This is a genomic window from Hafnia alvei (assembly GCF_964063325.1).
Taxonomy (GTDB): Bacteria; Pseudomonadota; Gammaproteobacteria; order Enterobacterales; family Enterobacteriaceae; genus Hafnia; species Hafnia alvei_B.
In genome coordinates this window covers 2,702,076-2,759,746 of record NZ_OZ061315.1, presented here as the reverse complement: position 1 = coordinate 2,759,746, position 57,671 = coordinate 2,702,076, and the positions used below count along the sequence as shown (strand labels likewise).

The window sequence follows — 57,671 nt, the reverse complement described above, 5'->3', positions numbered from 1 at the left end:
GCGTATTAATTCCTCCTAGCGGATCGACCACGCCTTGATAAACGAAGAAGCCCCAGCCGGCAACGGCCACCGTGGTTCCTGCCAGATTACCAAACCAAGAACGGTTGTTGGCTAAGCTTGGAATTGCGACACCAACCAGATCTTGCACCATAAAACGACAGGCGCGCGTACCCGCATCCACGGCGGTCAGAATGAACAGTGCTTCAAACAGAATGGCAAAGTGATACCAAAACGCCATCATGGCGCGGCTGTTGAAGACCTCGGTGATGATATGTGCCATGCCAACGGCGAAGGTCGGTGCACCACCGGCGCGTGACAGAATGGAATTCTCACCCACGTCTTTGGCAATCATGGCAAGCGTTTCAGGAGTGACGACAAAACCCCAGCTATTAATCACCTGTGAGGCATTTTCTACCGTAGTACCGATCAGTGCCGCAGGGGAGTTCATGGCGAAATAGACGCCAGGGTCGATAACCGAGGCGCAGATTAATGCCATGATGGCCACGAATGACTCCATCAACATGGCACCATAGCCGATAAAGCGAATATGGCTTTCACGCTCGATGAGTTTCGGCGTTGTGCCGCTGGAAACCAGCGCATGGAAACCTGAGATGGCGCCGCAGGCAATGGTAATAAACAAGAATGGGAATAGGCTGCCGGAGAATACCGGGCCAGTGCCGTCAATGAAGCGGGTTACCGCTGGCATTTTCATCTCTGGCGCAGCAAAGACAATCCCCACGGCTAAACCGGCGATCACGCCAATTTTCAGGAAGGTCGATAAATAATCGCGCGGTGCCAGCAGCAACCAAACCGGCAGTACGGAAGCAATGAAGCCATAAATAACCAACACCCACGTTAGCGTGGTGCCGTGTAGAGTAAAGAAAGGCCCCCAATAAGGGTGCATGGCGATATCGCCGCCGTAGATAATCGCGGCCATCATCAGAACAAAGCCAATGATCGAGACTTCCGCAATTTTCCCCGGGCGCAGATAACGCATGTACACGCCCATAAACAGAGCGATAGGGATCGTAGCGGCAATGGTAAACAGCCCCCACGGACTGTCAGCTAAGGCTTTAACTACCACCAGAGCCAAGGCTGAGAGGATGATAATCATCACGCCTAATGCGCCAAGCATCGTGATGACGCCTGCAAAAGAGCCCAGCTCTTGTTTAGCCATTTCGCCCAGCGACCGGCCATCACGACGAGTCGAAATAAACAGGACTAAAAAGTCCTGCACTGCGCCCGCTAGCATGACACCAACCAAAATCCAAATGGTACCGGGTAAAAAGCCCATTTGCGCCGCCAAAATGGGGCCGACTAGCGGACCCGCTCCGGCAATCGCCGCAAAGTGATGCCCGAATAGCACCCATTTGTTAGTTGGCACATAGTCCAAACCATCGTTGTGGCGCTCGGCGGGTGTTAATCGACGGTCATCGAGTTCAAACACTTTTTCAGCAATGAAAAGACTGTAAAAACGGTAGGCAATGCTGTAACAGGCAATAGCGGCTATCACCAGCCACACCGCGTTAATATGTTCACCACGGCTCAGCGCTAGCATGCCAAAAGCATAAGCGCCGATTAACGCCACCAATAGCCAAATCAGGCCGGATCGGACGTTCTTCATTGTACGGCTCCTTCGTATAGGGGGAGAGGTATCGATTTCTTGTTGTAAGAGAGGTTTGGAGACTAGGCTCGCATGGTTAAATAAAGGTTAAAAACTGGGCTTTGTCATGTTGATGATTCGAGTAGGCGATAGAAGTGTGAAGAGCGTCTGATTTGTAATGATTACGTTGAAAAACAACTCAAATTTGTGAGGTGATGATACATATCGCCCAAGGAATAAACATAAAAATTGATGTGCATCAATTTTGGTATGACCAAATGACCTGTCGTGTTATTCTTTGCGTAGAAAATTAAATTAACCTGAGTGAACCATACGTAAAATAAGGGTATTGATTATTTACCGTTAATTAACTATTGGTTTACATTTTTTACCAAGGGAGAAAGCTTTGAGCGCATCTAAGAAAAAAATCGTGATTGTCGGCGGTGGTGCGGGCGGTCTCGAGCTGGCAACCAGTCTGGGCCATAAACTCGGTCGTAAAGACAAAGCGGAAATCATTCTGATTGACCGTAACCATAGCCACTTGTGGAAACCACTACTGCATGAGGTTGCAACCGGATCGTTGGATGACGGCGTGGATGCGTTGAGCTATCTGGCTCATGCGCGTAATCACCACTTCACCTTCCAACTGGGTTCGTTGACCAACATCGATCGCGCTGCGCAGCAGCTGACGCTGGCAGACATTCGCGACGAGCAGGGTGAAATTCTGGTACCACAGCGCGAGCTGTCGTATGACATTTTGGTGATGGCGTTGGGTAGTACCTCGAATGATTTCGGTACACCGGGCGTGAAAGATAACTGCATTTTCTTAGATAACCCGCATCAGGCTCGTCGTTTCCACAACGAAATGCTGAATCTGTTCCTGAAGTTCTCGGCGCAAAAAGATAAAGCGGCGAAGGTGAATATCGCGATTGTGGGTGGCGGAGCGACCGGCGTTGAGCTGTCTGCGGAGCTGCACAATGCGGTTAAGCAACTGCACAGCTATGGTTTTGAAGGCCTGAGCAGTGAAGCGCTAAACGTGACGTTAGTTGAGGCGGGCGAGCGAATTCTTCCTGCGCTGCCTCCCCGAATTTCTGGTGCAGCACACAGTGAACTGACGAAGTTAGGCGTGCGCGTTCTGACCAAAACCATGGTTACCAGCGCGGATAAAAATGGCCTCAACACGAAAGATGGTGAATTTATTCCTGCCGATCTGATGGTGTGGGCGGCGGGCATTAAAGCGCCTGATTTCATGAAAGATATTGGCGGTTTAGAGACTAACCGTATCAACCAATTAGTGGTTGAGCCAACGCTGCAAACCACGCGCGATCCGAATATCTTCGCGATTGGTGACTGTGCGTCATGCCCGCAGCCAACCGGCGGATTTGTTCCTCCGCGTGCTCAGGCCGCGCACCAGATGGCTTCTCGCTGCTACGCCAACATTTTGGCACAGCTCAAAGGCGGCAATATGAAGCCTTACGTGTACAAAGACCACGGTTCACTGGTTTCTTTGTCTAAATTCAGCACCGTTGGCAGCCTGATGGGCAACCTGATGCGTGGTTCAATGATGGTAGAGGGGCGTATTGCGCGTATGGTTTATATTTCGCTGTACCGTATGCACCAAATCGCGCTGCACGGCTATATCAAGACCGGGCTGATGATGCTGGTCGGTGGCATCAATCGCGTGATTCGTCCGCGTTTGAAACTGCACTAATGCGTTGCTGAATATATCGTTGAAATGAAACGGCTCTGATTAGAGCCGTTTTTTTTACCCTAACGTGTCAGGCAATATGACGTTATTCTCCACCTGGCTGGGTAGCAACAACGCGTAACTGAGACAGGTAAGGCGTCTCTTTGGTGCTAAACGAATAGGTATATCCTGATGTTTTACTATCACCAGCTATGCAGAAGGCAATTTCAGTTTGTCCTTTTTGCCGCGCTTTTTGCACCAGTGTCGTAACATCAAACTCTCGGTAGGAAACAGCATTATCTAAATACAACGAACTCCAGCTGGACACATCGCACGATGGGCGGTTATTCCACGTAACGCTATTTTCATCCCAGTTAGTGTTGGCAGGATACGCATACATAGTGATGGCATTTGCCGGTGTGGTGAGAATACCGCCTGATAATCTTAACTTATAGCTGAATAGCGCCGTTTGATCTGCGGGATATTGGGTCGGCATAGGTGGGATTTTATATTTTACCAGCGCAATCTTCATGGGATTATTCAGTGCGCTGCTGTTTGATATATCGCCTAGCGCTAGCATTTGGGTTTGTGAGCCAAAATTTTTGTCACTGTCAGCTAAATTACTGACGTAGGTGTCAGCAATAGGATCGCTATAGCTATATGGCATATGGCCTGTACAGTCATAATTATTATTCATGCAGCGTTCTGTCATAAATTTTGCTGCATCGGGTGACCAGCCATTAATAAAATCACCGTGAGCGGTATACATCGTTCCCCATTGTTCAATTCGTTGTTCGCCATTCATGATCGGGTCTAATGACAATTGAACCTGAGTTAAATCCAATTTGTCATAGCCATTAATAATATAGGCGACGTTCATATTTATCGTTGGGATATGCTTTGGATAATCTACAGGACAGGAACCATCGCTATTAGAATAAACCGCATTCGGTTTTGCTGGTGAACCTGACGGCTTAGCTTTCAGCGTATGTCCATCCCAACAGTTAGGGAATCGAATTCCGATATCGACCTGTAATGTGCCGTCAGATGCACGCTGGCATATGCGTTGGTCACTATTGCTATAACCCGAACCATCGTTACAAAAGAATGAAATGTAAGGGTTTTCCGCTGTTCCAGTATGGTTGCCGGCCAATAGCTGTAACCCTTCAGGTAAGGAGGTCAATGGATATTGTGTGCTGTTGACGGTTTGATAATAGACTTTGGTGTATTTAGGCGGTGCAGTTTGCTGGTTTGGCAATCTCATGGCCGGTGCCCAATAGGCTGAAGAGTCAGCTAAAGTGTCACAGGTGGTTCCTGCTGCTTCACGAAGTGTTACATAAGTTGAATATGCGTCGGTTTTTTGGTTACCAAAAAAGTCATGCCACATAGCATGATTAGGCATGCCATACATGAGAATAGCGTCGTCACCTAATGTATGGCTATACGCACAGTTGACGCTAGTTTGATAATTATCCGCATATGCAAAAAATGGATTAAGCAGCAGCGAAGAGAAGAGTACTAATAGTAATGCAACGCAATGCTTCATTGTTTTTTCTCCAATGAATGAATATGAAAAAAATGAAAGTAACGAGCCCTACAAAAACTAAGGTAGCTCAGTTATTGCATAGGCTTTGCGCCGTTTAGAAACAAAGTGTGTGCTTATTTAGATTTAAAAATTCTGGCTGCTGATACATTGACGAGTGTTTTTTATACAGGGTAAGTATTGGTATATGCCAATAAGCGCCTCTTTTAGAGGTACACAACGTTAAAGCGCACGAACTAAAGGGTCTGATCGGAAAGCTCTTAAAGTGAGTAATGAATATCATTTGGTTATGTTGTCTGATTGTTGCAATGAATATTCCTATGCAAACTATCTCTTATAAGTTAGGTGAAGCACGCACACCGAGCGAAAGGATCCTATGACTTTCGCATCGTTATGAGTCCGTTATGTTCATAAGCAACGTATTCATCACCATTGCGTGAGTCTATTCAGGAGGAGTGCCCTGTGAATAAATCAATGTTGGCAGGTGTTGGTATCGGCGTAGCCGCAGCGTTAAGCGTTGCTGCAGTAGCAAGTTTAGACGTGTTTAGCACTGGACCGCGTTATGCGCAGGTACTCTCAGCAACGCCGATTCATGAGTCAGTGAAGACCCCACGGCAGCAGTGTCGTAATGTCACGGTAACGCATCGCCGTCCGGTACAAGACGAAAATCGAATAGCGGGTTCTGTGCTAGGCGCAGTGGCGGGTGGGGTATTAGGCCATCAAATCGGTAACGGGCGCGGCAAAGATGTGGCGACCGTGGTTGGGGCATTAGGCGGTGGCTATGCCGGTAATCAGGTTCAGGGCGCAATGCAAAACAACGACACCTATACCAGCACCCAGCAACGCTGCTCAACCGTTTACGACAAATCGCAGAAACTGTTGGGCTACGACGTCACCTACAAAATTGGCGATCAGCAAGGGCGCGTGCGCATGGATAAAGATCCGGGTACCCAAATTCCCGTTGACCGTAACGGCCAGCTGGTGCTGAACCAAAGCGTGTAAGAGTTTGATAACGCGAATCAGTAAGGGAGGCTAATGCCTCCCTTACTGATTCAAGCATTCCAGCATTATTTACTTCATGTATTAAAACGAACTCATCAGCACATGATATGGAGCTAAATCTTAAGTCCCTAGCTTGGCCATTCATTTGTGAATTCAAGCCGTTCAATAAATATAGCTCATCTTGTTTTTTCAGTGAGATGTGAAAAATTCATCCTGAAAATAGTAAGACTGTCATGTCATTCTGGATGATGCTGGTTATCTTAGGCGCTATAACCTGAATTAGATTGAATAAGTATTAAAGATGCTGAAACCAGTATTTCTAAGTTTGTTAACTATATATTGGTGGTGGTGAATTTATTCAATTCATTAAATCGATGTATATATTTACCAGATGCTATTTCTGCAATTGTTTTATTTCTTTGATACATGGTTAATTAATATGTAAATAAGTCAGTGGTGAGTTGACATTAAATTGTCTTATGTTAATTTCGATTGGTTTTGATTGTATTAAAAATCGAATATTTGCATGGGTAATCATTTAATTTAACTACATTAAAGAGGTGTTTATGTTGCAAGTTATAGGTGCTGGGGTTAGGGGGGGAAATAACATCCCAAGAAGTATTCATGTTGGTTATGGTAACTGGAGTGCTGGTAAAGTTTATTGTCCTGATGGACAGTTTGTAATGTATAATCGCGTATCTGTTCTTGGTAGTAATGATCAACCTATTGATCATCATATAGAAGATAGCGTAGGGTTCACAGTAGAGTTCCCTGAGGTTCCTTGTGATTCTGCAGGAAATAATCTAATGGATCATTATACAATAAGGCAAATAACTAACTATAACGCGCCATATGGGCTTTATTTTGTTCAGATAGCGATTTTCTGCAAAAAAGAACCGACACATCGAATTAATCTAGATACCGGCGAGGTCATAAATAATGATAGTGACGATCAGTATATTGGAACCATGCCTCTATCTTATATAATTATCAAACGGTAATCTTACATTCGGAAAGAATTAAATCATCTGATTATAAAAAACCTCATTTAAATAAAAATGCAGATGAGGTTTTTATAGATGGAAAGTTGCTGCAATACGATTAATTAATAGCATATATATCCGTAAGCGTTGAATGTGCTTCCTCTTCATCAGGTTCATGCTTTTATATTATGATTAATTAAAATGTTAAGCCAAATAAAAATAACACTTCGAAAGATTTCATTGTTACGACCTGAATTTTTTTGATTTATAGATAATCAACGGCGTAATAAAAAATGTGGTATGTATGACATGTATTTTGTATCAATAAAGTACGGGGCATATATTCATATACCCCGTTGCAAGATCAAACCCGATGCTCAGCAAACTGGCTGAGGAGATCGGAAATAAACTCGAGCCGTACCTTACGTTCGCTGAGGTCGACAATAAACTTCAGCTTAGTTGGCCCATCCAAGCGGAAGATGTGCGGTTTTTTCTGCAACAGACCAATTAGGAACATGGGGTCAACGTGATTTTTCTCACCGAACTCAATGAACCCGCCTTTATCATTGCCTTCAATACGGCGAATACCAAGTTCCATCGCATCCAGACGCAGCTTGGCGCCTTGCAGTAAATTACGCGCGGCATCTGGCAGCAGGCCGAAGCGATCGATCAATTCCACTTTTAGCTCTTCAAGCTGATCGTCACTCTTGGCGCTGGCAATACGCTTATAGAATGACAAACGGGTGCTGACGTCCGGGATATAATCATCCGGCAGCAACACCGGCATGCGGAGCTCAACGTCGGTCTGATTGCTGGTGAGATCTTCTAGCGAAGGTTCGCGTCCTTCTTTAAGCGCATCAACCGCGCTTTCTAGCAGTTCCATATACAGAGAGAAGCCAATGGTGGTCATCTGGCCGCTTTGGTCATCGCCCAACAGCTCGCCCGCGCCGCGAATTTCCAGATCGTGAGTCGCTAAAGCAAAGCCCGCCCCCAAGTCTTCCAGCGACGCAATCGCTTCTAAGCGTTTTTGCGCATCGGTCGACATCGCTTTAGGCGGTGGCGTAAGCAGATACGCATAGGCCTGATGGAAAGAGCGACCCACACGCCCACGCAGCTGGTGAAGCTGTGCCAAACCAAAATGATCGGCGCGTTCAATAATGATGGTGTTAGCGCTTGGGATGTCGATGCCCGTTTCAATGATCGTAGTACATACCAGAACGTTGAAGCGCTGGTGGTGGAAATCATTCATCACGCGTTCAAGTTCACGTTCTCGCATCTGGCCATGGCCGACTGCAATCCGCGCTTCAGGCACCAGCTCGCTTAACTTCTGGGCTGCTTTTTCAATGTTTTCAACGTCGTTATACAGGTAATAGACCTGGCCGCCGCGCGTCACCTCACGCAGGATGGCTTCGCGCACCACCAAACTGTCGTATTCGCGCACGAAAGTTTTCACGGCTAAACGACGCGCCGGAGGCGTGGCAATAATCGATAGGTCGCGCATTCCGCTCATCGCCATGTTGAGCGTACGTGGGATTGGCGTAGCCGTCAGCGTGAGAATATCCACGTCGGCGCGCATGGCTTTGATGCGTTCTTTCTGTCGCACGCCAAAGCGATGCTCTTCGTCGACGATCAGAAGACCCAAATCACGCCACTGCACGTCAGCCTGCAAGAGTTTGTGAGTGCCGATTAAAATATCGACTTTGCCATCAGCGGCATCTTGCAGCACCTGCGTTTGCTCTTTCGCGCTACGGAAGCGAGAAATCATTTCGATGCGAACTGGCCAGTTGGCAAAACGGTCACGGAAATTGTCGTAATGCTGTTGAGCCAGAAGGGTCGTTGGCACTAATACGGCCACCTGCTTATTGTTGTGCACTGCGAGGAATGCGGCACGCATCGCCACTTCTGTTTTACCGAAGCCCACATCGCCGCACACTAGGCGGTCCATCGCCAGTGGCTGACACATATCGCTGAGTACGGCATTGATCGCCATACTTTGGTCAGGCGTCGTCTCGAATGGGAACGTTTGGCAGAACATTTGATAGGCTTCGCGGTCCTGTTTGAACGCAAAGCCGGGTTTCGCCGCCCGCATGGCATAAATATCCAGCAGCTCAGCCGCGACGTCGCGGACTTTTTCCGCGGCTTTTTGGCGGGCTCGGGTCCACGCGTCGCTGCCTAATTTATGCAGCGGTGCGCTTTCGTCTGCGCCACCGGAGTAGCGGCTTAGCAGATATAGCGAGGAAACCGGAACATACAGTTTGGCATCACCGGCATAGGTTAGGATCAGGTATTCACCCTTGATGCCGCCGGCTTCCAGCGTTGTCATACCGCCATAGCGGCCCACGCCGTGCTCGAGATGAACGACCGGTTGACCGATGCTCAGCTCAGCCAGATTGCGGATCAGGGTATCGGTATTGATAGTGCGGCGGTTGTCTTGGCGACGACGGCTAACGCGTTCGCCCAACAGATCGCTTTCACAGATCAGCGCAAGCTTGAGCTCGGGATTGATAAATCCATGCTCGCACGAGCCCTGCATAATATAAATTTTGCCCGCTTCCGCGTCTTCTATGCGGGTAATCAGCTTCGGATTTATTTTGATGCGGGCCAGCAGTTCTAGCATGGTTTCGCGGCGGCCTTCGCTTTCTACCGAGAAAACAATGGCATCTTTGGTTTGCTCAATGAAGCGCCGCAGAAGATCGAGCGGATTTTTGTTTTGCGCCTGAACCGTGAGCTCCGGCAAAGGCTGGTAGCTGAGGTTGGTGTTCGCCGCTTTTTTATCTAGCTTGTCGGTTTTTAGCTGAACGCGTGGCCACTGTTTGAGCGAGGAAAACAGCTCATCAACGCGCAACCAGAGCTTGTCGGGCGTGAGCAGTGGGCGCATGGGGTCAACGCGGCGGTTTTCGTAGCGCTGATTCACATCCAACCAGAATCGATCCGCCGAGGCTTCTAATTCGCCGGTATTGACTAATAACGTGTTGCTTGGGAAATAGCTGAACAGCGGCGGCAGTGCTTGGCTGAAGAACAGCGGCTGCCAATACTCTATCCCCGCAGGCCAGATGCCTTTGCTGACCTGTTGGTAAATATGTTCGGGATCGCGGCGTACTTCAAAGAGCTCACGCCACTGGCTACGAAACAGCTCGATCGCGGTTTGATCGGTTGGGAACTCGTGTGCCGGAAGTAAGTTGATGGATTCAACTTCGTTAAGCGTGCGCTGAGAATCCACGTCAAATACACGCAGACTGTCGATTTCATCATCAAAGAAATCAATACGGTAAGGCTCATCGCTACCCATCGGATAGAGATCGAGCAAAGCACCACGGGTGGCAAATTCACCGTGTTCCATTACCTGATCGACGCTGCGATAGCCAGCCTGTTCTAATTGGCTGCGGAGTTTGTCGCGGGATAGCAACTGGCCTTTTTGCATCACCAGCGCATGCCCATGCAGGAATTCATGCGGACATACGCGCTGCATCAGCGTGTTGACCGGTAGAATGAAGACGCCGCGTTTCATCGTCGGGAGCTGATACAGGCTAGACAGGCGAGCGGAGATGATGTCCTGATGCGGTGAGAAACTGTCGTATGGCAGCGTTTCCCAGTCAGATAGGGTAGTCACCATGCGCGTAGTGAACTGTTGGATTTCGTCGCGTAGCCGTAGCGCTGATTGAATATCCGAGGTGATCAGCACCACCGGACCAGCATGTTTTTCGGCAATCTGCGCGCATTCTAGCGCGCATGCAGATCCAGTGAGCTGACCTAAAAGCCGTACATCGCCAGCTTTGGCCGGGAGCGTATAACGCTCAGGTAACGTGTATTGGTATTGTTCAGGCATAAATCGTTAGTCAGTCTCTGTCGCTCTTTTGGCGCGTAGCCCGATCAGGCACCGCGGTTCTAGGCTTTATTATCCTTTATCACTTCACTTTAGCAACTGCTGAGTGAATGCCTTACTGTTGAAGTGCAGGGTGATAGGGTTGACGTCAGGTCGTTGAGGGGCCTGAAATCACTACAAAATGACGTGAAAATGCATTACGTAGTTTTTTTGGGTTTCCTAAATGTTATCATCCATACTCATTTTGCCTTACCAACTGCAACCGAACGGATTTCATGTATCAACCTGTCGCGTTATTCATCGGTCTGCGTTACATGCGCGGACGAGCCTCAGACCGCTTTGGTCGGTTTGTTTCTTGGCTTTCTACTATAGGTATCACGCTCGGCGTTATGGCGTTAGTCACCGTTCTTTCGGTGATGAACGGTTTTGAGCGAGATCTAGAAAATAATATTCTTGGGCTGATGCCGCAGGCATTAGTGACGTCGACACAAGGGTCGATCAATCCTCAACAGGTTCCTGCCGCACAGTTTGAACACCTTGTCGGTGTGAAAAGTATCACGCCGCTGACCACCGGTAATGCGGTATTGCAAAGCGCGCATAGCGTGGCGGTGGGCGTGATTATCGGTGTGAACCCTGACGAAAAAGATCCGCTGTCGCCTTATCTTAATGGTGCGACTCAGCAGGCTTTGCAGCCGGGCCAATACAATGTGATTTTAGGTGACCAACTCGCGGGTCAACTGGGCGTGAAGCGCGGTGAAAAGCTGCGCATTATGGTGCCTAGCGCTAGCCAGTTTACGCCGATGGGGCGCATTCCTAGCCAACGCGTGTTTAACGTGGTGGGCACATTCTCCGCCAATAGCGAAGTCGATCAGTATCAAATGCTGATGAATCAGCAGGATGCTTCCCGCCTGATGCGCTACCCGCTGGGAAATATCACCGGCTGGCGTATTTATATGGACAAGCCACTGGCGATTGATGCGCTGGTCAGCCAACCGCTGGCAAAAGGCTTGGTATGGAAAGATTGGCGTGAGCGGAAGGGCGAGTTATTCCAAGCGGTCAAAATGGAAAAAAATATGATGGGGCTGCTGCTCAGCCTAATCATCGCCGTCGCGGCGTTTAATATTATTACCTCGTTGAGCCTGTTGGTGATGGAAAAACAGGGCGAGGTGGCGATTTTGCAAACCCAAGGATTAACGCGTGCGCAGATTATGTCGGTATTCATGGTGCAGGGCGCCAGTGCCGGTATTATCGGTGCCTTACTCGGTGCCGTATTGGGCGTGGTGTTTGCCAGCCAAATCAATGTTATTCCGGGGTTAGGCGAAATGTTGGCCGGTGGGAGTTTACCGGTTGATATCAATATTCCGCAGGTGGTGCTGATTGCCGTTGTGGCAATGCTGCTCGCGCTGCTTTCTACGTTATATCCGTCGTGGCGTGCCGCCGCGGTGAATCCTGCTGAGGCTTTACGTTATGAGTAATTCTCCGTCTTTGTATAAAGAACTGTTGCAGTGCAAAGACCTGTGCAAAACCTATCACGAAGGTAAATTGCACACGGACGTATTGCGTAATGTGACCTTTGACATGCAGCCCGGCGAAATGATGGCCATCGTGGGCAGCTCAGGTTCAGGTAAAAGTACGTTGCTGCATCTGCTTGGTGGTCTGGACTCTCCGACCTCCGGCGAAGTGATTTTTAAAGGTCAATCGCTCAACGATATGTCTTCAGCTGCCAAAGCCGAACTACGAAACCGTGAGCTGGGTTTTATCTATCAATTTCACCATTTGCTGCCCGATTTTAGCGCGTTAGAGAACGTGATGATGCCGCTGCTAATTGGTGGTAAAAAAGGTGACGACGCCCAAGGCAAAGCGATGGACATGCTGACCGCCGTTGGATTGGCTAAGCGTAGCCATCATCGACCTTCCGAGCTGTCGGGCGGTGAGCGTCAGCGCGTGGCGATTGCGCGTGCGTTAGTAAACAATCCCTCTTTGGTGTTGGCTGATGAACCGACCGGTAACCTTGATATGCGCACCGCCGACAGTATTTTTGACCTGTTAGGCGAGCTAAATGTGCGTCAAGGAACGGCTTTTTTGGTTGTTACCCATGACTTGGCATTGGCGAAGCGTTTGAACCGTCAGCTAGAAATGCGCGATGGCCAGCTTCAGCAAAATGTGACCCTGATGGGGGCGCAATAATGTCGGCTTCACCATTATCTCTGCTGATCGGTCTGCGTTTTAGCCGCGGACGACGCCGTGGCGGCATGGTGTCTCTGATTTCCGTGATTTCTACCGTTGGTATTGCGCTGGGGGTCGCCGTTTTGATCGTCGGCCTGAGCGCCATGAATGGGTTTGAACGCGAGTTGGATCATCGCATTCTTTCCGTTGTGCCTCACGGTGAAATCTACCCAGTGGAGCAGCCATTTAACGGCTGGCCGCAGGTATTAGAACGTGTTGAAAAAGTAAAGGGTATCGTTGCTGCAGCACCCTATGTGGAATTTACTGGCCTGATTGAAAGCGGCACTCAGCTGGTGGCGGTACAACTGCGCGGCGTTAATCCAGAGCAAGAGAGCCGCGTGAGCTCACTGTCGCAATACGTGCAGGGTAACGCATGGTCAACGTTTAAAGCCGGAGAGCAGCAGGTTATTCTCGGTAAAGGTGTGGCTGATGCGCTGCATGTGAAGGTTGGCGATTGGGTGACCGTGATGGTGCCAAACAACGATCCACAGATGAAGCTTTTGCAGCCTAAACGTATTCGTCTGCACGTGAGCGGTATTTTGCAATTAAGTGGCATGCTGGATCACAGTTTGGCGATGGTACCGCTGGCGGATGCTCAGCAGTATCAAGATCTTGGCAACAGCGTTACCGGTATTTCCATCAAAGTTGCGGATGTCTTTAACGCCGACAAACTGGTGCGAGATGCGGGTGAGGTGACCAATGCATACGTTTATATTCGCAGTTGGAAAGGCACCTACGGCTATATGTTCCGTGACATCCAGATGATCCGCGCCATCATGTATCTGGCGATGGTTTTGGTGATTGGGGTGGCGTGTTTCAACATTGTGTCTACGCTGGTGATGGCGGTGAAAGACAAAAGCAGTGATATCGCCGTACTAAGAACGCTGGGTGCGAAAGACCGGCTTATTCGCGCGATTTTTATCTGGTATGGATTGCTTGCGGGCATGGTTGGTAGCATTTGCGGTGTGGTGATCGGCGTGGTGGCATCACTCGAACTGACTAATATTTCTAAAGTTATTGAAAAGGTGATCGGGCATCGATTGCTATCGGGCGATATTTATCCTATCGATTTCTTGCCGACAGAGCTGCATTGGATTGACGTGGTGGAAGTGCTGGTCACGGCGATTGTGCTGAGTTTGGTGGCCAGCTGGTATCCCGCTCGTCGCGCAAGCCGTATCGATCCTGCGCGTGTACTCAGCGGCGGTCAGTAACCTGCGGTGGTCAATAATACCGAGATAAACGGCAGACAGTAACGACTTCATTTAACGACGCGCAACAAGGAGAGTTAATGTATTACGGTTTTGACATGGGCGGCACCAAAATAGAGCTGGGCGTATTCGACGCCGAGCTGAATCAAATTTGGCGTAAGCGGGTGCCTACGCCACGCGACGATTACCATGAACTGTTAAATACGCTAGCGTCGTTAACCTTTGAGGCCGATGCTTTTACCGGCGCTCAGGGTAAAGTAGGTATCGGCATCCCTGGATTACCCAACGCCGATACGGGCGAACTCTTCACGTCTAACGTGCCTGCCGCAATGGGAAAACCGCTTCCACGCGATCTTTCTCAGCTTATCGGGCGTCCGGTTCGAGTGGATAACGATGCCAACTGTTTTGCTCTCTCGGAAGCGTGGGACGAAGAGTTCCGTGCTTATCCCATTGTGCTTGGGATCATCCTCGGTACCGGCGTGGGCGGTGGATTGGTGATTAATGGTAAAACCTTGACTGGCCGTAATTATATTGCCGGTGAGTTTGGCCATTTCCGTTTGCCGGTTGATGCCTTGGATCGTATGGGAGCGGACACACCCCGTGTAGCGTGCGGCTGCGGACAGCAGGGCTGCATCGAAAAATATATTTCTGGGCGTGGCTTTGAATGGCTGTATCAGCACCGTACCGGTGAAAATCTCGGTGCTAAAGAAATTATTGAGCGTTACCGCGCGGGGGATGATAAAGCGTTGGCGCATGTAGATTGCTTTGCCGACGTGTTGGCGATGTGTTTGGGAAATTTATTTACCGTGATCGACCCGCATCTGGTGGTGCTCGGCGGTGGATTGTCGAATTTCTCTGAGCTCTATCCGCTGCTGAATGAGCGCGTCCCGCGTGCTTTGCTGCGGGTTGCTAAAGCGCCACGTATTGAGCCTGCTCGTTACGGTGATGCTGGCGGCGTGCGCGGTGCCGCGTTTTTGAATTTGACCGACTAACGACGATTAATTATTTGCTGTGGTAATGAAACCAATGAGGAGCTGTGGTTATGCGTACCCGTCATCGTATATGCCGGTTTAGGAAAAACAAACGATTACGACACCAGCGTTTTCGTTCACGAATTTTCCACCGTGACACGCTGTGTCACGCGAATAATCAGGCAGGAGGGTGTATGACTAAGCCATATGTCGTGGTGCTCACCGGCGCGGGGATTTCTGCTGAATCGGGAATTCGAACTTTTCGTGCGGCTGATGGACTGTGGGAAGAACATCGCGTTGAAGATGTGGCCACGCCAGAAGGCTACCATCGCGATCCGGAGTTGGTGCAGAGTTTCTATAATGCACGTCGTCATCAGCTACAGCAGCCAGAAATTCAGCCTAATGCGGCCCATTTGGCGCTAGCCGAATTAGAGCGGCAGTTGGGTGACAACTTTGTGCTAGTGACGCAAAACATCGATAACTTGCACGAGCGAGCAGGGAATACCCGTGTTATTCATATGCACGGGGAATTGCTCAAAGTTCGTTGTACTCAGTCAGGACAGGTTATCGAATGGAAAGGGGATTTAACCGTCGATGACCGCTGTCATTGTTGTCAATTTCCTGCGCCGCTGCGTCCACACATTGTTTGGTTTGGTGAAATGCCAATCGGCATGGATGAGATTTATGATGCTCTGGCAAAAGCTGATTACTTCATTGCGATTGGCACATCGGGACATGTTTATCCTGCGGCGGGCTTTGTACATGAAGCTCATTTAAATGGCGCTCATACCGTTGAGCTCAATCTTGAGCCCAGTCAGGTTGAGAGTCAGTTTGACGAGAAGCATTACGGCGCAGCAAGCCAGGTGGTGCCTGAATACGTTCGAGAGTTGCTAGAAGAGATTTATAAATAGCGGCTTGCGGCTTACTTTTGTGAAGCGCATTTTGATCGCCATCCTCATTAAGTCAGGATGGCGATTTTTTTTATTTCACCGTCCATGCCTCAGAAAACTCACGGTCCTCGAACAGTTCCATCAGGCCGCTAATCTGTTTTAAACGTAAAACCTCATCGGCATCCATGCCTAATTCCTCACTGATTCTTTCGTCGTCCCAGCCTAAATGATAGAGCTCACGGACAATATCGGACATGGCGCTGATCTGGTGTTTACCGCGGGCGCGGTTATGACGAATAGTCGCCGCAATCAGATGTGTTTTTTCCTGTGTACTTTCGTTAAGCATCACAACGGGGAGATAACCAAGCACTCGGGTGCGCAAAAGAGGGCGCTTGGATGCGAGCTCACGGCGATGAAAACCATCAACGATAACGTTTGTTTTATCATCCGTGGATAGTTGGCTGGTAACAATAGGCTGAGTATATCCATCGCGTAATAGTGATGTGTATAGCAAACGTTTTTCTGGTGGAGCTAAGGAGTTAGGGTTGTAATCATTGGAGACAACATTCTCAATGGGTTTCCAAAGTACGCAATCGATAGGTTCATTAGAAAAAGGGCTGATCTTATGCAGTGCTAATCGGATCTTATTTAGAGTCTCAATTTGGGCGGTTTCAGACATCTCACCTAATGCTATTTTTAGTTCGTTTATTAATAAATTAATATTCATATAATGCTCCAGCATTTCCTTTTTGCTTGGATCCTTTTGTTGTAACGTTCATAGCTGCTTGGCTTATTAGGGCTAAATGATAGTGACCGACACCAATAATCATTGCGTAAAAGTACTTTGCAAATGCGCCGCCATGATGGAACATCTTTAGCGCCGATATCTTTTTCTTGCTCATCGGGTATATCGCTTGGGAAACCATGGGTCTGATACCAGCGTAAATAAATTGCGATTTTGTTTCGATAATGTTCGGCGGTTTGCTGCGGCATGCTATTTAGTAAAAATAGAGCATAGCTATGCCAAGTGTGATTGTCGGGTTTATGTACCTGCCGGCGAGCATAGAAATCGCCTCGGCTGTTGGCATAAATGCTGCCGGTATTAGCGCCAGAGACTCGCTCACAAACATGTTCCCAGCATTCAGGCTCAAGAACGTGATAGAGCCATAGACCTTGCCGCTGTTCTGGCCCAAAAGGTTCACAGATACGCATGGCATGTAACCCCACACCAGCCTGAAACATCAGGTCATACAAAGGATTATAGATTTTTTTTGAGGAGGAGAAGTAGGTCCAAATATCGTCTGTTTTCCAGTCGCATATAGGGTAAATATTGTAGGTATGACCTGAAATCGTTCCTGTTGTCCATGGTTTGTCATCGGCAAAGCGGTTTTTACGTTGAGAAGCGATAGCCCAGAAACGGGTATAGGACTCATCGGTTCGAATTCCAATCATCATGGCGCTGGGTTGACGGTTGGAATACCAGTCAGAGAAGGCGGGCATAAATGACTCGAAGGTAATACCGTCATAGTAAAATGGGAAAAACTCAGGATCGGTAATAGCATCTGCGGGCGGTTTGCGGATCCAATTTGTATTTGGCGTCCAGCACTGCCATTCGGGTTGAAATTGTGAGACAGAATTCCCCGTTGTAATAGGGAGCGCAACCCAATAAAAATGATCGATGACGTCTTGATATAAGCTTCGCATTTTTTCAATGTGATTGATGGTGTGGCTAAACTGAGCCTCCCAATCGATAAAGATAATATCAAACTTTCTGCCCTTTTTTCTTGCCTGCTCTGCGGCTAAATGAAGCATTGCAGTTGAGTCTTTTCCACCTGAAAAAGAGATACAAATTCGGCTGAAGGTATTGAATGTCCATTCAATACGTGTTCTTGCCGCTTTTAGTACGTTAATACGTAGAGATATTTTCTTATTAGATAGCGGGTCCATAGAAAGTGGTTTTCTAAAAAAATGCTGCTATTGAAAGGATAAGGAAGAGAATAATACGTAAATTATTAGTTTAATAGAGAGGGGTGGCACATATATTGAATAACTCTAAATTAAAAATGTATTAATAAATAATTATTTTATATTTTAATTTAGTAAAACATCTGGCAAATTTATTTAATCTGCCAGATGTTAGGTTTTCTAAATATAGATAGGCTTAATCGCGGAAGAACCAATAGCCGCTATTAATCAAAGCTGCCAATGTAACGAGGAAGCTTGGATCGTCAAGCGCGTCTCCCAGCATCGCTGCGTCAACGACGTATTCACGTGCTAAGGCCTGCGCAGCAGCGCTGTGTTCAGTGACAATAATCTCACCGTTGACATAACAGCTACCTGCTACGTTGATAACACGAAGCCCGCCCAGTCGTTCAAGGGATTCACCTGATTGGAGTAATTCGTAAATCTCACCGGCCTGATAGGGCGGTTCAGGTGGTGCAATATCCAGCTCATGGCGTGACTGGCTAACAAATTCACCAAACCAAAGGTTGAAATTATCTTGATTCTGCAATTGGCTCATCATCATGCCACGCAGTTTTTCCAATTCGGCGCTTTGAACCTCAGAAGGGTTTTCGCGCAGGGCAAGATCGGGATCGCTGTAGCGTTCGCTGCCCAGTTCGTTGGCCAGCACAAAATCGGCAAAGCCGCTGATGAGCTCACGGCTATTGGGGGCGCGGAAGCCAACCGAGTAGTTCAGTGAGTTCTCTAGCGCATAGCCTTCATGTGGGAACCCTGGTGGAATATACAGAATGTCACCCGGCTCCATCTCTTCATCGATGATGGCATCGAAGGGCTCAACCTGAAGCAAATCGGGATGCGGGCTATGTTGTCTTAGCGGATGCTTTTCGCCAACACGCCACCGGCGACGACCGGTACCCTGAATGATAAAGACGTCGTACTGATCCAAATGAGGCCCCACGCCGCCGCCCGGTACTGAGAACGAGATCATGAGATCGTCAGTTCGCCAGTCAGGAAGTTTGCGGAATGGGCGCATTAATGCGCTGGAGGGGACGTGCCAGTGATCGACTGCCTGAACTAGGATAGACCAATTGTTTTCACTTAGATGGTCATAGCTCTCAAACGGGCCGTGAGCCACTTGCCAGCGGCCATCTTGTTGACTCACAAGGCGACTATCAACCTCGTTTTCCATCGCAAGACCTGCTAGCTCATCGGGTGAGATGGGATCAACAAAATTCTTGAACCCACGCTTTAGGATGACCGGGCGTTTTTGCCAGTAGCGTTGCAAAAAATCATTCCAGTCGAGATCAAGTTGATAATCCATTGTTAATTCCCTGTGTATGTATCTGTTGGGATTATAACGGATGCGCGCAGGGATTCCTCTGCCTGTTTGTCACAACTTGTACTTTAAAGCGGAATGTTTTGCTGATACGGCGCAGATAGCACGCCGTATTGAGAGAAAAGAGGGCAGTTATTGTTTAGTCGACGGCGTGTGAAACCTGTTGGCGGCCAAAATGAATGCTCATTCTTGCTCCGCCTAACTGGCTATCAGTAATGATGGCTTCACCGTCGTACTGTTGTAATAGCTCATCGACTAACGCTAAACCAAGACCTTGTCCTGGACGCAGGGTATCAATGCGCTGCCCGCGTCGGAAGATCAGCTCACGTTTGCTCTCTGGAATACCCGGGCCATCGTCGTCGATCATGATAATCAGTTCTTTATCCGTCTGCTGAGCGGTGATTTCGACGAATTCCAGACAATATTTGCAGGCGTTATCCAACACATTACCCATCACTTCCATAAAGTCGTTCTTTTCACCGACGAACGTAAGCTCAGGAGAAATATCTAGCGTAATATCAACGCCTTTGCGCTGATAAACTTTATTAAGCGCCGAGCATAGACTGTCTAATAAAGGGGCAACTGAATGAAGTTCGCGGTTTAGCATATTGTGTTCAGACTGCATGCTGGCACGGTGTAAATAGTAGCCAATCTGCTGTGAAATTCGACTGATTTGCTCCAGCATAATGGGCTCAGCCTGTTCAATTTTTAAGTCTTTACCATTACGCAATGAGCGTAGAGTGCTTTGCAGCACAGCCAACGGCGTTTTCAGACTATGGGTTAAATCAGTTAACGTGGTGCGATAACGGGTATAACGCTGGCGCTCATTGTTGAGCAAAATATTCAGGTTGCGTACCAGCCCACGCAGCTCGCGCGGTGGATTTTCACTCAGTTGTTCCCGTTGTCCGCTTTCAAGCTCACGGACCTGTATTAGCACCGCTTTGATCGGCTGCAAACTCCAGTATGCCGCCAACCACAGGAGCGGTACGACTAACAGAATGTTAGCGATCAGGACGTAGGTAAACCAGCCCCACACCATATCGGAGTTTTGTAACTCCTGCGGAATGGTATCGACGACGACGATAGTCAGCGCCGGTAGACGCGCCGTTGCGGCGTATTGATTTACCGCAACGGAGTGGGTCATCGCATCGTCATCATCATCATCGTAGTCTTTGAGTTGGTCTTGAACCTTCGGGTTGTCTCCCAGCACGGTGCTACTGAACACGGTGCTGGAGTCCAACTCATAGAATCCAGGCTTTTCTAGCCAAGATTTCTCAATACGTTTTTCAAGCTCAGGAACTTTACGCTGTGACCAAAGCAGTTTGCCTTTGTCATCGTAAATCATCACCAACGTCGGTGCATTAAGATCGAAGTTGGGCGGAGAGGTGATGGTGAGCTTATTGTTCTCCCAGTGCGCCAGGCTGAAAAACAGATTACTTTCACCGCGCAATAAGCGGAACGTGGTTTTATCAAAACTGACCACATAACCAACCACTGCAACCACGCCATAGGCTAATGACAGCATGAAAACTACGGCTGCGGTGGCAAGTAGAAAGCGCGTTCTTAACGAGAACGGCTGTGCTTTAAAGCGGTTCCAGCGCGAGAGATTCATTCGTTGATATCGAACCTGTAGCCTTGACCACGTACGGTTGTAATCACTTCATGTGGATATTCGTTCTGCAATTTTTTACGCAGTCGCCCCATCAAGACATCGATAGTATGGCTTTCGCGCAGTTCGGCATCAGGGTAAAGCTGTAGCATCAGAGCGTCTTTGCTGACCACTTTGGCGTGGTTACGGATTAACGTTTCGATGATGGTGTATTCAAATGCGGTCAGTTTGATCAGATTGTCGTTAACCGTGAGCTCACGACGCGAAAGATCGATCTGGAACGGCGGCAGGGTAATAACCTGCGAGGCCAATCCGCTGTTGCGACGCATCAGCGCCTGCATACGTGCAATCACCTCTTCGAGGTGGAAAGGTTTAGTGACGTAGTCATCAGCACCGGCCTCAAGCACGGCAACCTTATCCTGCCAGCTCTCACGAGCGGTCAGCACCAAGATTGGCAGCTTAATTTGCTCTGAACGCCAACGGCGGATCAGGCTTAAGCCGTCTTCTCCCGGCAAGCCCAAATCAACAATCGCAATATCTGGCGTTTGTTCATTAACAAAAAAATCAGCCTCTTTGGCATCTTCCGCCGCATCGACCTGATGGCCCATATCGCGCATTTGCACAGACAGGTGATGACGAAGCAAACCATTATCTTCAACGACCAGAATTCGCATGAATGACTTCTCCCTAAAATGGGGGGCCAAGAGAAAGCACCTCTTGGCAAGATTAATATTTACGTTATCTTACTAGAAAGTATAACGAAGCCCGATCTCACCGATCTGATCGTCCACTTTCCAATTATGGTAGGTATAACCAATTTCGGCCGCAAGATTTGATGTTAAGGCATAATCTGCACCAATTCGCGCTTCGTTAAAACCGCGGCTGTCATATTCAGCATAACGATAGGCGACGTTCATGCCGATTTTATCGGTAATGTGGCTTTTCACACCAATTTCGCCGGTTGCGCTGCCCCAGCTTTTATCACGCTTCTTATCCCAATCAAAATTGGTTGAAATGGCGTGACCACTGGCACCGATGATCGCATACATATCGGTGCTTGGATTAATGGGGAAATGATAGCCAAGGCCCAGTAGGCTATCGCCGCTGCTACGTTGGCTGTTTCCCATTCCGCTCAAACGCGCATCAATGAACAGATTATTTTCAAATCCGTAGCCACCGCGCAGGTAAAAGCCACCCATGGTGGTTTTGCTTTGATCTGAACGGTTTTGGTGCACTAATTTATCAAAATCACTTTTGCTGGTGATACCACCAACTTGCAGGCCGCCAGCGACATAGGTGTAATCGTCGGCTTGTGCCATGCCGGTCATCGTGCCGATGATGGCCAATGCGCATAAGGATTGTTTAAACATAGGTGATTCCCTCAATATTCATTGTTGCAGTGTTGCGACAACCAGTATCGAAACTATCGCCTAAACCCTTCCTCAACCATGCGCTATCAAACTTAAACGAAAACTAAACGGGAAATAAAAGGCCCCGAATGGAGCCTTTGAGAGTGTGCAGTAACAGTGAATGAAGCGGAAAAACGATTACTTATCTTTAGGCTTTGGCAGCTCGGCGCGAATTTCTTTCACCTGCGATGTGCTGACAGGCTCTGCTTGGTTTCCCCAGCCAGTGCGAACAAATGACAGTAGTTGAGCGACATCTTCATCACTGAGACGCCAGCCAAAATCTGGCATGGTGAGTCCCGTTGGTGCCGTTTGCGTAATCGGCATATGAGAACCTTTTAATACAATGCTGATGAGTGAAGAGGGGTCTTGGCTAAGCAGCACAGGATTATGCGCGAGCGCAGGGAACGTGTTTTCATAGCCCATACCGTCTGAACGGTGGCAGGCCGCACAGTTATCAAGATACAACTGTGCGCCGGGTTGAGTGGCCTTACCGCTGGCGAGTGCCTGATAGGTGGCGGGATCCTTCACGGGTTCTTTGGCGTTATCGCCCATCGGCTGCAGCGATTTTAAGTAGACCGCAATAGCCTGCACATCTTCTGTATTTAAATATTGGGTGCTGTCTTGCACCACGTCGGTCATAGAGCCGAACGCGGCAGACTTTTCCGTATGGCCGGATTTTAAGAATTGGGCAATCTGTTGCTCATTCCACTGACCCAGACCGGTGACTTTATCACCGCGTAAGTTGGCCGCGTGCCAGCCTTCTAACGTACCCCCGCTGAGATATTCAGGCTCAGACTGGTCTAACGCTTTCTCTTGGAAACCGATCCCGCGTGGAGTATGGCAAGAACCACAGTGGCCCAGCCCTTGAACTAAATACGCGCCTCGGTTCCATGCGGTCGTCTGCTGAGTATCAGGCTGGAATACGCCGTCATGACGGAACAAAAGATTCCAGCCAGCCAGCGGCCAGCGCATATTGAGCGGCCATGGGATATCGCTATCTTTGTTGGCTTGCGCCACGGGTTTTACGCCATGCTGGAAATAAAGGTAGAGATCCTGCATGTCGTCTTCGTTGATTTTAACGAAGGAGGGATAGGGCATAGCCGGATAGAGATGGGTGCCATCTTTGCGGATACCTTTGCGCACCGCGTCGGAAAACTCGGTAAAGCTGTATTCGCCAATACCTTGTTTTCTATCTGGGGTGATATTGGTGGAATAGATGGCCCCGACCGGCGTCGTCATTTTTAACCCGCCAGCAAAGGGTTTACCACCGACGGCGGTATGGCATGCGGTACAGTCGCCCGCACGGGAAAGATATTCACCATGAGCGATCCGTTGTTCCATTGGCGCTGGAGCGGCTTGAGCATAAAGTCCAGATGCGCTCAGTAACACGATGGCCAGCTGCGTTTGTCTACTTATTTTCATGATTACTCTCCCTGTCAGGCCTGAACCAATGGGCCCGGATTGGCTAAGTATTGGGTGCGAATGGCATGTGCTGACCAATAGGCCAACGCACCAACCAGTCCGGTTGGGTTATAGGCCATGTTTTGCGGGAAGGCACTTGCACCCTGTACGAAGACGTTAGGGACGTCCCAGCTTTGCAGATATTTATTCACCACGCTGTTGGATGGACTATCACCCATAATAGCGCCGCCGGTGGTATGCGTTGACTGATAAGGCCGCACGTCATAATGGCTGTTCATGTCCATCACCGAGACTTTCATTTGTTTAGGTTTCATCGCGGTAGCGATCCCCTGCATTTTACGGGTGATGTGCTGTGTCATTTTCACTTCGTTGGGCTTCCAATCGAAGGTCATGCGCAGCAGTGGCTGGCCGAAAGCATCTTTATAGTTTGGATCGAGATCTAAATAGCACTCTTTGTAAGGCATAACAGACCCCTCGGAGCCGATGCTCATCGAATGCAGATAGTTATCCTTGATCCCTTGTTTCCAACCGGCGCCCCACGTTGGTGTATCGGCAGGCAGTGTCATTTGCTGGATTGGACGCCCGCCGGTACGCACGGCGGAGATATAAGCACCCCCGATAAACCCAAGATCGGCATGGTCGAAGTTATCACTATTGAAATCATCAATAACGGCACCCGCAGCGCCAGCGCCGATAAACGGATTGAAATGGGTGTCTTTATCAAAGAAGAGAGAAATACCGCTGTTCATCTGATATGCGTAGTTTCTACCGACCATCCCTTCACCCGTTTGTGGGTTGTAGGGCTGACCAATGCCAGAAAGTAACAGTAAGCGAACGTTATGCAGTTGATATGCGCTCAAGATAACCATACTGGCCGGTTGTTCTATTTCACGGCCTTGTACGTCAATATAGGTCACTCCGGTGGCTTTTTTACCGCTGCTATCGAGGTTTACCTTGATAACCATTGAGTTGGTGCGGAGTTCAAAGTTTTTGCGCTGGGTGAGAACGGGCAAGATGGTACTTTGTGGCGAGCCTTTGGAATACATGAAACACCCAAAGCGCTCGCAGTAACCGCAATAGTTGCACGGACCGAGTTGCACACCGTAGGGATTGGTATACGGCTGTGAGCAGTTTGCCGCAGGGATGGCAAAAGGATGATAACCCAGCTCTTTGGCGGCTTGGCTAAACAAAGTGCCAGAATAGAGCGATTTTAGCGGCGGAGTTGGATATTCGGAGGCTCTTGGGCCTTCAAAGGGATTACCGCCTTCGATAATTTCTCCCCGCAGATTGCCTGATTTACCGGCGGTCCCACAGACTTTTTCGAACTTATCAAAGAAAGGCTCTAAGTCGGCATAATCAACAGGATAGTCTTGCAATAACATACCGTCAGGAATAAATGCCTTTCCGTAGCGCTCGCCGATCGTCGTGTGTAATTTTAAATCGCTCGGTAATGCACGCCAGTGCATGCCGTTCCAGTGTACCCCGGCGCCACCAACGCCGTTGCCCGGCAAGAATGATCCAAATTGGCGGTAGGGTACGGCGTAATCTCCGGGATTATGGCGCACGGTCACCGTTTCCTTGGCCGCTTCCTGAAAAAGTTTAAGCCGAATACCGTAGGTTAATTCATCGGCAATACGTGGATAGGCAAAGTCTGGGTAGGTATCACGTTTTTCACCGCGCTCTAAGGCCACTACGCTTAAACCCGCATCGGTCATTTCCATGCCCATAATGGCTCCGGTCCAACCGAAACCGACAATGACTACGTCAACGGGGTCTTTTTTTATGGTTGTCATTTATGCAGTCCTCTTGCTGGAAATACTGACAGGGCCCTGTGGATAAGGCTCATTGGGATGATCAACCCAATCGGTGAAGTCGGCGCGGGCACCAGGAAATCCGATCAGTTGCCACGACGCAAGCGTCTGGTTGCCTCCATGGATCGGGTCAGCAAAATATCCCTCTTTCGTGTTTTGTAGCAGCAAATCGAACAGCATTTTGGCGGATACGGCATCGAATGCCGGCTGGTCTTTTTCAAGCCCAGATAGCACCTGATCCTGCTGATCCGGCTTTAGCTCGGCAAAACGATGTTGAAATTTCTGCTGGCAATAATCGTTCACCGCACCGATCCCTAAGCGATAAACCTCACGGGGAACCAATTTGGACTGATACCCCAGCTCCGGCACCGCGGCAACAAAAGGGGGATGCATGTACCACAGGCCGCCATGCCCGAACGGGGCTTCCATCTGTTTATCAATAAAAACCGGGACGCCCTGCGATACCGCGCCTGGGCCATTTACATCGCTAGGGATCAGGCGCTCACAGGCTGCTAGCAGGAAGGTCCACTCCTCATTGTTAAAATAGACAGGAACGTAGTGCTGACTTATTCCTGGTGATTTTGCAGGTGACGCTTGGGCGATAGCGGTGAGAGATACCACACCGGTTCCCGCCGCGGCGGCGAGTGGAATAAGCGTTAACGATTTTTTTAAGAACAGCCTTCTGGCTGGAATTGCTTCATGAGGCTTAGACATAACGGCACCTTGCTTTAATAGATACCTGCCACCCAAAAAATGCTGTTTGTTTTGATCCAGCGTCATGTTGAGTGAGAGGCAGAGAAGGTTGATGAAGACATCATGATAAGCATTTGCTTTTTATATTCTTAGCTTGCTAATCATAAATTCCATTGTAAAGGTGTGGGAATAAAAAACAATTAAGAAAATATTTTCATACAATTTATTTACCTAATGCGCTCAGTAAAATAACGATTAGACGATGCCTAGCTAGAAGTGTGGGGGAAGGAAATGAGAAGAAAACGTTTGCCTGGAAACAGAGAGTAAATATGATTGTTCGATTCAGCTCTCGGTTTTATTTCAATGGTATTATTAAGGTACTACGCAATGAAAGGGTTCTTAGTCCATTCGTGTGCAAGGAAATCAAATGCAAATAGTTAATAATAACAATACTAAACTATCCGTGATGATGTTCGTGGAGTGGTTTATTTGGGGGGCATGGTTTGTGCCTCTTTGGCAGTATCTGAACAAACTGGGGTTTTCTCCTTCAGAGATCGCATGGTCTTACAGCAGCACGGCGATCGCTGCAATATTGTCTCCGGTGCTGGTGGGGGTTATTGCCGATCGCTATTTTGCGGCGCAGAAGGTGCTTGGGTGGCTGCACTTGGTGGGCGGCGCGCTGATGCTGCTTTTGGCATGGCAGACGCAGTTCTCTACATTTTTCCCTCTGCTGGTGGTTTATGCCCTGACGTATATGCCAACCGTGGCGCTGACCAACAGTATCGCCTTTGCCAATATTCGTGATACTGAAACAGATTTTCCCCGTATCCGTGTATTAGGCACCTTAGGCTGGATTGCTTCGGGCTTGGTTGTTGGCTTTATGCTGCCGCCACTGTTGGGGATGGATAACGTCTCGGACACCAATATGCCGCTGATTGTCACGGCGGTTGCTTCCGTATTGCTGGGTTTGTACAGCTTTATGCTGCCAAATACCCCGCCGAAAGTGGGGCAGCGTACCGATATTAAAGATTTGCTCGGATTGAATGCGCTGGGCCTGCTACGTGACCGTTCTTTTGCAATTTTCGCGCTGTGCTCGTTTCTCTTCTGCATGCCGCTGGCCTTCTACTACCAGTTCGCCAATGGTTACCTCACGCAGGTGGGCTTAGAAAATGCCACCGGTTGGATGACGCTTGGACAGGTATCCGAGATCTTTGCCATGCTGGCGCTGCCATTGTTGCTAAAACGCTACGGCATCAAAAAAGTTCTCTTGCTGGGGTTTGTTACCGCGGGCATTCGCTATGTGCTGTTTATCTATGGCGGTACGGCGGATGTGCTGATGTATAGCATGCTGTTTATCGGCATTTTGTTACACGGTGTCAGCTACGACTTCTATTTTGTGACCGGCTACATCTATGTGGATAAGAAAGCACCCGCGCATATGCGAACAGCGGCGCAGGGCTTGATTACTCTTATTTGCCAAGGCTTTGGTAGCTTTATTGGTAACTGGCTGGGAGGAAGAGCGATGACGGCCTTCCAACTGCCTGAAGCGCACAACGGTATGACCTTCGACTGGTTTACCGTGTGGGGGGTTGGCGCCGCGATGGTCTTTGCCGTGATGCTGCTCTTCATCCTCTTTTTCCGCGAAAAGAACCGTGAAATTACGCAGGTTGCTATCGGAAATTAAGACAGTTTTCTAATCTTGCGGCGACTTGCACTGACTCAGTCGCCAATGACATATTGAGGTTGTTTGTTATGGAATTACACGAATCTTCACAGGCAGAGGTGACCCTCCAACAGCGTATTCTTGGCGCGCTTTATGGCCAAATGCTAGGCGATTCACTCGGAATGCCTTCCGAACTTTGGCCACGTTCGCGCGTGCGTAGCCATTTTGGTTGGATTGACCGCTTCTTAGATGGCCCTCAGGAAAACAGCGCTGCATGTTATTTCACCGCTGGACAATTCACCGATGATACCTCGATGGCGCTGGCTTTAGCCGATGCGCTGGTGGAGGCTAACGGAAAGGTGGTGCCAGAGCTGATTGCGAGAAACGTTATTCGTTGGGTAGATAGTTTCGATGCCTTCAATAAGAATATTTTAGGCCCGAGCTCAAAAGTAGCGCTGCGTGAACAGAAACAAGGCAAGCCAATAAGCAGTTTAGAAAACAACGGCGTGACTAACGGTGCGGCAATGCGTGTTTCTCCTTTGGGATGCGTGCTTCCTTCGGCTCCCTTGCGTACTTTTGTTGATCAGGTTTGGGAAGCTTCTAGTCCAACGCATAAATCGGATATTGCGGTAGCTGGCGCAGTGACGATTGCGTGGGCGGTTTCTAAAGCGGTGGAAGGCGCTGCGTGGGATGAGATAAAAATGGCGCTGCCTGCCGTAGCGACCTATGCGCAGGAGTTTCGTCCATCAACGTTCAGCGCATCATTGGCTGCGCGTATTGAACTGGCGCTTTCGGTGGTTGCTGGGGCTGATGGTGTCGAAGACGCCTGCGAACGGGTTTACCAACTGGTGGGGGCGGGGGTGAGCACCATTGAGTCTGTTCCCGCGGCGATTGCGATGGTTGATTTGGCTCAGGGGTGTCCTAACCAGTGTGCGGTGCTGTGTGCCAACCTTGGCGGCGATACTGATACCATTGGTGCTATGGCAACGGCCATCTGCGGCGCGTTGAAAGGTGTTAACGCAATTAAACCAGAGTGGCTTGCAACGCTGCAACAAACTAACCCTATCGATATGACGCGCTATAGCACCGCGTTCGAAAAATTCCGGGCTCAATGGCAGGAAGCAAAATAATGAAACCGTGGCTGAACCAATTTTTGCATCAACGAAAACAGGCACAGCCCGTTATGGTGCTCGGCGCCTCGGTCATGGACGTTGTGGCGCAAACCGATCGTTTGCCGGAAAGGGGCGGCGATCAACCGGCCTTTGAGCGCGGCGTTCATCTGGGCGGATGTGGGTTAAACATTACGCTGGCGCTGCATCGCTTAGGCGTTAACTGTGTACCCATGCTGCCGATTGGCGAAGGGATGTGGGCAGACCGGCTGCGGGCGGCCATGGCGAGCAAAGGCATTCATAGCCAGCTGAACGTGACCGGCGGCGACAATGGGTGGTGTTTGGCGCTGGTTGAACCGGATGGTGAGCGCACGTTTATCTCGTTTGACGGTATTGAAAACCAGTGGCAGGCACATTGGCTAGAACCGCTGACACCTACTTCAGGTTTTGTGTCTATTTCTGGCTATCAGCTTAGCGTTCCGCGTGGTGATGTTTTGCTCAATTGGGTTAAAGGTTTGCCATCTGGTGTGAGAGTGGTGGTTGATTTTGGCCCACGGCTGGATCGTATTCCACCACAGGTGGTTCAGCAGCTATTGCGCTCCGGCGTTATCCTCACGTTAAACGAGCGTGAAGCCCAGATCCTTGGAATGAAAAAGGATGGGGTTGAGGCATTTTGCCAGCAGCGCCACGAACAAACCAAAGAACTCGTGGTAGTCAGAATGGGAGATGCTGGCTGCTACTATCACCAAGCGGATGATGAAAAAGGCTGGGTTGATGCTTGCTCCGTAAACATGGTTGATACGATTGGCGCTGGGGATAGTCATTGTGCTGGACTGTTGGCGGGGTTAGCCAGCGGATTATCGGCCAAGGATGCATTGACGTTAGCCAATCATATTGCTGCCTATGTGGTCTCTTTCCGCGGCGGCGATTGTGCACCGACCACGGAAGAGTTAGCCGAATTTTTCTAACCCCTCCACGCACTACTCAATAACTAAACGTGCTCGCTTGCCGGTCATGCTCAACATGCCGACAAGTGAGTCGATAGTAAATTTCTCGGTTTTTTGGTTCACCACGTCAGAAACCCTTGGGCGAGATATATTTAATATTTCTGCGGCTGCGCTTTGTTTAAGGTTGTTAGACGCAATCCACTGGGTTATTTCAACCATCAGTGTGATCTTCATTTCTAATTCTGCGTTAATCTGGGTGAGAGATTCTGCGTGCAATTGCTGAGCTTGGCTGTCAGAAAAACCAAGGTCTGCAAAAATATTGCCATCGGCCTCAGTGATATGGCGAGACTGAGTATCAATGTGGTTATTTATGCGGTTATTTATGTCGTGATTACTCATCTTTAAGACTCCTTTCTTTGACGATTTCTTTATACCGTAGCATGACGATTTCATTGTCTATGCGAGAGGTCTTTTGTGTTTTCTTTGCAAAACAATGCAGTACATAGACTGATTCGGCAAATGTTGCGACATACATGATTCTGTATTGGTTATTACCGTTATCTATGCGGATTTCAACGACGCTGGAACCTAAATCGTTTCTTGGTTTCCAGTGCCGAGGTTCAAGGCCATATTGAACACGGTGAAGCTCAAATCCCGCTGTTTTTTTAACCTCATCACAGAAGGAGAGCAACGCCTTCTTAGATGAGCCCCTCCAGTCGATAGGTTTAACGCAAGGGGTGAGTTTTAAACCTGAAACTGTTATGGCAATAAAAGTCCGTTTTTGATCACACATGGTGTCGATCCTTTTTATGTATAAAATATTATACCTGTTTGTATGCTTTGCAAGCAATATTTTCAAATGCACGCCTATATGACTCGTCCTGCTTTAGCCAGAAAAAGAGTAATCCTGAGAAAATTTAATTGCTTGGGAGAATTTCATCGGCGATAAAAACCTGCGAGGTTGTGCACAGCGCGGTAAGGTTTGAAAAGGGGTTGCTCACTGAATTTGCGGAGAGATTCGCAGAGTGCGGAATAAAAACGCCACCCAATGGGTTGAGTAGCGCTTTGATGACGGGGCGTTAGAACTCAGTCTTCGGTTGAGTACTCATACATATCGCCACGGCAGTAGTTGATGCTGTACTCCAACGGTCGCAGCTCGTGATCGAGCAAAGTTTGACGGATTACTAACATCGCCGAAGGTTCTTTGATCAGCAGTTTCTCACGCAGTTCGTTGCTCGCCAAACAGGCGCTAATTTGGCTATAAAGCTTACCAAACTGGATCTGGCGGCTGCGTAGATAGTCATACAATGAATTGCCGATTTGTTCGACGTCATCAATGGCATTTTCAACCACGTATGAAATGGCGACGGAAACGGGGCTGTGATCTACGGTGCGAATACGTTCTAGGCGAAATACCGAACTGTTATGAGGAATATTCAGCTTTTCGGCCACGTTGACGGATGCAGCCACGCGCTCACGTTTGATCCACACTGAACCAGGCGTACGGCCTTGTAAATTCACCTCACCCGAAAACCCTTTAATGGTGGCAAGAGAGTAGGCAAGCGGCGACGTAGGCGTGTTTTTCACCATAGTACCAAAGCCGCGACCTCGGCCGATAATATCGTCTTGCTCAAGGCATGCCAGCGCTTTACGCACCGTAATTCTGGAGATTTTTAACGCGTCAGTGAACGCGCGCTCGCTTGGCAGAAAATCGCCTGGTTTGACGATCCCTTGATCGATGGCTTCACGGAGAGATTCATTAAATCGAAGATAGATTGGCATCGAGCCAGTTTGGGCAATATCTTGCTGTAATTTATTTAATAACTGCAGGCTATTTTCTGCGCTCATAGCATTGAACGTCCGGATTATATGTATTGATTAAGACGGATGAGATCCTCAGTGTAGACCGTGATTTCGGATTGCAGAAGGAAAAATGCGTGATTTCGTGGTGGCGGTTTAGAACGAAGCAAAAAATACAACAGGTTGAATGAAAACTGCCCGCAATCGCGGGCAGCTTGCAGCGGAAAGGCTAATTATTTCAGCTTATCGACGAGAGTAATGGCTTCACCAATGTAATTGGCCGGCGTCATGGCTTTCAGACGCGTTTTCTCGTCGTCAGGCAGGGCCAGTCCATCAATAAATGCCTGCATACCCGCGGCGTCAACACGCTTACCACGCGTTAGCTCTTTCAGTTTTTCATACGGCTTTTCAATGCCGTAACGGCGCATCACGGTCTGAATTGGCTCGGCCAAAACTTCCCAGTTGTGATCCAGTTCATCCAGAAGATGATCGCGATTTACTTCCAGTTTGCTAATCCCTTTCAGGGTGGACTGATAAGCGATTAACGCATAGCCAAGTCCAACGCCTAAGTTACGCAGTACGGTGGAGTCAGTGAGATCGCGCTGCCAGCGTGAAACTGGCAATTTAGCGGCCAAATGCCCCAGTACCGCATTGGAGAGACCCAGATTACCTTCAGAGTTTTCGAAGTCGATAGGGTTGACTTTGTGCGGCATGGTGGAGGAGCCGATTTCACCCGCGATGGTTTTCTGTTTGAAATGGCTAAGTGCAATATAGCCCCAAATGTCGCGGTCAAAGTCGAGCAAAATGGTGTTGAAACGTGCCACGCAGTCGAACAGTTCTGCAATGTAGTCATGCGGTTCAATTTGAGTGGTGTATGGGTTCCATTGGATACCCAGAGACGTAACGAACTCTTCGCTAAACTGATGCCAGTCGACTTCAGGATATGCCACCACGTGAGCGTTGTAGTTACCGACTGCGCCGTTGATTTTGCCGAGAATGTCGACATTACCTAACTGGCGGAATTGGCGCTCCATACGGTAAGCCACGTTGGCAAATTCTTTGCCTACGGTTGATGGTGTGGCTGGCTGACCATGGGTGCGAGAGAGCAGGGGAATATCGCGATATTCCTGAGATAGACCTGCGATGGCGTCGATGATTTTGCGCCACTGTGGCTTGATAACTTCTTCGCGAGCGGTGTTCAGCATCAACGCATGGGACAGGTTATTAATGTCCTCAGACGTACAGGCAAAATGGATGAACTCCGATACAGCGTGTAGCGCAGGAACTTCGGCAACTTTCTCTTTCAGGAAGTATTCTACGGCTTTAACGTCATGATTGGTGGTGCGCTCGATGGTTTTGATGCGCTGAGCGTCTTGTTCGCTGAATTCTGCGACGATTTTGTCGAGGTAAGCGTTTGCGTCGGCGTCAAAAGCCGGAACTTCGCGGATTTCTGCACAGGCTGCTAATTTCTGCAACCAACGTACTTCTACCTGCACACGGAACTTCAGCAGACCATATTCACTGAAAATCGGACGCAGCGCGGTGACTTTATCGCCATAGCGGCCGTCAATCGGTGACACAGCGGTCAGAGAGGATAATTCCATCGGTAGCAACTCCTGAGGGATTGAGGTGGATATAGAAAAACGTAACCAATCGGTAAATCTTCCAGCGAGCGATCGCTGGGCTAACTGTATTTAAAACCTACAAAATCTTGTCGTTAGAATTTACTAAGCCTTGAATTAACAATGCGTGAGTAAATTTTGCGCCATCTGGAATAAACGATTACGTGAGAACATCAGCTGCAAGCGCCCGCCGCCAACCTGTTGCCACAAGATCCCAGAGCGAATACCCGCTAGCAATGCGGCGCGTACTTTGGCTTGAATCAGTGGGTTTTGCAGGATGGTTGGGGAACCCGTGACCTGAATGCGCGGCCCCAGTGGGCTAACGACGTCAACGTAAATCGAGGCCAGTGAGCTAATAATGGTTTCAGATTCTAGATCGAAATGTGCCAACTGGCGGTCTAGAACATTGATGCGGTCAGACAGCGTTTGCATGGCTGCATTGTTGCCAATGAGCTTGCGTTCTAACACCATCAGGCTCAGACAATAACGCGTTAACTCAGCGCCAGGCCCTTGGCGGTTGGCATTCAACACGTTTAATAGCGTTTCGAGGCCTAACTTAAGATCGCGCTCATGATCGCCAAATACGGCTAGCGTCGAGGGAGGATTAGTTTGAAGAATACTGTTCAGCGACGTTCTCATTGCTGCGTTATCGCACTGACCTTCATGTGCCAGCTGTTGAACCAGTCGGGCTGATTGACAGATACCGGCTAATGCCAAGGTGATGTCATAGTAGTTCTTCGCCACGGAGACTCCTGTATGCGCGGACAAGGAAAAATTAACACGGCTTTAGAAACTCGTGTAGAAATTTAAGCGCAGATCATGCCACAAAGCAGGGCTTAAACACAGAGGCAATCGAGTCCCTGACCGACATTTAACTGGCGTCTGCTCAATTCCCACGCCGCTAGAGCAAGCTTTACTCGATGACTACTCGGTTTTTACCACTGTGCTTCGCCGTATAAAGCGCGTTATCGGCGCGATTGAGCACTTCTTCTAAGGTTGCGGTTTTGCCATCAAACAGGCTAATACCAAACGAGGCCGTCACATGGATTTTAGGCCCGTGGGAGAGGAAAAATTTACGGTTGCTGATGGCTAGCCGAATGCGCTCACAGATGTGGTAGGCGCGATTGAGATCGTCATAATGGATGATGATTGCAAACTCTTCGCCGCCGAAACGCGCAACAAAATCGCTTGATCGCGTGATCAAACGAATCAATTCTGCCACCTCAATCAGTACCTGATCGCCCGCCAAATGCCCGTAGGTATCATTAACAGATTTAAAGTTATCAATGTCGATCATTACTAAACAGCACGGGGAACGTGATTTCGACAACGCCTGCATTTGTTGCTCAAGCGCTTGCCGATTATGTACTTTGGTCATCGGATCAAGCAGAGACGCCGCGCGCACTTTAAAGAAGGCATCGACGCTACGGCGCTTGATGGATAGCGTTTGGTAACAAACCAGCAGGCAGAGAAAAGAGACAGCTTGGTAAATCAAAATATCTAGCATGTGATTTTTGGTATGCAAAAACGGCAGCACAATCACAATGCGATAAAGCGTGATCAAAATGATGGTTTTAAGATAGGTGCGGAAGGTATTGCGTTCCCAGACTCTTGCGATGAGCACCGGAACCAGCATCACCGCCAGTAGCAGATTATCGAGAACGAAGCCGCCGGTGGTCGCGAAGTTAACCAGCCATGCGGTGATCCCTGCAATACCGCCACCAAAGAAAGTGACTAACAGCATCGGTACAATTTCGAAGCTGTAGTAAACCTCCTGCGTGAAGTACATTTTGCTGCGTGTGAGATACAACGAGATCAGTCCCGCAATCACGCCAAATAAAATGCGGCGACTTAACGATGAATTTGAATTTAATGCGTTGTGTTTGCTAAGCACAAAATAGCTCACCGACAGCGAAGCATAGGTGACACAAGCATTTATGTAGAGAACATCGAGCGACTGTAGCGGATTCATCGTTTATCTCTGATTAGTATTCGTCAGAATATTCTCAGTCTAGCACGCGACTTTCAACCGTAATTTAAGAAAGGATTTATTTATAACTGTCTGAATTTTGTAAATAAGAAAGCCGGAGAACAAATAATGTGCTCCGGCTTAAGTAAGATGCTGAAAACTTAGTCAATGATGCGTTGTTCGATGACGCCGCCGCCCAAGCAGACTTCGTCGATATAAAACACCGCAGACTGTCCTGGAGTGACCGCTGCAACAGGCTCATCGAAGCGAACCTCAATGCGTTCATCATCAATTGGCGTAACGGTGCAGGCGATATCCGGCTGACGATAGCGGGTTTTAACCACGCAGCGGAACGGTTCACGCACGGTTTTGCGGTCGACCCAATGCAGCTGCTGGGCAATCAAACCATGGGAGTACAGGCTTGGATGGTCGTGGCCTTGAGCAACTAACAACACGTTGTTTTTAAGGTCTTTTTCAACTACATACCAAGGATCTTCACCACCGTCTTTGGTACCGCCGATACCGAGGCCTTTGCGCTGTCCGAGCGTGTGGTACATCAAACCTTGATGCTGACCGATTTCATCACCGTCAACGGTCATGATTTTGCCCGGTTGCGCAGGTAGATAGCGGCCAAGGAAGTCACGGAATTTGCGCTCGCCGATAAAGCAAATACCGGTTGAGTCTTTTTTCTTTGCGGTGGCAAGATCTAACTGTTCGGCAATTTTGCGGACTTCTGGCTTTTCGAGCTCACCCACAGGGAACAGGCTCTGTGCAACTTGCTCATGGCTCAGCGTGTACAGGAAGTAGCTCTGGTCTTTGTTGGTATCAACGCCGCGCAGCAGCTGCGTGGTGCCGTTGATATCGCGGCGGCGCACGTAGTGGCCCGTCGCAATAAAATCGGCGCCTAAATCTTCAGCGGCAAACTCTAAGAATGCTTTGAATTTGATCTCTTTGTTGCACAGGATATCGGGGTTAGGCGTACGGCCTGCTTTGTATTCGGCTAAAAACAGCTCAAATACGTTATCCCAATATTCTGCCGCAAAGTTAACAGTATGCAGTTCGATACCTAACTTGTCGCAGACTGCCTGAGCATCGGCCAAGTCGGTCGCCGCTGAGCAGTACTCTTCATTGTCGTCCTCTTCCCAGTTCTTCATGAACAGGCCAGCAACCTGATATCCCTGTTGTTGTAATAGGTAGGCGGATACGGAGGAATCAACGCCGCCGGACATCCCGACGATCACTTTTTTCTGGCTGTTATCTGACATGAGACTCTCACAGTCTGAGTGGAACACAAATTTAAGGGGCGGATTTTAGCACGAAAGCAGGGCGTGGAAAAAGCACTGCGCCGTATTTTCTAGACGACTGGTCTAACGGTGCAGGCTTAAGCGATAGGCATGCCGAGCACAATATCTATTTTACAGTTGAATACTGCCTGTAAACAGAACCTTACCGGTTGGCTGTCCGGTTGGAGAACCGCCGCGCGGTTCTAAGCTGATGGCGAGTAGGCTGCCATCAATAATCGGTTTGCCTAACGCCGAAACGGCGCTCAATGCGGTATTGCTGATAATACCGAGGGAGATAGGCTTACCACCTTTCGGTATTGCCCACAGTTCTAGGCTGCGATCGCTCGGAATATTCAACCCACGCGGTGGCGTTAGCGTTAACGCATGGCTATCTGGGTTTAAGCTAACCTGCCAGCGCATATTATTGTCTTGTGCGGCAAGTACTGCGACTTCAGACGGCGAGGCATACGGTTTCACCAATGTTCTCGGTAGTAACACTAATAGCAGGCAGGCCGCTGCTAATGCGGCTGCGCCGATCCAACCATGGCGTTTAAGCCAGTGAGATTTGATATTTGTGACGTTGTCACGTTCGCCGTCTAGCTGACGTACAATATTTTGCCAAACGTGAGCCGGAGGCTGAATCGGCAAATAGAGGTCATCAAGCGGCGCGAGGCCATTTTGCCAACGTAGTACATGAACCTGTAGCTCAGGCGTCTGTTCCAGCCAACGCTCAAACCGTGCTCGTGGCAAACCGCGAAGCGTGCCAAGCACGTATTCGCCAGCCAGTTTATCGAGATGTTCGGTACGCGGAGTCATAGGCCTAAGCATCCTTTAAGTTGTTCCAGTCCACGGCGTATCCAGCTTTTAATTGTCCCCAGCGGTTGGTGGAGAAAGGCGGAGACTTCGCCATGTGACAGCCCTTGATAATAAGCCAGCACGACGGTTTGCTGCTGATCGGAAGGCAGCCCCGCTAAGCACTCTTTAAGCCGCAAATTTTGCACGCTGTCTTGAATATGCTGTAGCGGATCCTCATTAATGCCGTTGTCACTTATCACCGTATCGAATTCATCATCGGTTGGAATTTCATAGCGTGCGCTACCGCTACGTAAGCCATCAATGGCGCGATTACGGACGATATGCGTCAACCAAGTTTGTGGGCTGCTAAGGCCCGGCTGATAAGTGGCCGCTTTGTGCCAGATAGTAATAAAACTTTCTTGCAGAATATCCTGCGCCCATGTGGGATTCCGCAGGATTTGTACGGCAACCGAATAAAGCCTCGGCGACGTTTGACGATAAAGATCTTCAAAGGCCGCTCGGTTTCCCCGAGCAGCCTCTTGGATTAGTCGTGTTAGAGGCTCAATATCGCCGTTATTCATCGTTCTACCCTGTGCAGGAATAATCTACTGAAATAACCTGCAGCAAGTATAGACGGCTTTATTTAGGAAGGAGCACCTTATCAATGACATCGATGACGCCGTTTTTCTGATGAACGTCATATGTGCTGATATTAGCAACACCGCCGTTTGCATCTTTAATCTGAATATTGTGCGGGCCGTTTTGTAATAACCAGATATCTTGACCATTCACGGTTTTAAGCATGGCTTTGCCATTACCTTGATGGATTTTTTTCTCCAGCGCTTTCATATCCAGAGAGCCGGGGACCACATGATATGTGAGAACAGAAACCAGTTTGGCTTTGTTTTCTGGCTTTAGTAGGGTATCTACGGTGCCAGCGGGCAGTGCGGCAAACGCTTCATTGGTTGGTGCAAACACGGTGAATGGCCCTTTTCCCTGTAGGGTATCGACTAAACCAGCCGCTTTGACCGCGGCGACCAAGGTGGTGTGATCTTTAGAGTTCACCGCATTTTCGACGATATTTTTTTGTGGATACATCGCTGCGCCGCCGACCATGGTGGTACCACCAGACATCATGGAGGCTTCAGACATGTTTTGTGCAAATGCAGAAGCGCCACACACCAGCAGAGAAGAGCAAAGTAAGGTACGGGTAAACATATTCATGATGCGTTCCTTATGAGTAGGGGAAAAAGTCAGGCTCTGTGCCTCACATACTCATATACGGACGGGGTGACGGATTGGATGCAAAAAAAAGAAAATATTTTCGTTTTTCTCTTCACTCGTCGTCGTCAAACGCTTCGTCGGGTGTCTTTCCATGACGCAGTTGACGGCAAATAGCACCATAAGACTTATTCGGCATCAAATTTTGATAGGCATCACGAATCGAACGGTAGTTATTTCCGTTGACGCAGACACCATTCTCCCTGCCCGCACAGCGGTTATGCACGATCAACGATGCAGAGTGAATAACGCGATAAGTGAAAATTTCACGCCATGAAAAATCAATAATATCATAAGGATGAATGCCTTCTGCGGCAGAGCGCCAGCGAATATAATAGGGCTGTTCTTCATCGTTGAGATAAACACACTGTAGCCTTTTGGCACCCCGCATATTGAGATGGTTGAAGAGGTCGAAGCTATTCTTCTTCGACCACTGATACAGTTCGCGCAGGCTCCAGTTATTGACGCGAAATACCCGACCTGCCTTCAGGAGTCCCTGGCTTCTCTTCGTGGGGTGTTCATATGTGTGGTATCGGTAGATATGCCATGCTTTGATGGCTTGGTTAAATAATATTTCCAGATGATGGCCTTCACCTTCGCCTAAAGGAAGATTCACACCCGTATGTCTGTGATATAGCGTTTGGATATGTGCTAAAAAGCAGGCTTTTTTCGGCTTGCCATAATGCTTAAAATACGCAATAAAGCAGGCTGAAAGGCTGTCTATTGTGTCATGTTGAATAAGATTAGCCTGTTTCTTTAGCATGTTAAATAGACCTATTTGTCTTTACCTATTGGTAATGGTTTGTCATCTGGTTAGCGCTGTTGATTGTCAATTTAACAGCAGATAAAAATTATATTTTCAAATCGTCAAATCTGACGAATAGAAATAAACCTTACCCTTGCCGATATTATGCAGTAACGTTTTTTATATTTATCACAATGGCAAGGCGCCATTATGATAATGAGTTTTCATGTCGTCATTAATGACGATAATGTTATTATCCATTTTTTGGATGGCGTAAATAGATCATCCAGTAAGTAATGCCCACTAATACGCCACCGCCAATAATATTACCTATAGTGACGGGGATAAGATTGTCAGTAATAAAATTATTCACGGTTAGAGCAGAAAATTGATCCGGTGTGGTATTCAGTGTTTGCCAGAACGAATCAGGTGAGAAATTACGAATGACGATTGCCAGAGGAATAAGAAACATATTGGCAATGCTGTGCTCAAAACCACTGGCGACAAACATGCCGATAGGTAATAACAGGGCAGCAATTTTGTCGACCAGCGTCCGGCCAGAGTAACTGAGCCATACGGCAAGACAGACCATCAGATTACACAATATACCAAGGCATACGGCTTCAATAAACGTATGGTGCATTTTGTGATCGGCGGTCTGTAAGACGTTGAGTCCCCATTGACCGTTGCTATTCATCGCTTGTCCTGCGAACCAGATTAGCGCGACCAGCAGCATAGCGCCGACAAAATTGCCAACATAAACAATGATCCAGTTGGTTATCAACTGACGCCAGTTGATAAGCCCGCTCGCCTTGGCCATCACGGTAAGAACCGAAGACGTAAAGAGGTCGGCGCCGCAAACAACCACCAGAATTAGACCTAATGCAAAGCATAAGCCACCGGCCAGCTTGGTGATCCCCGTGGCGGGCGCTGGGCCCATTGTCACAGTGATGTAGGAGACAAAGGCAAGAGAAATAAATACGCCGGCGGTTAATGCGAGAAAGAATGAGAGTTCTTTCTTTTTAGTCGCCTTATATAATCCTGCCTGCTCAGCGACCTTTGCCATTTCATCCGGTAAGCGTAAATCAAATGGATTGCCTGTGCTCATAGTTAACTCCTGTCATATCAAACGATATAAAAAAAGGAACGTTGTGAGGTTATCATTCTATATTCGCTTTAAACTATGCACATTGCGTACCAAAAAACTTTCTGACCAATGCAGAATAACCATCGAGATCACAAAAATTGATTATTAAAGATGACTTGGATATATACGAGTGATAGACAACAAAAAAATATCCTGTTCTGATCAAAGAATAATGTGTCACTTGTTATATTAATTCTAAAAAGTATTACACTGCGTATTCAATAATCAGAATGATAACGTTGCGATATTATGAAGCCGAGCGAAACGAGCATTGTTACTAGCGTTATTACTCCGCAAAATTTACCGTGGCAGGAGGTTGTCTCTCTGGTTACGCAGCAGCTGCTTGGCCAAACCGACAGTATTGCTGCGCTCAAAGCATTTATCCCGCTACCGCCCCCTTTTAGCCCCGTACAATTTATCGAACTTCGCCTCAGTGACGGCGTTTATTATCGCTGTTTTGACGATGGCAGCGTTGAGCGTGCGGCAACGGCTTTTTCGGGTAGCGTGAGCGACAGCAATTTGCATGTGGTCAAGCTTGCGGGCAGCACGCTGGTTGAGCTTAGTTTTGTGCGTAATGACGGTGGACGCTTTACCGCTGAGGACAAAGTGCTTTTTTCCTGGCTCGCACGGTTGGTCACGCCGGTTCTTGAAGGCTTACTGGAGCAAGAACGGCTGCGGGAAGAGTGCGCAAATTTAAGCCATGAGCGCGATCACTGTCAGATTCTGGTGGATACCACCAATTCTGTACTCTCACATCTTGAAACGGATGCGCTGGTGGCAGAAGTGTCGAAAGAGATCCATCGTTTTTTTGGCATCGCATCGATTGGCATGGCGTTACGTGACGCGGGTAAACAGAAAAGTTTAGTGGTGTATGCCAGCGACTATTTACCGCAACAGTCTGTGACCTGCAGTCAATATTCTCTCGAACTTGACGGCAGCATGGTGGCGCGATCGCTGCATGAGAATCAACCTATTTTGCTGCAAACCACCAAGCATTTAGCCGATTGGCGGCGAGACCCTTTATTGCAGTCATTGGCGCAAAAAGGCATGCAGGCGGCTTTTTTCCTGCCGCTATCGTTTAACCACAAGCCCCTCGGTGTTCTGATTTTAGCGCATCCCGAGCCCGCTATTTTTACCCGCGACAGCTGCCAACTTTTGGCTCAGATCGCTGCTCGTATCGGTATTGCGGTGGAAAACGCCGATGCCTATGGACAGATTACCCGCAGTAAAGACAGTCTGGCGCATGAAAATATCTGGCTCAATGAGCAGATCCAAAATAGTGATGGATTCAGCGATATTATTTACCAAAGCCAAGCGATGAGTGATGTGGTTGAACAAATGGAGATGGTGGCAGAAAGCGACAGCACCGTATTGATTTTGGGGGAGACGGGAACGGGCAAAGAGATGGTGGCTCGCGCTATTCATAAGCTTAGCGCTAGACATAATAATCCCATGATAAAAATGAACTGTGCGGCGGTGCCCTCTAGCCTGCTTGAAAGCGATCTGTTCGGCCATGATAAAGGGGCGTTTACCGGTGCCACCAATACCCATCTTGGGCGCTTTGAAATGGCCGAAGGTGGAACGTTATTTTTAGATGAGATCGGCGATATGCCACTCGAACTTCAGCCCAAACTGCTGCGAGTTTTGCAGGAGCGCGAAATTGAGCGCTTGGGAGGGAATCGAGTGATCCCTGTGAACGTACGCGTTATTGCTGCGACCAACCGCGATTTGCAACACATGGCGGCTGAACGTGAGTTCCGTGGCGATCTCTATTACCGGCTGAATGTGTTTCCGATTTTGTTACCGCCGCTGCGCGAAAGACCAGAAGATATTCCTTTATTGGCGAGATTTTTCACCCAAAAGCTGGCTCGCCGCATGAATCGAGATATTGACAGTATTCCCGCCGAAGCCTTAAACCATCTGAGCCACTATCCTTGGCCTGGCAACGTGCGAGAGCTGGAAAACGTGATTGAAAGAGCGGTAATTTTGACTCGTCGCGGGCCGCTTAATTTACAGCTCAATGATCTGAGGATCCCCGCAGCCAAACGCCATGTGGCAGATAAAATCTCTAAAATGGCGCAGATCCTGCAAACCAAAGCCCCAGAAAATGATGAAGAAGAAAGAGAGCGTATCGTGCAGGTGCTGCGGGAAACTAACGGTATTGTGGCAGGGCCTCGCGGCGCCGCGGTTAAACTGGGAATAAAGCGCACCACGCTGCTGTCGCGGATGCAGCGTTTAGGCATTTCTGCCCGAGAAGTATAAATTTGTGAACACCAAGTAATGCACCGTTTGGGAAGCACATTGCTGTGCTTCTTGATTTGTGATGAGGCAATCAGATATTAGCGGGTGTCTTTTTCACCATCAGATAGATGGCAGGCTCGTGAACTATCTCGGTTAACAAACGGATTAAGGTTGAACTCCACTCGGCAAAGGGCGCTTCCGCTGACTCACAGAGCGGAGCAAATGCGTTGGCCAGCATTTGTGTGTGCGTGCTATCAATCGTTATCTCACCAAAAGTCAGCAGCCCACGCATTTTACGCAGCGCATCGCCCTCCGGTAAGCGTGAAATCCAGTTCTGGTACTCAGCTAAAGAACAGGTGAGCTCGGTGTTCAGACAGTCAATAACGCCCACGTGATGCCCAATCGCCAAGGAGTAATACATCACCTGCTGCGCCTGTTCGGGGACGTCGCCACTATCAAGAAATTTTTGCCGCAGCGACCAAAAGACCACGTTGTGCTGATTTGATTTTTCCTCCCCAGCCATTATCGACCTCCCGTAGCTAGCAGGCTTTGTAGCCGATGCACGATTTCGCTTAAGCGTGGGTCGCTAGCACTTCGCAACCATTGATCGATATTGCTTGCCACCGTGTTCGCATCGCCGTTTTGTAGCAGTCCGAGGAATTGATCGCTGATCTCGCGCCCTTGGCGATAACCCGCCAAGCGCCGAGCCTCGCGTTCAATGAGTATCCTTAGCTCTGGCAGCGTTTGTGGCAGCAATAACGAGGCTTTCTCATTCGGCTGCTGTTGGTGGTCAACGCCTTTGAGTTTTTGATCGAGCAAGCCGAGTGCGACGGCAAAGCCGTAAATGGTGGCGGCAGGCGTTGGCGGACAGCCTGGGATCCAGACATCAATCGGAACAATGGTATCGCTGCCGCCCCATACGCAGTACAGATCGTGGAAAATGCCTCCGCCGCAGCCGCAGGCGCCGTAAGAAATACAGATTTTAGGATCGGGTGCCGCTTCATATGCGCGCAATGCCGGAACCCGCATGGCGCGCGTGACGGCGCCGGTAAACAGAAGAATATCGGCATGACGCGGGGAGGGAACCACTTTGATCCCAAAGCGCTCGGCGTCAAATAGGGGCGTTATAGCCGCAAATATTTCTATTTCGCAGCCGTTGCAGCCGCCGCAGTCAACGCGATAGACATAGGCAGAACGCTTAATGTCCCTGAGCAGGGTTTGTTTGAGCGCGGTTGCCGACTCGTCCAATTGAATCGGTTGGCTGGCAGTGTGCCCTATCGGACTCGGTGTGTGGCTCATTGGCTTTTCTCCCCAACGTGATAGCACAGGTTTTGGTGCTCATGGTGGCTCAGGTCATCTTTACGTCGGCAGCTAGGGCAGGTTTCAAACTTGGGCCGCATTTCCTCAACGCTGGCGGCATCGACGCCAGACTGGATCAGCAGCGCCATGGCATACTCCACCGATTTCACCGGCGTGAAAGGACGATGGCAGCTGCGACAGTTCTGCAACTGAAACGTGGCTTTTACATACAAATCAGGTTTGTGGGTTACCGCCATTTCAAACTCGGGCGATAGCACAATGGCGCGCGTTGGGCACACCTCTTCACACCGGCCACAAAAAATGCAGCGGCCAATAAACAGTTGCCAAATGCGTTCACCATTCTGGAGGTGAGTTTCCATCGTCAATGCGTTCGCGGGGCAGGCGACAGTACAGGCCCCGCAGGCGATACATTGCTCGGGATCGTATTCTGGTTTGCCACGAAAACCGGGACAAACGTCCAGCGGCTTGAAAGGATATTTCACCGTTGGCTCACCGGCTTTGAGGATGGTCTTAAACAGTTTCAGCATTGTTTAACCCTCATTTCAGCAGTGAATGGTTACGTTCAACGCTATAGCGCTCAATTTCCCGATAGGAGACGGTTTTGGATTTTTTCTTACGCACGTCAACTAGGGTCACTCGGTCTGTACAGGAGTAGCAGGGATCAAGGCTGCCAATGATAAGCGGGGCATCGGAGATGGTGTTTCCACGCAGCATGTAGCGTAATACCGGCCAGTTGGCGTAGGTCGCGGCGCGACAGCGCCAGCGGAACAGTTTCTGGTTATCACCCAGCATGCTCCAATGCACGTCTTCACCGCGCGGTGCCTCGGCATACCCCAGTGCAAACTTATGCGGTTGATAGGTGAAGCCTTCGACCAGCAGATTGCCTTCGGGAAGATTATCTAAGCCGTATTCGATCATGGCTAAAGAGTCGAAAACCTCCTTCACGCGCACCATCACGCGCGAGAACACGTCGCCGCCGTCGAAGGTAAACAACGTTTTCGGCAGGTTGCCATAATCGGCATAGGGGTGGTCGAAGCGCATGTCTCGTTTGAAACCGCTACCGCGGATCAGTGGCCCAACGGGGCTGAAATCACGTGCAATTTTACGATCTAAAATACCTACGCCCTGTGTGCGCTGCTCAATGTTGGGCGTATTCATCAGCATATCGACTAGCTGGGTGACGTCATCGCGCATCTCATGGACTAATTGCAGGGTTTTCATCTGCTGGGCTTTGAGAATGTCACGACGGATGCCGCCAATCAGGTTTAAGCCGTAGGTTTTGCGTGCGCCGGTGAGCAGCTCTGCCATCATCATGGATTTTTCACGCACGCGGAAAAACTGCATGAATCCGGTATCGAAGCCCACAAAGTGACTCGAAAGGCCGAGGTTTAGCAAGTGGCTGTGTAGCCGCTCGACTTCTAACAAAATACTGCGAATGGTATGAGCCCGAGGAGGAACCACAATACCCAGCGCATTTTCAACCGATGATGTGTAAGCCACGCTGTGGGTGAAGCCACAAATGCCGCATACCCGATCGGAGAGGAAAGTGACTTCGTTATAACCCATGCGCGTTTCAGCCAGCTTTTCCATACCGCGATGCACGTAGAAAAGCCGATAGTCCGCATCGATAATCTGCTCGCCGTCGACAAACAAGCGGAAATGCCCGGGTTCATCGGAGGTAATGTGCATCGGGCCAATTGGCACAATGCGGTTATCTTTGCCGCCGAGTTCATTGATGAATTCATAGGTTTCGGCATCGGTGGTTGGCATTGGGCGCTGACGGTAATCCATTGCGTCTTTGCGCAACGGATACATGCCGTCTGGCCAATCATCGGGTAGCACTAAACGCCGTTCATCGGGTAAACCCACCGGTATCAAACCATACATGTCGCGAATTTCACGCTCGCCCCATACCGCGGCCGGAACGCGAGGCGTCACTGAAGGGAACTCTAGCGTGGACGCGCTAACCAAGGCTTTAACTGTCACCCAGCACTTCTCGCCTTCCTCCATCGATAGCACGTAATAAACGGCAAAATAGCCATTCAGAGAGCGTTCATCGTTGCCGAATAAGACCGGCAGCCAGCCGCCGAGCTGATAGTACAAATATTCCACTATCTCTGGCAATTCGTTGGTTTTCACCGTCACGGTGAGCTGATCGGCGGTTTGCCACTCTTCATCCAGTACGCTGTTGGGAAACTTTTCGCGCAGCTTTTTCAAATAGCCCGTACCGCGCTTTTCACCCTGTTGATTATTATTCACCACATTTAGGTAGCTCACATTACTTCTCCATGCAGGATGTTGGTGCGCATTGCGCGGACGGAACATGTTGTGCAGCGACCCACGGCCAGTTGAAGGTTGGGGTCTGCGTTGATGATGGATTCATGACGATGGTGGCGGCGTTTTCAAGCAGACGTGTCACCGGCTGGGGAATATGCGTCCCCATCACCAGCATCAGCACGATTAGGATCGCCATCGGTAAGGTCGTGAGCAGCCCCAGTTCGCCTTTGCTGACGGCATCAGGGGCGTCGCCAAACAGAACACACGCCACCATGCGCACTAAACCACCGAGCACGATGGTTAACAGCAGCAGGATGAAAAGGGTGAGCCAAAGATGCCCCGCAGCCAAACCAGCAACAACGGTCATAAATTCACTGATGAAGACGTTAAACGGCGGCATTCCGCCGAGCGCCAGGGCGCCCCCCGCAAACAGCACCGCGCTGAACGGCATGATTTTGAGCATACCTCTCACCGCGTGCAGATCACGGGTGCCGTATTTCAATAACACGTTGCCAGAACCACAAAACAGCAGCGTTTTGGCCAGACTGTGATTCAGCGTGTGCAGCAAGGCCGCCAGCACCCCCAGCGGGCCGCCGATGCCGATAGCGACCACAATCAGCCCCATATTTTCGACGCTGGAGTAGGCCAGCAGACGCTTAATGTCGCGCTGAACCAGAATAAAGAACGCCGCAACGGCAACGGACAGCAAGCCAAATACGATCAGTAATCGACTTGGGAATTCTGGCCCGATAGCGGCGCTGATGATGATGTAGTAGCGGATTATCACCAACAGAGCGCAGTTCAGCAGCACCGCAGAAAGCAGGGCGCTGGTGGGGCTGGGCGCTTCGCTATGGGCGTCCGGTAACCACGCGTGCATAGGAAATAGCCCGGTTTTGGTTCCGAAGCCAATCAAGATAAATACAAAGGCCAAATGCATGAGGGTGGGATCTAGCTGGCCCGCATGTTTAAGCACTTCCGTCCAGAAAATAGCGTTGTTGGCATCGGGCATAAAGCTGGCCGCATTGGCATAAACCAAAATGGTGCCAAACAGGCCAAAGGCAACGCCGACGGTACAAATAATGATGTATTTCCATGCGGCTTCCAGCGACGAGCGCTGTCCGTAAATTCCCACCAGAAACGCCGAGCTTAAGGTGGTGGCTTCAATGGCGGCCCACATTAAGATGAGATTATTACTGGTGACCACCAGCAGCATGGTGAAGAGGAACAGGTGGAAGAAACCATAGTAATTGCACAGCGTCGGGACGGAAATTTCCCCTTCGTCGACTTCATGGCGCATGTAACCGATAGAGTAAAGTCCGGTTAAAAAGCCAATCACGCCCAGAATTGCCAAGAACAGGGCGCTAAGACTGTCAATATGCAGCCAGTGGTTAGCCGATAAAAGCTCGCCGTGCTCGGCTGTCATCGCAACTACCCACAGGGCGACGATTAACAACGCGAGAATACCAACGCTGTGCAGCGCTGTGACTATGACGCGGGCTGAATCCCCCAGCAGGCGGCTGGCAAAGGTTAACAACGAGGCAATTAACGGCGTCGCCAGTAGGAGAAATAAAATCGATTCTTGATTCATCGCGTTACCCCTTCAGCGCCGTGAGTTGTTCAACGTCCAGCGTGTTGAGCGTGCGATAAATCTTGCGCGCTAGCACCGCCATGACGATCACGGCAAAAATGGCATCGGTGGCAATACCGATTTCAACTAGCTCTGGTGCTCGGAATGCCAGCAATGCCAGAGTGAGATGAGAGCCGTTTTCCATCAGGCAGTAGCCAAATACCTGCTTCAGGATATTGCGCTGGGTTACGATACACAGTAGCCCCAATAGGAAATGCCCAAGCGAGACCGCCAGCGCAGGTTTCAGCGTCGCCAGTAACGGCAGTTGAACCGGCGCGACCACGAACCAACACAGCACCACGATAACGGCAGCAGACAGCATCAGCATCGACATGCTGATAATGCTGCCGTTGGCGCTGGGATCTGACAGCTTGCGAAAGGCATAACCCATAATAAGCGGCACCATTACGACTTTGGTAACGAAGGCGCTGATGGCCCAAAGGGCTAACTGATGAGCCTCAAGAGTTTGCGACAGCGTGAAGAATATCAGCACCAAAACCAGCGACTGCAAAGCATAGAGCCAGCAAGAAGCGGTAGGGCGTTTGGCGCCAATGACCAGCAGCGACGTGAGCATCATCAGCCCTGCGAGGTTATTAACGATCAATGATCCGGTCATAGTTGACTCCCTTATCCAAGCCAGGCAACGGCGATAAAACTTGAGAATACTGACATCGCGATCAGCACCACCAACACGATACGCATGGCTAGAGGAACCGGCGCCGCTTGAGCAACCTCTTCGCTCGGCGTGCCGGAAATGACGCGACCGAACCAATAAATGAACCACGCAAAGCTGGCGACAGATTCGATGAGTACCAGCACCATTAATGGCGTCATGACCCAAAACTCATGTGAAAGCGCAAAACCTGCGGCGAAAATAGGGAATTTGCTAAAGAAGCCGTTAAACGGGGGGACGCCGGTAATGGCTAAGGCGGCCACGCAGAATCCGATGCCAAGCAGCGGCATTTTCTTCAGCACGCCCTTTAAACGCGGCAGCATTCGGGTGCCACAGCTGTAGCTAAGTGCTCCGGCGATCAGGAAGAACAGGCTTTTGGCAAAGGCATGGTTGAAGATGTAAGCCACACCGCCTTCAAAGGCCAGTTTAGAGCCGAATATCGACAGCGAGAGGGCGAGAAAAATGTAGGAAAGCTGGGTAATGGTTGACCATGCCAACAGGCGCTTCATGTCTTTTTGCGGCAAATACATTAAGAAGCCGTAGATCAGCGTGATGGTCGCCATGATGATGCCGACCCAGCCGATAATATGCGGCACTTCTCCGGCCGATAGGATGGCACGCGCGAAGATATAAACACCGACTTTGACCATTGATGCCGCATGTAAATAAGCACTGATAGGCGTTGGCGCTTCCATCGCATCGGGCAACCACGCCTGTAGCGGTAGCTGGGCAGATTTCCCCCATGCGGCAAACAAGATCCCGCCGAACACGATATAGCTGGCGTTGCCGTGTAAATTAGCCAGCGCGCTGAGGGCAAAAGTGCCGGTATTAAGGAACAGTGTGGCGGCCGCGAGATACAGCCCAATCGAGGCCACATGGGTGATAAGCAGCGCTTTCATGGCGGAACGCTGAGATTTTGGCGTCTGGTAATAGCCAATTAATGCCCACGAACAGCCGCCTGTGATTTCGAAAAACAGCAGTTGCCCCAGAATGGTGGATGAAAGCACCAGCCCGACCATGGCACCAATGAAGATCAGCAGAAACGCGTAATAGCGATTGCTGCCCTCATGTGGATGCTCTTTATTACCAACGGTGAGATAACCCGTTGAATAGAGGCTGACCAAGAAGCCAAGAAACACCACGGCAAACACGATAAGGGTGCTGATTCGGTCAATGGTAAAACCAAACAGCTCGACCGTGCCGTAGCTGAGCAGGGTATAGGTGACGTCGGCTTTATCATGCAGCCAATATTGCCAACCCAGTGCCAGCGTGCCCAAGGTGGCTAATAGGGCGAGGAGAGTACATAGCCATTTAGCGTAACGTTTGGGTGCGCAGGCGGTGATAAGTGCGCCGATAAACGGTAGCAAAAGGGTCGTTAGAGCGATATTTTCCATCATGGCGGTAGCTCCTTATAGACCGGTTAGGTAAAACACGAAGGCTAGCGCTGCAACGCCAAAGCCAAGCCATGTCACACGGTGAGTCATCAGGAAGCGACCGCGAGCCAAACTGTTTTCCACCAGTGAGGCCAGCACGAATACCACCAGAAGTTTGATAAGCATGAGGATCAACGCGAAGAAGAGCGCCGAAGCGCTGAGCGTGGCGGCCTTACCAAAGGGAATAAACACCGCTAGAAACAGTTCTGCGACCACGACCTGCTTCAGACCGATTCCCCATTTCACCAAGGCCAGTCCCGAACCTGAATACTCGGTGAGCGGCCCTTCCTGTAATTCCTGTTCGGCCTCGGCCACGTCGAAGGGAATTTTTCCCATTTCAATGAAAGCGGTAAATCCGCAGGCTAGCAGCGCCAAGAAAGTTGCCGTGGGTGAGCTCCACCCCTGAGTCAAGGTGGCGCTGATGGTGCCAATGTTGGTTGACCCCGCGATAAGCGCCACCACCAAAAGAGCCAGAATCAACGTTGGTTCAACTAAGATCCCCAACGTGAGTTCACGGCTGGCACCAATACCGGCAAAAGTGCTGCCGGTATCCAAGCCGGAAAGCGAGAAGAAAAACCGGAACAGAGCGAAAAGATACAGCAAAGCGATAAGGTCACCCGCGCCACCGAAGGGGGCAGTCTGTGTGAAGACGGGGAGAGACATCGCCACTAACAGCATGCTGCCGAGCAAAACATAGGGCATCAGGCGGAAAATAATGCCGGACTGTGCTGGACCGACTTCTTGGCGCTTGAACAGTTTGCCAAGATCGCGATAATCCTGCCAAATCCCCGGCCCGCGGCGAGATTGCATTCTGGCGCGGATCTGGCGCGAGATACCGGTCATCAGCGGAGTCATGGCTAATAGGATAATCGCTTGCATTAGCGCGAAGATCCCCATCGCCAGCGAGGGCGTTTCTTGCATTAACATGATTTTCTCCTCACACCGCAATAATCAAAAGTAGGATCACTAATGCGGCCACAATGTAGAGGCAGTACAGTCTGAAATCGCCCCCCTGCAGATTTTGAACGCGTGAGCCAAAACGTCGCACGCCACGAACCAGTGGGTAGATGATGCCTTCGTCCCAAAACGGTTCTGCACGTGCGGCTCCGCGGGTGGTGCTATCTAGCGCACGTGCTAAAAGAGGTGACGGATCGAGCTGTTTACGCAGCCGATAAAGCGACATAAACATCACGCGCAGCGGTTGAGTGAAACTGCCAGCGGAAGCAGACATGGCATCCTCCCAGCCGTATCCACAGGCCCAAGGATCGCCATGGCGACGAAATTTCTGCTGGTTACCGCGTAGCGCCAGATAGACCAGCAGCGGCAGCAGCGGCAATGCCAGTAATAAGATGAACATGACCGCTGGGGAAAGCATGGCCTGAGAGGCCTGCGCGGGAACCAGCAGCAATCCTTCAGAGACGGTGATGGGGTGAGTATTGACGAGCGTTGTCGCTACGCTAGAAATGATGGGTGCCACAATGCTGGCACCTGCGCCAAGCAAAATGCACAGTAACGCCAACAGCAACATGGAGAGCGTCATTGGCCAAGGCACTTCGCGAGCCTGCGCGGCCTGCTCACTGCGCGCACCGCCGCAAAAGCTAATGCCGTACACTTTAACGAAGCACATCGCTGCGAGTGCGCCGGTGATGGCCAGCATCACAATGGCAATCGGCGCACTTAGCCGCATGATGAAATCATCGGAATGGCTCATTGAGAACAGCGATTGATAGGTGTACCACTCACTGATGAAGCCGTTGAGCGGGGGGAGTGCCGAAATAGACATACAGCCGATGAGAAATGCCAGTCCTGTCCACGGCATCAGTTTGCCGAGGCCGCCCATCTTTTCCATATCACGGGTGTGCACACGGTAAATAACGGCGCCTGCGCCGAGGAACAACAGCCCTTTAAAGACGGCGTGATTCAGCAGGTGATAGAGCGCGCCAAGCAGACCTAACGCGGCGAGAACGGGATGTTGAGTGGCGATGCCAACCATGCCTACGCCCACGCCCATCAAAATAATGCCGATATTCTCAACCGTATGCCATGCGAGGAGCCGCTTGATATCGTGCTCGGCAAGCGCATACAGCACGCCTAACACGGAAGATACGGCACCAAATCCCAGCACCACGATCCCCCACCACAGCTCGGTGGCACCTAGCAGGTCGATACCGATCTTGATGATGCCAAAAATGCCGATTTTCACCATAACGCCAGACATTAAGGCCGATGCGTGGGAAGGTGCCGCAGGGTGCGCGCGAGGCAGCCAGCTATGCAGCGGCAGCATCCCTGCTTTGGCACCAAAGCCAAAAAAGCCCAGCAGAAAAACGGTCGAGGCCAGCCCTGGAGAAAGCGAGAGGCTGCGGAAAGAAGCAAAATTGAGGCTGCCGCTTTGCTGCCACATGAGAAAGAACGCGATCATGATGAGCACGGAACCCGCGTGGGCAATAAAGAAATAGAGCAGGCCCGCGTGGATAGATTCGTCGTCCTGATCGGCAATAACCAAAAACCACGAGGCGAGCGACATCATTTCGAACAGAATGATGAAGTAAAAGGCATTGTCCATCACCACCAGCGCCACCATGGAGGCAATGAACAGGTTCATGAAGAACCCCATGCTCCACGCTCCGCGGCCGCGATACTCCTCAACATAAGAAAGTGAATACAGCCCGCAAAGGGTCACCAGTAATGAAATGACCAGCACCATAAACGCCGCGAGGGGATCCATACGAACCACGAACTCGGCGAAAGGGAAGGGGCCGGCAGCAGAAAAGGTGAGCGTTATGCCCTGCATCAATACCGGAAACGCGCTGCACAGCCCGATAATACCGCCCAGAATTGCGCTGATGCCGGTGGCCCAAATCGCGATACGCTCTTGCCGTGCAAACAGTAAAGAGAGTACGGCACCCACAACGTAGAGACCAACAGACCAGAACAACAATTGTAGAGAATCCATATTAGAGGTGCTCCTGCGGTGGGATGGCGAGCGCCAGAAGGTCAGACGCTAACTCGGAAGAGGCTTCCAAGCGGCGTTGTAGCAGTTGCTGAGCCATCAGTTTTTCATCGACCAAGTGCAGCGCATCGGTGGGGCAAACTTGGATACAGGCGGGGCCAGACGGCGAGAAAGCACATAGGTCACATTTGACGGCAATGCTACGTACCCCTGCATTCCATGCCAGAAAGGGTTCCATCGTCGGCGGACTGACGGGAACATCGGCAAGCTCAGCCGCGCTGACGTGATATTGAAATTGATTGGGAAGATCCAGAGGATGACTACCAAAAGGCGTAATCGCCCCGAAGGGGCAGACCAGACCACATAGTTTGCAGCCGATGCACAGGCTTTCATTTAGCTCAATAGCGTCTGCGCCTTGGCTGATGGCGCTAACTGGGCATACTCGTTTACACGGTGCGTCTTCACATTGGCGGCACAGGATGGGGGCCGTTTGGTCGCCGGTACGCGTCATCGCAAGGCGAGGGTGCTGCTGCAACCCTTGATCCTTGTGCGTCTGGGCGCAGGCAGCCAGACAAGTATTACAGCCAATGCATCGCAAAGGTTCTGCAATCACAAAGCGATTCATGTTCGGTCCTCTGGTTCAGATGACAACGGTGACTATCATGTCCAATGCATGAGCACGATCCGTGCCAAAGAGAGGCCTAAAAATTTTTTCTAATAAAAAGAATGAGTAACGTTTTTAGCGCGAGACAAATTAAGTGATTTGGGGCGGGGTCGTCATTTTTATGAGTTAAAAAAACGTCAATTGTGACGAATAAGAATATCAAAGGTAAAAAGTGTGATCGCCAGCACGTCATGCTGAGAGGATAAGAAAAACCCCGCCGATGCGTAACGCCGTTCGTTTAAGAAATCGAGATACACGGGGCTAGCACACCGCGGGGCGCTCCGGCAGCTAAAGCTGCTACGACCCCCATCGGTGTACTTCCCCTAAAATCACGCTTAAGTGAACGGTGTTACGACGATGCGGGGTTTATCGCTTAATTAGCTTCTTTTTAGCTCACCGAAAGTAGCGAGAATTTCCAACGGATATCGTTCCTGACGTTGATAACGCAGGATGCTCTCGCGAACCAGCGGCGACCGCAGACGGTCACTGTGAATAATTTCATCGGCGGTAAGCCACAGGCAGCGGTCAATATCGTTATCGTGTGGCTGCGTTTCCGGCTGTTCTGGCAAATCAATCGAGAAGGTAAAACGCAAGAAGGGGGTGTTGTCTGGCGCAACCCATTGATACATTTGCAACAGGTGCTGAGGCTGGGCGTGTATCCCCGTCTCTTCCCATAGCTCACGCACCGCGGCCTCCAACAAAGTTTCGTCGGCCTCCAAATGACCCGCAGGCTGATTCCAGGTCGGTTTGCCGTGTACGGTTTCTTCAACGATCAAAAAACGATCTTGGGATTGCACAACGCAGGCAACGGTCACATGAGGTTTTAGCATCAGATTTCCTTCTTCTATTGTTTAGCTATTCAATATTGCTTAACCATTTCGTTCTTCAGGCGTTTAATTCAGCCATGTGTTATGCATGCTTCACGGCTAGGGATATTGGATTTCTTGCCACGCGCCGAGGGCGAGATCTTGCAACGTAATATCTCCCATGCTGTAGCGGATCAGGCGCAGGGTGGGGAAACCAATATGCGCTGTCATTCGACGCACCTGCCGGTTACGGCCTTCATAAAGCGTTACTTTCATCCATGTGGTAGGGATAGATTTACGTTCACGAATTGGGGGGGTACGCGGCCAAAGCCATTCTGGCTCGGCAACGATTTCAACCCCGGCGGGTAGCGTCATACCGTCTTTTAGCTCAAGGCCACGGCGGAATTGCTCTAGAGCGGTTTCGTCTGGCGCACCTTCAACCTGAACATAGTAGACCTTACCCGTTTTTTGCCCTGGCTGAGTTAGCTGAGCTTGAAGTTGGCCGTCGTTGGTTAGCACCAGCAGACCTTCGCTGTCTCGATCGAGACGACCGGCGGCGTAAACGTCGGTCAACGGGATGAAGTCTTTTAAGGTAGTGCGTCCTGCTTCATCGGTGAACTGAGGCAAAACGTCGAATGGTTTGTTGAATATGACCACTTTTCGTGGCCCACGTGGACGCTTTACAGCCGCAGCAGGGCGCGAGCTGAATCGGTTAACTTTGTGATTTTTAACAGGGAATTTTGACATAGTGATTATGATAGCAGATGGTCGCAACATTATAACTGAAATCGTATTCCGATTGGCGACAGACAATATTTCAAGTAATATTGACAGGTATCTTACATTGCATTAACAAAAGGCTGCGTTTTTTAAAATTCATGCCTTAGCGAAATCAAGCAGTTACTGTACAAAAACGAATGACCCAGGTTAATGGGTAGTAATATTTATAAACGGTATTTTATAAGTACGTGCGCTGAAGGAGAGGTTAATGGAAAGCAAAGTTGTTGTTCCGGCTAAAGGTAAGAAAATTACGGTTGATGCTCAGGGGAAACTGGTTGTTCCGCATAACCCGGTGATTCCGTTCATTGAAGGTGACGGTATCGGTGTTGACGTGACTCCTGCAATGATCAAAGTCGTAGATGCAGCCGTTAACAAAGCCTACAAAGGCGAACGCAAAATTTCTTGGATGGAAATCTACACCGGCGAAAAATCAACTCAGGTTTATGGCAAAGACGTATGGTTGCCTGAAGAGACGCTGGACCTTATTCGTGACTACCGCGTGGCTATCAAAGGCCCACTGACCACTCCGGTTGGCGGCGGTATTCGTTCTCTTAACGTTGCATTGCGCCAGCAGCTCGACCTTTACGTTTGTCTGCGCCCAGTCCGTTACTATCAGGGCACGCCTAGCCCGGTGAAACAGCCAGAATTGACCGATATGGTGATCTTCCGTGAAAACTCAGAAGACATCTATGCTGGTATCGAATGGAAAGCAGACAGCGCTGAAGCTGACAAAGTGATCAAATTCCTGCGTGATGAAATGGGCGTGAAGAAAATTCGCTTCCCTGAACATTGCGGTATCGGCATCAAGCCTTGCTCGGAAGAGGGCACTAAGCGCTTGGTACGCGCGGCGATTGAGTATGCGATCACCAACGACCGCGATTCTTTGACGCTGGTTCACAAAGGCAACATCATGAAGTTCACCGAAGGCGCATTTAAAGACTGGGGATACCAGTTGGCGCGTGAAGAATTCGGTGGCGAACTGATCGACGGCGGCCCATGGGTTAAAATCAAGAACCCTAAAACCGGCAAAGACATCATCGTTAAAGATGTGATTGCGGATGCGTTCCTGCAACAGATCCTGCTACGTCCTGCCGAATATGACGTTATCGCCTGTATGAACCTGAACGGTGACTACATTTCTGATGCGCTGGCCGCACAGGTTGGTGGTATCGGTATTGCACCGGGCGCTAACATCGGTGACGAATGCGCGCTGTTCGAAGCTACCCACGGCACGGCACCTAAGTATGCTGGCCAAGATAAAGTAAACCCAGGTTCTATTATCTTGTCCGCTGAAATGATGCTGCGCCACATGGAATGGTTCGAAGCGGCTGATTTAATTGTTAAAGGCATGGAAGGCGCAATCGCTGCCAAGACCGTGACCTATGACTTCGAACGTCAGTTAGAAGGCGCTAAGTTACTGAAATGTTCAGAGTTTGGTGACGCGATTATTAAGCACATGTAATCACGCGAATGTAAACGGGGCTATTAGAGCCCCGTTATTTTTTGTTAACCAGAAATCTTCCCCAAAACTCTTCCATGATTTGCTCTTTTCTATGTCAACAACCATCCAATCTTTCCCTCGATCGTCGTTGAACTGCGTTTGAGTGATTCACAGGGTTTTTGTCGGGCGCGGATACTACGCACGGCTGAAAAATCATCAAGTTAACAGCTTGAGGTAATGTTGCTTCATTTAATATTCTAGTGCCCAAGCAAAATAAGGTCTTCAGGCGCATATGCATTAGGACCGTCGTTACAAACCACGCACTTCGCCGTACGAACTTGCTCTCTTGCAAGATTTTCATCGTTGATTGCTTTGATCACCATAACCTTACAGGTGCCATTTTCAATAACGTGGGCACCCACCCGCAAAGCATTTCTATTCATGTCATAGGCAATGTTCATCGAGATATTCCTTTTAAGTAGTCGATGCTAGGAGTTTAACCTCTAAATTTGTATGGGTATTACAAAGTGCTGTTTGGTTGAGTTATGGTTAAACAACAGCAGTTTTCAGTCGTCATAATAGAAATGCTCATTCGGATGTTAGATCCTTGCATCAAGGCCATCAATCGCTACGCGTGCCTTGGCGGTGAGTTCACCGTAATGTAGCGATGCAGAACGCGCCGACGCTAAACAGTGAGGCGCTGATGAAGGTTCTCGATGAGATAAATAATAAGGGTAGGGGCGCGATTTGGTTTGCAGGGCAAGGCATCCAAAAGAACTGGCAGATGAAACGAAATATGCTTTCGCCAGCACATACCTCGAGGTTTGGCGAGTTGCCTATTGCCAAGGCTCACTCGTTCATCTCTGGCTGAAAGGAGACAATAAGTGCCAATATTAGATGAGGATATGTATAAATATCCA

50 protein-coding genes and 2 pseudogenes (2 of these 52 cut by a window edge) are annotated in these 57,671 nt (G+C 49.6%); 15 read left to right on the top strand and 37 right to left on the bottom strand.

The genetic code is table 11. From position 1 onward, the window contains the following. Positions 1–1,624: the 5' portion of a carbon starvation CstA family protein gene (locus tag AB3Y96_RS13235; RefSeq protein WP_367299403.1), read on the bottom strand. Its footprint begins 443 nt before the window's first position; only the first 1,624 of its 2,067 coding nucleotides appear in the window; it begins with the start codon at positions 1,622–1,624; the stop codon falls past the left edge of the window. A 385-nt stretch (positions 1,625–2,009) separates the two neighbouring features. Here AB3Y96_RS13235 and AB3Y96_RS13230 point away from each other — a divergent pair, with 385 nt between their 5' ends. Further along, positions 2,010–3,314, top strand: a complete 1,305-nt coding sequence (locus AB3Y96_RS13230; RefSeq protein WP_367299402.1) for an NAD(P)/FAD-dependent oxidoreductase — start codon at positions 2,010–2,012, stop codon at positions 3,312–3,314. An 82-nt stretch (positions 3,315–3,396) separates the two neighbouring features. On the opposite strand, the gene AB3Y96_RS13225 is transcribed toward AB3Y96_RS13230, so the two are convergent. Then, positions 3,397–4,836: a DUF1996 domain-containing protein gene (locus AB3Y96_RS13225; protein WP_367299401.1), complete on the bottom strand. Its 1,440-nt coding sequence runs from the start codon at positions 4,834–4,836 to the stop codon at positions 3,397–3,399. A gap of 459 nt (positions 4,837–5,295) precedes the next feature. Between AB3Y96_RS13225 and AB3Y96_RS13220 the strand changes: the two genes are divergently transcribed. Together AB3Y96_RS13220 and AB3Y96_RS13215 are read left to right on the top strand one after the other, a co-directional pair. After that, positions 5,296–5,835, top strand: coding sequence for a glycine zipper 2TM domain-containing protein (locus AB3Y96_RS13220; protein ID WP_168780263.1), 540 nt, complete (start codon positions 5,296–5,298; stop codon positions 5,833–5,835). 566 nt (positions 5,836–6,401) lie between these two features. Next, on the top strand, positions 6,402–6,836 hold the full coding sequence (locus AB3Y96_RS13215) for a hypothetical protein (RefSeq protein WP_367299400.1): 435 nt from the start codon (positions 6,402–6,404) through the stop codon (positions 6,834–6,836). A 346-nt stretch (positions 6,837–7,182) separates the two neighbouring features. Here AB3Y96_RS13215 and mfd read toward each other — a convergent pair whose 3' ends face one another. Next, a complete protein-coding gene (mfd, locus tag AB3Y96_RS13210) occupies positions 7,183–10,644 on the bottom strand; it encodes a transcription-repair coupling factor (protein ID WP_367299399.1) in 3,462 nt (1,153 codons plus the stop codon). A gap of 272 nt (positions 10,645–10,916) precedes the next feature. Between mfd and lolC the strand changes: the two genes are divergently transcribed. From lolC to cobB, 5 genes are all read left to right on the top strand, one after another. Further along, entirely contained in the window at positions 10,917–12,116 is a 1,200-nt protein-coding gene (gene lolC, locus AB3Y96_RS13205) for a lipoprotein-releasing ABC transporter permease subunit LolC (protein ID WP_072308718.1), read from the top strand. Next, positions 12,109–12,828 carry a lipoprotein-releasing ABC transporter ATP-binding protein LolD gene (gene lolD / locus AB3Y96_RS13200; protein WP_072308719.1) on the top strand — a complete coding sequence of 240 codons (720 nt, stop codon included), beginning with the start codon at positions 12,109–12,111 and terminating at the stop codon, positions 12,826–12,828. Before lolC ends, lolD begins: the two co-directional genes overlap by 8 nt. Next, positions 12,828–14,078 (top strand): lipoprotein-releasing ABC transporter permease subunit LolE, encoded by a 1,251-nt coding sequence (gene lolE, locus AB3Y96_RS13195; RefSeq protein WP_072308720.1) that lies wholly within the window; start codon positions 12,828–12,830, stop codon positions 14,076–14,078. Before lolD ends, lolE begins: the two co-directional genes overlap by 1 nt. A 77-nt stretch (positions 14,079–14,155) precedes the next feature. Next, the gene (nagK, locus tag AB3Y96_RS13190; RefSeq protein ID WP_072308721.1) at positions 14,156–15,067 is read left to right on the top strand and encodes an N-acetylglucosamine kinase; all 912 of its coding nucleotides are present in this window, start codon (positions 14,156–14,158) and stop codon (positions 15,065–15,067) included. Positions 15,068–15,117: 50 nt separating this feature from the next. Further along, the gene (cobB, locus tag AB3Y96_RS13185) at positions 15,118–15,957 is read left to right on the top strand and encodes a Sir2 family NAD+-dependent deacetylase (RefSeq protein WP_072308722.1); all 840 of its coding nucleotides are present in this window, start codon (positions 15,118–15,120) and stop codon (positions 15,955–15,957) included. 70 nt (positions 15,958–16,027) lie between these two features. On the opposite strand, the gene AB3Y96_RS13180 is transcribed toward cobB, so the two are convergent. From AB3Y96_RS13180 to AB3Y96_RS13140, 9 genes are all read right to left on the bottom strand, one after another. Further along, positions 16,028–16,663: an IbrB-like domain-containing protein gene (locus AB3Y96_RS13180; RefSeq protein ID WP_367299398.1), complete on the bottom strand. Its 636-nt coding sequence runs from the start codon at positions 16,661–16,663 to the stop codon at positions 16,028–16,030. Beyond that, complete coding sequence (locus AB3Y96_RS13175; protein ID WP_367299397.1) at positions 16,660–17,883, bottom strand: phosphoadenosine phosphosulfate reductase; 1,224 nt, start codon at positions 17,881–17,883, stop codon at positions 16,660–16,662. The genes AB3Y96_RS13180 and AB3Y96_RS13175 overlap by 4 nt, the downstream gene beginning before the upstream one ends. Positions 17,884–18,097: 214 nt before the next feature. After that, positions 18,098–19,219: a cupin domain-containing protein gene (locus tag AB3Y96_RS13170; RefSeq protein WP_072308725.1), complete on the bottom strand. Its 1,122-nt coding sequence runs from the start codon at positions 19,217–19,219 to the stop codon at positions 18,098–18,100. A 154-nt stretch (positions 19,220–19,373) separates the two neighbouring features. Then, complete coding sequence (phoQ, locus tag AB3Y96_RS13165; RefSeq protein ID WP_072308726.1) at positions 19,374–20,846, bottom strand: two-component system sensor histidine kinase PhoQ; 1,473 nt, start codon at positions 20,844–20,846, stop codon at positions 19,374–19,376. Then, on the bottom strand, positions 20,843–21,517 hold the full coding sequence (phoP, locus tag AB3Y96_RS13160; RefSeq protein ID WP_040046551.1) for a two-component system response regulator PhoP: 675 nt from the start codon (positions 21,515–21,517) through the stop codon (positions 20,843–20,845). The genes phoQ and phoP overlap by 4 nt, the downstream gene beginning before the upstream one ends. 72 nt (positions 21,518–21,589) lie before the next feature. Continuing rightward, complete coding sequence (locus tag AB3Y96_RS13155) at positions 21,590–22,213, bottom strand: porin family protein (RefSeq protein ID WP_072308727.1); 624 nt, start codon at positions 22,211–22,213, stop codon at positions 21,590–21,592. A gap of 177 nt (positions 22,214–22,390) precedes the next feature. Further along, positions 22,391–23,674, bottom strand: coding sequence for a cytochrome c (locus tag AB3Y96_RS13150; RefSeq protein WP_367299396.1), 1,284 nt, complete (start codon positions 23,672–23,674; stop codon positions 22,391–22,393). A 14-nt stretch (positions 23,675–23,688) separates the two neighbouring features. After that, positions 23,689–25,467 (bottom strand): GMC family oxidoreductase, encoded by a 1,779-nt coding sequence (locus tag AB3Y96_RS13145; RefSeq protein ID WP_367299395.1) that lies wholly within the window; start codon positions 25,465–25,467, stop codon positions 23,689–23,691. Beyond that, positions 25,468–26,199 carry a gluconate 2-dehydrogenase subunit 3 family protein gene (locus tag AB3Y96_RS13140; RefSeq protein ID WP_367299394.1) on the bottom strand — a complete coding sequence of 244 codons (732 nt, stop codon included), beginning with the start codon at positions 26,197–26,199 and terminating at the stop codon, positions 25,468–25,470. Positions 26,200–26,605: 406 nt separating this feature from the next. On the opposite strand from AB3Y96_RS13140, the gene AB3Y96_RS13135 reads away from it, so the two are divergent. From AB3Y96_RS13135 to AB3Y96_RS13125, 3 genes are all read left to right on the top strand, one after another. Then, the gene (locus tag AB3Y96_RS13135) at positions 26,606–27,862 is read left to right on the top strand and encodes a nucleoside permease (RefSeq protein ID WP_367299393.1); all 1,257 of its coding nucleotides are present in this window, start codon (positions 26,606–26,608) and stop codon (positions 27,860–27,862) included. Positions 27,863–27,930: 68 nt separating this feature from the next. After that, complete coding sequence (locus AB3Y96_RS13130) at positions 27,931–28,971, top strand: ADP-ribosylglycohydrolase family protein (RefSeq protein WP_367299392.1); 1,041 nt, start codon at positions 27,931–27,933, stop codon at positions 28,969–28,971. Then, positions 28,971–29,918, top strand: a complete 948-nt coding sequence (locus AB3Y96_RS13125) for a PfkB family carbohydrate kinase (protein ID WP_072308732.1) — start codon at positions 28,971–28,973, stop codon at positions 29,916–29,918. Before AB3Y96_RS13130 ends, AB3Y96_RS13125 begins: the two co-directional genes overlap by 1 nt. 12 nt (positions 29,919–29,930) lie before the next feature. Here AB3Y96_RS13125 and AB3Y96_RS13120 read toward each other — a convergent pair whose 3' ends face one another. The 12 genes from AB3Y96_RS13120 to focA all read right to left on the bottom strand — a co-directional run bounded on the left by AB3Y96_RS13120 (position 29,931) and on the right by focA (position 40,500). Beyond that, a complete protein-coding gene (locus AB3Y96_RS13120; RefSeq protein WP_046457526.1) occupies positions 29,931–30,269 on the bottom strand; it encodes a helix-turn-helix domain-containing protein in 339 nt (112 codons plus the stop codon). Positions 30,270–30,288: 19 nt separating this feature from the next. Beyond that, positions 30,289–30,690: a type II toxin-antitoxin system RelE/ParE family toxin gene (locus tag AB3Y96_RS13115; RefSeq protein ID WP_367299391.1), complete on the bottom strand. Its 402-nt coding sequence runs from the start codon at positions 30,688–30,690 to the stop codon at positions 30,289–30,291. Between the two features lie 293 nt (positions 30,691–30,983). Continuing rightward, positions 30,984–31,745: a GntR family transcriptional regulator gene (locus AB3Y96_RS13110; RefSeq protein ID WP_367299390.1), complete on the bottom strand. Its 762-nt coding sequence runs from the start codon at positions 31,743–31,745 to the stop codon at positions 30,984–30,986. A 185-nt stretch (positions 31,746–31,930) separates the two neighbouring features. Continuing rightward, positions 31,931–33,301, bottom strand: a complete 1,371-nt coding sequence (purB, locus tag AB3Y96_RS13105; protein WP_367299389.1) for an adenylosuccinate lyase — start codon at positions 33,299–33,301, stop codon at positions 31,931–31,933. 135 nt (positions 33,302–33,436) lie between these two features. Continuing rightward, positions 33,437–34,063, bottom strand: coding sequence for a high frequency lysogenization protein HflD (gene hflD / locus AB3Y96_RS13100; RefSeq protein ID WP_072308736.1), 627 nt, complete (start codon positions 34,061–34,063; stop codon positions 33,437–33,439). Positions 34,064–34,232: 169 nt separating this feature from the next. Then, positions 34,233–35,291 (bottom strand): GGDEF domain-containing protein, encoded by a 1,059-nt coding sequence (locus AB3Y96_RS13095; RefSeq protein WP_072308737.1) that lies wholly within the window; start codon positions 35,289–35,291, stop codon positions 34,233–34,235. A 158-nt stretch (positions 35,292–35,449) separates the two neighbouring features. Next, complete coding sequence (gene mnmA / locus AB3Y96_RS13090; protein WP_072308738.1) at positions 35,450–36,553, bottom strand: tRNA 2-thiouridine(34) synthase MnmA; 1,104 nt, start codon at positions 36,551–36,553, stop codon at positions 35,450–35,452. Positions 36,554–36,703: 150 nt separating this feature from the next. Continuing rightward, on the bottom strand, positions 36,704–37,387 hold the full coding sequence (locus AB3Y96_RS13085; RefSeq protein ID WP_072308739.1) for an anti-sigma factor domain-containing protein: 684 nt from the start codon (positions 37,385–37,387) through the stop codon (positions 36,704–36,706). Then, the gene (locus tag AB3Y96_RS13080; protein WP_072308740.1) at positions 37,384–37,947 is read right to left on the bottom strand and encodes an RNA polymerase sigma factor; all 564 of its coding nucleotides are present in this window, start codon (positions 37,945–37,947) and stop codon (positions 37,384–37,386) included. The genes AB3Y96_RS13085 and AB3Y96_RS13080 overlap by 4 nt, the downstream gene beginning before the upstream one ends. Positions 37,948–38,005: 58 nt before the next feature. Next, entirely contained in the window at positions 38,006–38,590 is a 585-nt protein-coding gene (locus AB3Y96_RS13075; protein ID WP_072308742.1) for a fasciclin domain-containing protein, read from the bottom strand. A 112-nt stretch (positions 38,591–38,702) separates the two neighbouring features. Beyond that, a complete protein-coding gene (locus tag AB3Y96_RS13070) occupies positions 38,703–39,410 on the bottom strand; it encodes a hypothetical protein (RefSeq protein WP_367299388.1) in 708 nt (235 codons plus the stop codon). A gap of 235 nt (positions 39,411–39,645) precedes the next feature. Further along, positions 39,646–40,500, bottom strand: coding sequence for a formate transporter FocA (gene focA / locus AB3Y96_RS13065; protein ID WP_367299387.1), 855 nt, complete (start codon positions 40,498–40,500; stop codon positions 39,646–39,648). Between the two features lie 288 nt (positions 40,501–40,788). On the opposite strand from focA, the gene AB3Y96_RS13060 reads away from it, so the two are divergent. Further along, on the top strand, positions 40,789–42,801 hold the full coding sequence (locus AB3Y96_RS13060) for a sigma 54-interacting transcriptional regulator (protein WP_367299386.1): 2,013 nt from the start codon (positions 40,789–40,791) through the stop codon (positions 42,799–42,801). A 70-nt stretch (positions 42,802–42,871) separates the two neighbouring features. Here the strand turns inward: AB3Y96_RS13060 and AB3Y96_RS13055 are convergent, their stop codons facing one another. The 12 genes from AB3Y96_RS13055 to rluE form a co-directional block, all read right to left on the bottom strand. After that, positions 42,872–43,303 (bottom strand): formate hydrogenlyase maturation HycH family protein, encoded by a 432-nt coding sequence (locus AB3Y96_RS13055; RefSeq protein WP_367299385.1) that lies wholly within the window; start codon positions 43,301–43,303, stop codon positions 42,872–42,874. Beyond that, the gene (locus AB3Y96_RS13050) at positions 43,303–44,079 is read right to left on the bottom strand and encodes an NADH-quinone oxidoreductase subunit B family protein (RefSeq protein ID WP_072308748.1); all 777 of its coding nucleotides are present in this window, start codon (positions 44,077–44,079) and stop codon (positions 43,303–43,305) included. Before AB3Y96_RS13050 ends, AB3Y96_RS13055 begins: the two co-directional genes overlap by 1 nt. After that, positions 44,076–44,627, bottom strand: coding sequence for a hydrogenase 4 subunit H (gene hyfH / locus AB3Y96_RS13045; protein WP_072308749.1), 552 nt, complete (start codon positions 44,625–44,627; stop codon positions 44,076–44,078). Before hyfH ends, AB3Y96_RS13050 begins: the two co-directional genes overlap by 4 nt. Positions 44,628–44,637: 10 nt before the next feature. Next, entirely contained in the window at positions 44,638–46,377 is a 1,740-nt protein-coding gene (locus tag AB3Y96_RS13040) for an NADH-quinone oxidoreductase subunit C (protein ID WP_072308750.1), read from the bottom strand. A 1-nt stretch (position 46,378) separates the two neighbouring features. Further along, complete coding sequence (locus AB3Y96_RS13035; RefSeq protein WP_367299384.1) at positions 46,379–47,965, bottom strand: hydrogenase 4 subunit F; 1,587 nt, start codon at positions 47,963–47,965, stop codon at positions 46,379–46,381. A 4-nt stretch (positions 47,966–47,969) separates the two neighbouring features. Next, positions 47,970–48,620 carry a hydrogenase 4 membrane subunit gene (gene hyfE, locus AB3Y96_RS13030; RefSeq protein ID WP_072308752.1) on the bottom strand — a complete coding sequence of 217 codons (651 nt, stop codon included), beginning with the start codon at positions 48,618–48,620 and terminating at the stop codon, positions 47,970–47,972. Between the two features lie 11 nt (positions 48,621–48,631). Next, positions 48,632–50,071: a hydrogenase 4 subunit D gene (locus AB3Y96_RS13025; protein WP_367300319.1), complete on the bottom strand. Its 1,440-nt coding sequence runs from the start codon at positions 50,069–50,071 to the stop codon at positions 48,632–48,634. Positions 50,072–50,086: 15 nt separating this feature from the next. Continuing rightward, the gene (locus AB3Y96_RS13020; RefSeq protein ID WP_072308754.1) at positions 50,087–51,037 is read right to left on the bottom strand and encodes a respiratory chain complex I subunit 1 family protein; all 951 of its coding nucleotides are present in this window, start codon (positions 51,035–51,037) and stop codon (positions 50,087–50,089) included. Between the two features lie 10 nt (positions 51,038–51,047). After that, a complete protein-coding gene (gene hyfB, locus AB3Y96_RS13015; RefSeq protein ID WP_367299383.1) occupies positions 51,048–53,063 on the bottom strand; it encodes a hydrogenase 4 subunit B in 2,016 nt (671 codons plus the stop codon). 1 nt (position 53,064) lies between these two features. Further along, a complete protein-coding gene (locus tag AB3Y96_RS13010; RefSeq protein WP_072308756.1) occupies positions 53,065–53,685 on the bottom strand; it encodes a 4Fe-4S dicluster domain-containing protein in 621 nt (206 codons plus the stop codon). 416 nt (positions 53,686–54,101) lie between these two features. After that, the gene (locus AB3Y96_RS13005) at positions 54,102–54,554 is read right to left on the bottom strand and encodes an NUDIX hydrolase (RefSeq protein ID WP_367299382.1); all 453 of its coding nucleotides are present in this window, start codon (positions 54,552–54,554) and stop codon (positions 54,102–54,104) included. Positions 54,555–54,650: 96 nt separating this feature from the next. Continuing rightward, on the bottom strand, positions 54,651–55,277 hold the full coding sequence (gene rluE / locus AB3Y96_RS13000; RefSeq protein ID WP_367299381.1) for a 23S rRNA pseudouridine(2457) synthase RluE: 627 nt from the start codon (positions 55,275–55,277) through the stop codon (positions 54,651–54,653). 241 nt (positions 55,278–55,518) lie between these two features. Between rluE and icd the strand changes: the two genes are divergently transcribed. Beyond that, on the top strand, positions 55,519–56,772 hold the full coding sequence (gene icd, locus AB3Y96_RS12995; RefSeq protein WP_367299380.1) for an NADP-dependent isocitrate dehydrogenase: 1,254 nt from the start codon (positions 55,519–55,521) through the stop codon (positions 56,770–56,772). Positions 56,773–57,008: 236 nt separating this feature from the next. Here the strand turns inward: icd and ydfZ are convergent, their stop codons facing one another. Next, positions 57,009–57,212 carry a putative selenium delivery protein YdfZ gene (gene ydfZ, locus AB3Y96_RS12990; protein ID WP_072309753.1) on the bottom strand — a complete coding sequence of 68 codons (204 nt, stop codon included), beginning with the start codon at positions 57,210–57,212 and terminating at the stop codon, positions 57,009–57,011. Between the two features lie 227 nt (positions 57,213–57,439). On the opposite strand from ydfZ, the pseudogene AB3Y96_RS12985 reads away from it, so the two are divergent. Together AB3Y96_RS12985 and cho are read left to right on the top strand one after the other, a co-directional pair. Beyond that, positions 57,440–57,622, top strand: a pseudogene (locus tag AB3Y96_RS12985) (DUF4113 domain-containing protein); the annotation flags it as partial. A 34-nt stretch (positions 57,623–57,656) separates the two neighbouring features. Continuing rightward, positions 57,657–57,671 (top strand): annotated as a pseudogene (cho, locus tag AB3Y96_RS12980) (excinuclease Cho); its annotated part runs 735 nt beyond the window's last position; the annotation flags it as partial.

Bases quoted from the DNA above. Each gene is read 5' to 3' on its own strand.
- AB3Y96_RS13225 (WP_367299401.1), bottom strand. From the start codon at position 4,836: ATGAAGCATTGCGTTGCATTACTATTAGTACTCTTCTCTTCGCTGCTG.
- AB3Y96_RS13215 (WP_367299400.1), top strand. From the start codon at position 6,402: ATGTTGCAAGTTATAGGTGCTGGGGTTAGGGGGGGAAATAACATCCCA.
- mfd (WP_367299399.1), bottom strand. From the start codon at position 10,644: ATGCCTGAACAATACCAATACACGTTACCTGAGCGTTATACGCTCCCG.
- lolC (WP_072308718.1), top strand. From the start codon at position 10,917: ATGTATCAACCTGTCGCGTTATTCATCGGTCTGCGTTACATGCGCGGA.
- lolD (WP_072308719.1), top strand. From the start codon at position 12,109: ATGAGTAATTCTCCGTCTTTGTATAAAGAACTGTTGCAGTGCAAAGAC.
- lolE (WP_072308720.1), top strand. From the start codon at position 12,828: ATGTCGGCTTCACCATTATCTCTGCTGATCGGTCTGCGTTTTAGCCGC.
- nagK (WP_072308721.1), top strand. From the start codon at position 14,156: ATGTATTACGGTTTTGACATGGGCGGCACCAAAATAGAGCTGGGCGTA.
- cobB (WP_072308722.1), top strand. From the start codon at position 15,118: ATGCGTACCCGTCATCGTATATGCCGGTTTAGGAAAAACAAACGATTA.
- AB3Y96_RS13180 (WP_367299398.1), bottom strand. From the start codon at position 16,663: ATGAATATTAATTTATTAATAAACGAACTAAAAATAGCATTAGGTGAG.
- AB3Y96_RS13175 (WP_367299397.1), bottom strand. From the start codon at position 17,883: ATGGACCCGCTATCTAATAAGAAAATATCTCTACGTATTAACGTACTA.
- AB3Y96_RS13170 (WP_072308725.1), bottom strand. From the start codon at position 19,219: ATGGATTATCAACTTGATCTCGACTGGAATGATTTTTTGCAACGCTAC.
- phoQ (WP_072308726.1), bottom strand. From the start codon at position 20,846: ATGAATCTCTCGCGCTGGAACCGCTTTAAAGCACAGCCGTTCTCGTTA.
- phoP (WP_040046551.1), bottom strand. From the start codon at position 21,517: ATGCGAATTCTGGTCGTTGAAGATAATGGTTTGCTTCGTCATCACCTG.
- AB3Y96_RS13155 (WP_072308727.1), bottom strand. From the start codon at position 22,213: ATGTTTAAACAATCCTTATGCGCATTGGCCATCATCGGCACGATGACC.
- AB3Y96_RS13150 (WP_367299396.1), bottom strand. From the start codon at position 23,674: ATGAAAATAAGTAGACAAACGCAGCTGGCCATCGTGTTACTGAGCGCA.
- AB3Y96_RS13145 (WP_367299395.1), bottom strand. From the start codon at position 25,467: ATGACAACCATAAAAAAAGACCCCGTTGACGTAGTCATTGTCGGTTTC.
- AB3Y96_RS13140 (WP_367299394.1), bottom strand. From the start codon at position 26,199: ATGTCTAAGCCTCATGAAGCAATTCCAGCCAGAAGGCTGTTCTTAAAA.
- AB3Y96_RS13135 (WP_367299393.1), top strand. From the start codon at position 26,606: ATGCAAATAGTTAATAATAACAATACTAAACTATCCGTGATGATGTTC.
- AB3Y96_RS13130 (WP_367299392.1), top strand. From the start codon at position 27,931: ATGGAATTACACGAATCTTCACAGGCAGAGGTGACCCTCCAACAGCGT.
- AB3Y96_RS13125 (WP_072308732.1), top strand. From the start codon at position 28,971: ATGAAACCGTGGCTGAACCAATTTTTGCATCAACGAAAACAGGCACAG.
- AB3Y96_RS13115 (WP_367299391.1), bottom strand. From the start codon at position 30,690: ATGTGTGATCAAAAACGGACTTTTATTGCCATAACAGTTTCAGGTTTA.
- AB3Y96_RS13110 (WP_367299390.1), bottom strand. From the start codon at position 31,745: ATGAGCGCAGAAAATAGCCTGCAGTTATTAAATAAATTACAGCAAGAT.
- purB (WP_367299389.1), bottom strand. From the start codon at position 33,301: ATGGAATTATCCTCTCTGACCGCTGTGTCACCGATTGACGGCCGCTAT.
- AB3Y96_RS13095 (WP_072308737.1), bottom strand. From the start codon at position 35,291: ATGAATCCGCTACAGTCGCTCGATGTTCTCTACATAAATGCTTGTGTC.
- mnmA (WP_072308738.1), bottom strand. From the start codon at position 36,553: ATGTCAGATAACAGCCAGAAAAAAGTGATCGTCGGGATGTCCGGCGGC.
- AB3Y96_RS13085 (WP_072308739.1), bottom strand. From the start codon at position 37,387: ATGACTCCGCGTACCGAACATCTCGATAAACTGGCTGGCGAATACGTG.
- AB3Y96_RS13080 (WP_072308740.1), bottom strand. From the start codon at position 37,947: ATGAATAACGGCGATATTGAGCCTCTAACACGACTAATCCAAGAGGCT.
- AB3Y96_RS13075 (WP_072308742.1), bottom strand. From the start codon at position 38,590: ATGAATATGTTTACCCGTACCTTACTTTGCTCTTCTCTGCTGGTGTGT.
- AB3Y96_RS13070 (WP_367299388.1), bottom strand. From the start codon at position 39,410: ATGCTAAAGAAACAGGCTAATCTTATTCAACATGACACAATAGACAGC.
- focA (WP_367299387.1), bottom strand. From the start codon at position 40,500: ATGAGCACAGGCAATCCATTTGATTTACGCTTACCGGATGAAATGGCA.
- AB3Y96_RS13060 (WP_367299386.1), top strand. From the start codon at position 40,789: ATGAAGCCGAGCGAAACGAGCATTGTTACTAGCGTTATTACTCCGCAA.
- AB3Y96_RS13055 (WP_367299385.1), bottom strand. From the start codon at position 43,303: ATGGCTGGGGAGGAAAAATCAAATCAGCACAACGTGGTCTTTTGGTCG.
- AB3Y96_RS13050 (WP_072308748.1), bottom strand. From the start codon at position 44,079: ATGAGCCACACACCGAGTCCGATAGGGCACACTGCCAGCCAACCGATT.
- hyfH (WP_072308749.1), bottom strand. From the start codon at position 44,627: ATGCTGAAACTGTTTAAGACCATCCTCAAAGCCGGTGAGCCAACGGTG.
- AB3Y96_RS13035 (WP_367299384.1), bottom strand. From the start codon at position 47,965: ATGAATCAAGAATCGATTTTATTTCTCCTACTGGCGACGCCGTTAATT.
- hyfE (WP_072308752.1), bottom strand. From the start codon at position 48,620: ATGACCGGATCATTGATCGTTAATAACCTCGCAGGGCTGATGATGCTC.
- AB3Y96_RS13025 (WP_367300319.1), bottom strand. From the start codon at position 50,071: ATGGAAAATATCGCTCTAACGACCCTTTTGCTACCGTTTATCGGCGCA.
- AB3Y96_RS13020 (WP_072308754.1), bottom strand. From the start codon at position 51,037: ATGTTAATGCAAGAAACGCCCTCGCTGGCGATGGGGATCTTCGCGCTA.
- hyfB (WP_367299383.1), bottom strand. From the start codon at position 53,063: ATGGATTCTCTACAATTGTTGTTCTGGTCTGTTGGTCTCTACGTTGTG.
- AB3Y96_RS13010 (WP_072308756.1), bottom strand. From the start codon at position 53,685: ATGAATCGCTTTGTGATTGCAGAACCTTTGCGATGCATTGGCTGTAAT.
- AB3Y96_RS13005 (WP_367299382.1), bottom strand. From the start codon at position 54,554: ATGCTAAAACCTCATGTGACCGTTGCCTGCGTTGTGCAATCCCAAGAT.
- rluE (WP_367299381.1), bottom strand. From the start codon at position 55,277: ATGTCAAAATTCCCTGTTAAAAATCACAAAGTTAACCGATTCAGCTCG.
- icd (WP_367299380.1), top strand. From the start codon at position 55,519: ATGGAAAGCAAAGTTGTTGTTCCGGCTAAAGGTAAGAAAATTACGGTT.
- ydfZ (WP_072309753.1), bottom strand. From the start codon at position 57,212: ATGAACATTGCCTATGACATGAATAGAAATGCTTTGCGGGTGGGTGCC.